This window comes from Tenacibaculum sp. UWU-22 (assembly GCF_041021355.1).
Classification (GTDB): domain Bacteria; phylum Bacteroidota; class Bacteroidia; order Flavobacteriales; family Flavobacteriaceae; genus Polaribacter.
The window spans coordinates 1,095,759-1,153,429 of the sequence record NZ_JBFNGP010000001.1 but is presented as its reverse complement, the minus strand read 5'-3'; the positions used below and the strand labels follow the sequence as shown (position 1 = coordinate 1,153,429).

48 protein-coding genes (2 of these 48 cut by a window edge) are annotated in these 57,671 nt (G+C 31.8%); 31 read left to right on the top strand and 17 right to left on the bottom strand.

Annotated features, from left to right (window positions below; all coding sequences use genetic code 11):
* The 3 genes from panD to radA all read left to right on the top strand — a co-directional run.
* Window positions 1-6: the end of an aspartate 1-decarboxylase gene (gene panD, locus AB2B44_RS05135; RefSeq protein ID WP_369048472.1), read on the top strand. 345 nt of this gene lie to the left of the window's left edge; the window shows 6 of its 351 coding nt (coding positions 346-351); its start codon lies beyond the left edge, outside the window; the stop codon is at window positions 4-6.
* 2 nt (window positions 7-8) lie between these two features.
* Window positions 9-956 (top strand): lysylphosphatidylglycerol synthase transmembrane domain-containing protein, encoded by a 948-nt coding sequence (locus AB2B44_RS05130; RefSeq protein WP_369048471.1) that lies wholly within the window; start codon window positions 9-11, stop codon window positions 954-956.
* A 78-nt stretch (window positions 957-1,034) separates the two neighbouring features.
* A complete protein-coding gene (gene radA, locus AB2B44_RS05125; RefSeq protein WP_369048470.1) occupies window positions 1,035-2,396 on the top strand; it encodes a DNA repair protein RadA in 1,362 nt (453 codons plus the stop codon).
* Window positions 2,397-2,409: 13 nt separating this feature from the next.
* Here radA and galB read toward each other — a convergent pair whose 3' ends face one another.
* Entirely contained in the window at window positions 2,410-4,878 is a 2,469-nt protein-coding gene (gene galB / locus AB2B44_RS05120) for a beta-galactosidase GalB (protein ID WP_369048469.1), read from the bottom strand.
* A gap of 182 nt (window positions 4,879-5,060) precedes the next feature.
* The gene (locus tag AB2B44_RS05115; RefSeq protein WP_369048468.1) at window positions 5,061-6,659 is read right to left on the bottom strand and encodes an arylsulfatase; all 1,599 of its coding nucleotides are present in this window, start codon (window positions 6,657-6,659) and stop codon (window positions 5,061-5,063) included.
* A 447-nt stretch (window positions 6,660-7,106) separates the two neighbouring features.
* Between AB2B44_RS05115 and galK the strand changes: the two genes are divergently transcribed.
* A complete protein-coding gene (gene galK, locus AB2B44_RS05110; protein ID WP_369048467.1) occupies window positions 7,107-8,252 on the top strand; it encodes a galactokinase in 1,146 nt (381 codons plus the stop codon).
* Window positions 8,253-8,275: 23 nt separating this feature from the next.
* On the opposite strand, the gene AB2B44_RS05105 is transcribed toward galK, so the two are convergent.
* Window positions 8,276-9,334 (bottom strand): endonuclease/exonuclease/phosphatase family protein, encoded by a 1,059-nt coding sequence (locus AB2B44_RS05105; protein ID WP_369048466.1) that lies wholly within the window; start codon window positions 9,332-9,334, stop codon window positions 8,276-8,278.
* A 170-nt stretch (window positions 9,335-9,504) separates the two neighbouring features.
* Between AB2B44_RS05105 and AB2B44_RS05100 the strand changes: the two genes are divergently transcribed.
* From AB2B44_RS05100 to AB2B44_RS05065, 8 genes are all read left to right on the top strand, one after another.
* Window positions 9,505-12,303, top strand: a complete 2,799-nt coding sequence (locus AB2B44_RS05100) for a carboxypeptidase-like regulatory domain-containing protein (RefSeq protein ID WP_369048465.1) — start codon at window positions 9,505-9,507, stop codon at window positions 12,301-12,303.
* A 23-nt stretch (window positions 12,304-12,326) separates the two neighbouring features.
* A complete protein-coding gene (locus tag AB2B44_RS05095; RefSeq protein WP_369048464.1) occupies window positions 12,327-13,772 on the top strand; it encodes a DUF5689 domain-containing protein in 1,446 nt (481 codons plus the stop codon).
* Window positions 13,773-13,910: 138 nt separating this feature from the next.
* A complete protein-coding gene (locus tag AB2B44_RS05090) occupies window positions 13,911-15,002 on the top strand; it encodes a diphosphomevalonate/mevalonate 3,5-bisphosphate decarboxylase family protein (RefSeq protein ID WP_369048463.1) in 1,092 nt (363 codons plus the stop codon).
* Between the two features lie 31 nt (window positions 15,003-15,033).
* Complete coding sequence (locus AB2B44_RS05085) at window positions 15,034-15,525, top strand: toxin-antitoxin system YwqK family antitoxin (RefSeq protein WP_369048462.1); 492 nt, start codon at window positions 15,034-15,036, stop codon at window positions 15,523-15,525.
* Between the two features lie 53 nt (window positions 15,526-15,578).
* Window positions 15,579-16,505, top strand: coding sequence for a mevalonate kinase (locus AB2B44_RS05080; protein WP_369048461.1), 927 nt, complete (start codon window positions 15,579-15,581; stop codon window positions 16,503-16,505).
* Between the two features lie 16 nt (window positions 16,506-16,521).
* The gene (locus AB2B44_RS05075) at window positions 16,522-17,427 is read left to right on the top strand and encodes a geranylgeranylglycerol-phosphate geranylgeranyltransferase (protein WP_369048460.1); all 906 of its coding nucleotides are present in this window, start codon (window positions 16,522-16,524) and stop codon (window positions 17,425-17,427) included.
* A gap of 83 nt (window positions 17,428-17,510) precedes the next feature.
* A complete protein-coding gene (locus AB2B44_RS05070; protein WP_369048459.1) occupies window positions 17,511-18,341 on the top strand; it encodes a pseudouridine synthase in 831 nt (276 codons plus the stop codon).
* A 123-nt stretch (window positions 18,342-18,464) separates the two neighbouring features.
* Complete coding sequence (locus AB2B44_RS05065) at window positions 18,465-19,358, top strand: metallophosphoesterase family protein (RefSeq protein ID WP_369048458.1); 894 nt, start codon at window positions 18,465-18,467, stop codon at window positions 19,356-19,358.
* 45 nt (window positions 19,359-19,403) lie between these two features.
* Here AB2B44_RS05065 and AB2B44_RS05060 read toward each other — a convergent pair whose 3' ends face one another.
* Together AB2B44_RS05060 and rsmI are read right to left on the bottom strand one after the other, a co-directional pair.
* Window positions 19,404-19,991: a uracil-DNA glycosylase family protein gene (locus AB2B44_RS05060; RefSeq protein ID WP_369048457.1), complete on the bottom strand. Its 588-nt coding sequence runs from the start codon at window positions 19,989-19,991 to the stop codon at window positions 19,404-19,406.
* A gap of 27 nt (window positions 19,992-20,018) precedes the next feature.
* Window positions 20,019-20,696, bottom strand: a complete 678-nt coding sequence (rsmI, locus tag AB2B44_RS05055) for a 16S rRNA (cytidine(1402)-2'-O)-methyltransferase (RefSeq protein WP_369048456.1) — start codon at window positions 20,694-20,696, stop codon at window positions 20,019-20,021.
* Between the two features lie 121 nt (window positions 20,697-20,817).
* Between rsmI and aspS the strand changes: the two genes are divergently transcribed.
* Window positions 20,818-22,572 (top strand): aspartate--tRNA ligase, encoded by a 1,755-nt coding sequence (gene aspS / locus AB2B44_RS05050; protein ID WP_369048455.1) that lies wholly within the window; start codon window positions 20,818-20,820, stop codon window positions 22,570-22,572.
* A gap of 2 nt (window positions 22,573-22,574) precedes the next feature.
* The gene (locus AB2B44_RS05045; protein ID WP_369048454.1) at window positions 22,575-24,362 is read left to right on the top strand and encodes a chloride channel protein; all 1,788 of its coding nucleotides are present in this window, start codon (window positions 22,575-22,577) and stop codon (window positions 24,360-24,362) included.
* Window positions 24,363-24,405: 43 nt separating this feature from the next.
* Here the strand turns inward: AB2B44_RS05045 and AB2B44_RS05040 are convergent, their stop codons facing one another.
* Window positions 24,406-25,443, bottom strand: coding sequence for a glycosyltransferase family 9 protein (locus AB2B44_RS05040; RefSeq protein WP_369048453.1), 1,038 nt, complete (start codon window positions 25,441-25,443; stop codon window positions 24,406-24,408).
* A gap of 92 nt (window positions 25,444-25,535) precedes the next feature.
* Between AB2B44_RS05040 and AB2B44_RS05035 the strand changes: the two genes are divergently transcribed.
* The 6 genes from AB2B44_RS05035 to AB2B44_RS05010 all read left to right on the top strand — a co-directional run bounded on the left by AB2B44_RS05035 (window position 25,536) and on the right by AB2B44_RS05010 (window position 31,068).
* On the top strand, window positions 25,536-26,423 hold the full coding sequence (locus AB2B44_RS05035; protein WP_369048452.1) for a DMT family transporter: 888 nt from the start codon (window positions 25,536-25,538) through the stop codon (window positions 26,421-26,423).
* A gap of 43 nt (window positions 26,424-26,466) precedes the next feature.
* Window positions 26,467-27,333, top strand: coding sequence for a YicC/YloC family endoribonuclease (locus AB2B44_RS05030; protein ID WP_369048451.1), 867 nt, complete (start codon window positions 26,467-26,469; stop codon window positions 27,331-27,333).
* A gap of 1 nt (window position 27,334) precedes the next feature.
* Window positions 27,335-27,946 carry a guanylate kinase gene (gene gmk / locus AB2B44_RS05025; protein ID WP_369048450.1) on the top strand — a complete coding sequence of 204 codons (612 nt, stop codon included), beginning with the start codon at window positions 27,335-27,337 and terminating at the stop codon, window positions 27,944-27,946.
* 33 nt (window positions 27,947-27,979) lie between these two features.
* Entirely contained in the window at window positions 27,980-28,564 is a 585-nt protein-coding gene (gene nadD / locus AB2B44_RS05020; protein ID WP_369048449.1) for a nicotinate (nicotinamide) nucleotide adenylyltransferase, read from the top strand.
* Between the two features lie 127 nt (window positions 28,565-28,691).
* On the top strand, window positions 28,692-29,567 hold the full coding sequence (locus AB2B44_RS05015) for a M23 family metallopeptidase (protein WP_369048448.1): 876 nt from the start codon (window positions 28,692-28,694) through the stop codon (window positions 29,565-29,567).
* Between the two features lie 4 nt (window positions 29,568-29,571).
* Window positions 29,572-31,068 (top strand): GH3 auxin-responsive promoter family protein, encoded by a 1,497-nt coding sequence (locus AB2B44_RS05010; RefSeq protein ID WP_369048447.1) that lies wholly within the window; start codon window positions 29,572-29,574, stop codon window positions 31,066-31,068.
* 39 nt (window positions 31,069-31,107) lie between these two features.
* Here the strand turns inward: AB2B44_RS05010 and AB2B44_RS05005 are convergent, their stop codons facing one another.
* The gene (locus AB2B44_RS05005; RefSeq protein WP_369048446.1) at window positions 31,108-31,902 is read right to left on the bottom strand and encodes a DUF2797 domain-containing protein; all 795 of its coding nucleotides are present in this window, start codon (window positions 31,900-31,902) and stop codon (window positions 31,108-31,110) included.
* Between the two features lie 47 nt (window positions 31,903-31,949).
* On the opposite strand from AB2B44_RS05005, the gene AB2B44_RS05000 reads away from it, so the two are divergent.
* On the top strand, window positions 31,950-33,458 hold the full coding sequence (locus AB2B44_RS05000) for a GH3 auxin-responsive promoter family protein (protein ID WP_369048445.1): 1,509 nt from the start codon (window positions 31,950-31,952) through the stop codon (window positions 33,456-33,458).
* Here the strand turns inward: AB2B44_RS05000 and AB2B44_RS04995 are convergent.
* The 3 genes from AB2B44_RS04995 to AB2B44_RS04985 all read right to left on the bottom strand — a co-directional run bounded on the left by AB2B44_RS04995 (window position 33,455) and on the right by AB2B44_RS04985 (window position 36,559).
* Window positions 33,455-34,432 carry a polyprenyl synthetase family protein gene (locus AB2B44_RS04995; protein WP_369048444.1) on the bottom strand — a complete coding sequence of 326 codons (978 nt, stop codon included), beginning with the start codon at window positions 34,430-34,432 and terminating at the stop codon, window positions 33,455-33,457. The two genes, AB2B44_RS05000 and AB2B44_RS04995, sit on opposite strands and share 4 nt — an antisense overlap.
* 92 nt (window positions 34,433-34,524) lie before the next feature.
* Window positions 34,525-35,565 (bottom strand): 23S rRNA (adenine(2503)-C(2))-methyltransferase RlmN, encoded by a 1,041-nt coding sequence (gene rlmN, locus AB2B44_RS04990; protein WP_369048443.1) that lies wholly within the window; start codon window positions 35,563-35,565, stop codon window positions 34,525-34,527.
* A gap of 58 nt (window positions 35,566-35,623) precedes the next feature.
* A complete protein-coding gene (locus AB2B44_RS04985) occupies window positions 35,624-36,559 on the bottom strand; it encodes a bifunctional riboflavin kinase/FAD synthetase (RefSeq protein WP_369048442.1) in 936 nt (311 codons plus the stop codon).
* 387 nt (window positions 36,560-36,946) lie between these two features.
* Between AB2B44_RS04985 and AB2B44_RS04980 the strand changes: the two genes are divergently transcribed.
* The 9 genes from AB2B44_RS04980 to folK all read left to right on the top strand — a co-directional run bounded on the left by AB2B44_RS04980 (window position 36,947) and on the right by folK (window position 47,517).
* Window positions 36,947-37,153 (top strand): hypothetical protein, encoded by a 207-nt coding sequence (locus AB2B44_RS04980; protein ID WP_369048441.1) that lies wholly within the window; start codon window positions 36,947-36,949, stop codon window positions 37,151-37,153.
* Window positions 37,154-37,305: 152 nt separating this feature from the next.
* Window positions 37,306-39,174, top strand: coding sequence for a SulP family inorganic anion transporter (locus AB2B44_RS04975; protein ID WP_369048440.1), 1,869 nt, complete (start codon window positions 37,306-37,308; stop codon window positions 39,172-39,174).
* A gap of 3 nt (window positions 39,175-39,177) precedes the next feature.
* Window positions 39,178-39,816, top strand: coding sequence for a carbonic anhydrase family protein (locus tag AB2B44_RS04970; RefSeq protein WP_369048439.1), 639 nt, complete (start codon window positions 39,178-39,180; stop codon window positions 39,814-39,816).
* 94 nt (window positions 39,817-39,910) lie between these two features.
* Window positions 39,911-41,086 carry an OmpA family protein gene (locus AB2B44_RS04965; protein WP_369048438.1) on the top strand — a complete coding sequence of 392 codons (1,176 nt, stop codon included), beginning with the start codon at window positions 39,911-39,913 and terminating at the stop codon, window positions 41,084-41,086.
* A 154-nt stretch (window positions 41,087-41,240) separates the two neighbouring features.
* Complete coding sequence (locus AB2B44_RS04960; RefSeq protein ID WP_369048437.1) at window positions 41,241-41,837, top strand: hypothetical protein; 597 nt, start codon at window positions 41,241-41,243, stop codon at window positions 41,835-41,837.
* Window positions 41,838-42,016: 179 nt separating this feature from the next.
* A complete protein-coding gene (tig, locus tag AB2B44_RS04955) occupies window positions 42,017-43,339 on the top strand; it encodes a trigger factor (protein ID WP_369048436.1) in 1,323 nt (440 codons plus the stop codon).
* A 232-nt stretch (window positions 43,340-43,571) separates the two neighbouring features.
* Window positions 43,572-43,841 (top strand): 30S ribosomal protein S15, encoded by a 270-nt coding sequence (rpsO, locus tag AB2B44_RS04950; protein WP_369048435.1) that lies wholly within the window; start codon window positions 43,572-43,574, stop codon window positions 43,839-43,841.
* 207 nt (window positions 43,842-44,048) lie between these two features.
* A complete protein-coding gene (locus tag AB2B44_RS04945; protein ID WP_369048434.1) occupies window positions 44,049-46,262 on the top strand; it encodes a polyribonucleotide nucleotidyltransferase in 2,214 nt (737 codons plus the stop codon).
* 130 nt (window positions 46,263-46,392) lie between these two features.
* Complete coding sequence (gene folK, locus AB2B44_RS04940) at window positions 46,393-47,517, top strand: 2-amino-4-hydroxy-6-hydroxymethyldihydropteridine diphosphokinase (RefSeq protein WP_369048433.1); 1,125 nt, start codon at window positions 46,393-46,395, stop codon at window positions 47,515-47,517.
* 60 nt (window positions 47,518-47,577) lie between these two features.
* Here the strand turns inward: folK and gldC are convergent, their stop codons facing one another.
* Window positions 47,578-47,916: a gliding motility protein GldC gene (gene gldC / locus AB2B44_RS04935; protein ID WP_369048432.1), complete on the bottom strand. Its 339-nt coding sequence runs from the start codon at window positions 47,914-47,916 to the stop codon at window positions 47,578-47,580.
* Window positions 47,917-48,876 (bottom strand): gliding motility lipoprotein GldB, encoded by a 960-nt coding sequence (gene gldB / locus AB2B44_RS04930; protein WP_369048431.1) that lies wholly within the window; start codon window positions 48,874-48,876, stop codon window positions 47,917-47,919.
* Window positions 48,877-48,934: 58 nt separating this feature from the next.
* Between gldB and nadE the strand changes: the two genes are divergently transcribed.
* On the top strand, window positions 48,935-49,723 hold the full coding sequence (gene nadE, locus AB2B44_RS04925; protein ID WP_369048430.1) for an NAD(+) synthase: 789 nt from the start codon (window positions 48,935-48,937) through the stop codon (window positions 49,721-49,723).
* An 18-nt stretch (window positions 49,724-49,741) separates the two neighbouring features.
* Here nadE and AB2B44_RS04920 read toward each other — a convergent pair whose 3' ends face one another.
* The 5 genes from AB2B44_RS04920 to AB2B44_RS04900 form a co-directional block, all read right to left on the bottom strand.
* Window positions 49,742-51,592: a M1 family metallopeptidase gene (locus AB2B44_RS04920; RefSeq protein WP_369048429.1), complete on the bottom strand. Its 1,851-nt coding sequence runs from the start codon at window positions 51,590-51,592 to the stop codon at window positions 49,742-49,744.
* Window positions 51,593-51,713: 121 nt separating this feature from the next.
* Window positions 51,714-53,432 carry a S8 family serine peptidase gene (locus AB2B44_RS04915; RefSeq protein ID WP_369048428.1) on the bottom strand — a complete coding sequence of 573 codons (1,719 nt, stop codon included), beginning with the start codon at window positions 53,430-53,432 and terminating at the stop codon, window positions 51,714-51,716.
* Between the two features lie 13 nt (window positions 53,433-53,445).
* A complete protein-coding gene (locus tag AB2B44_RS04910; protein ID WP_369048427.1) occupies window positions 53,446-54,285 on the bottom strand; it encodes an MBL fold metallo-hydrolase in 840 nt (279 codons plus the stop codon).
* A 133-nt stretch (window positions 54,286-54,418) separates the two neighbouring features.
* The gene (locus AB2B44_RS04905) at window positions 54,419-57,187 is read right to left on the bottom strand and encodes a carboxypeptidase-like regulatory domain-containing protein (RefSeq protein ID WP_369048426.1); all 2,769 of its coding nucleotides are present in this window, start codon (window positions 57,185-57,187) and stop codon (window positions 54,419-54,421) included.
* A gap of 84 nt (window positions 57,188-57,271) precedes the next feature.
* Window positions 57,272-57,671 carry the end of a GLPGLI family protein gene (locus AB2B44_RS04900; RefSeq protein WP_369048425.1) on the bottom strand. It continues 458 nt past the right edge of the window, so 400 of the gene's 858 nt are visible here — the last part of the coding sequence; its start codon lies beyond the right edge, outside the window — the gene reads right to left on this strand; it ends in the stop codon at window positions 57,272-57,274.

The window sequence follows — 57,671 nt, the reverse complement described above, 5'->3', positions numbered from 1 at the left end:
ACTTAATTTTGAGTATTAAAAAAATTTTAAAGGTTATATTACCTCTCGCTTTAGGTTTTTTTTTAGTTTGGTATTCACTTACTAAAGTATCAATAAATACCCTTTTACATTATTTTAAACATGCACATTACGGCTGGATTGCTCTAGGGCTTTTTTTTGGAATTCTTAGTCACTTATCAAGAGCGTATCGCTGGAAATTTTTATTAGAGCCCATGGGGTATAAGCCGCTGTTTGCCAATAGTGTTATGGCTGTTTTAGTAGCCTATTTAGTAAACTATGCTGTACCTAGAGCTGGAGAAGTATCGCGAGCAGCAGTAATGGCAAACTACGAAAATATTCCGTTCGAAAAAGGCTTTGGAACCATTGTTGCCGAAAGAATTGCTGATTTAGTAATGCTATTAATTATAATATTTATCACCTTATTTGTTCAATACGATTTTATTTATCAATTAATTTTTAAAAACTTTAACCCTATTAAAATAGGCGGTATTTTAATTGCTTTAGTAATTGCATTTATTATTTTTACACGTTTTGTGAAAAAAGCAACATCGGGTATTGGCTTAAAAATAAAAACCTTTATTTTGGGGTTAATCGAAGGCGTTACCAGTATTTTTAAAATGAAAAATAAATGGCCGTTTATTTTTCATACCGTTTTTATTTGGGTCATGTATGTTTTAATGTTTTGGGCTACAATTCCTGCAATTGACGGCCTACATGTTCCTATAGGAGGTGTTTTAATAGGGTTTATAGCTGGCGGATTTGCTATCGCAGCAACTAATGGTGGTATTGGTTTGTACCCTATAGCTGTAGCAAGTGCTTTATCGTTGTTTGGTATTGCAGAAGAGCCCGCAACTGCTTTTGGGTGGATTATGTGGACTGCACAAACAGCTATGATTATTATTTTTGGAGGACTCTCTTTTCTATTACTCCCTATCTATAATCGAAATAAAAACTAATAAAAAACATTCTCTTTTTTAACAACGCCCTTTTTCAAAGTAAAAACTTTGTAACTTTGAGGCTTTCAAATTATTTTAATGGCTAAGGTAAAAACTACTTTTTTTTGTCAAAATTGTGGAACACAATATCCTAAATGGGTCGGGCAATGTAAGGCTTGCAACGAATGGAATACCGTAATTGAAGAAATTGTTGAAAAACAAGAAAAAAGAAGCTGGAAACAAACCGCCAATACAAAACAAGCCACAAAGCCATTACGAGTTGATGAAATTTTACTAAACCCCGAAGAACGAATTATTACGAATAATAAAGAACTCGACACCGTTTTAGGAGGCGGCCTAGTTAAAGGTTCCGTTACTCTTTTAGGTGGAGAGCCAGGTATTGGAAAATCAACTTTATTATTACAAATAGCCTTACAAGTTAATCAAAAAGTATTGTATGTTTCTGGCGAAGAAAGTCAGTCGCAAATAAAAATGCGCGCTGAAAGATTAAACAAAAAACAAAATACAGATTGCTTAATTTTAACCGAAACTAACACTCAACAAATATTTAAAAACATTGAAAATATTACCCCCGAAGTATTAGTAATCGACTCTATACAAACCCTGTATACAAATTCTATTGAAGCTTCACCTGGTAGTATTTCACAAATACGAGAAACCTCGGCAGAATTAATAAAATTTGCCAAAGAAACCGCAACACCTGTAATATTAATTGGGCATATAAATAAAGAAGGGCATATTGCTGGCCCTAAAATATTAGAACATATGGTCGATGTTGTTTTGCAATTTGAGGGCGACAGAAACCATTCGTATCGTATTTTACGTTCACAAAAAAACCGTTTTGGTTCTACTGCAGAATTGGGTATTTATGAAATGCTTTCAAATGGTCTACGCGAAGTTTCTAATCCGTCAGAAATTTTAATTTCAAAAAAAGATGCTAATTTAAGCGGTATTGCAATTGCTTCAACTCTAGAAGGCACACGCCCTTTAATGATCGAAATACAGGCTTTGGTTAGCTCTGCTGTTTACGGAACGCCACAACGCTCTACAACAGGTTACAACCTAAAACGGTTACACATGATTTTAGCGGTTTTAGAAAAACGAGCAGGCTTTAAATTAGGTGCTAAAGACGTTTTTTTAAATATAACTGGAGGCATACATGTTGATGACCCAGCTATTGATTTAGCAGTAGTTTCTGCAATATTATCTTCTAACCAAGATTTAGCAATTAACCCCAACGTATGTTTTGCTGCCGAAATTGGTTTAGCAGGAGAAATTAGACCTGTTTCTAAAATTGACCAACGTATTAATGAAGCTGAAAAGCTAGGTTATAAAACATTTGTAGCCTCTAAATACAATAAAATTACCGCTAAAAATCATAATATAAAATTAGTATTGGTTGGTAAAATAGATGAGGCTTTTGCCACCTTATTTGCATAAACAACTCTTTGAGCTATTCTGTTTGTATTTGCAAAGTTGCTGTTTGTAAACCTTTAGACGAAGCTTCTATTTTTACAACACCTTTTTCTCCTTTTTTACTTTTAACTACTAATAAACATAAACCATTAAATGCTTTTCTATAAGCAGCTTGAAAAGGTTCAACAGATGCCGCATTACCGTTTCCAACGGCTGCAATAGTTGCAGGCCCTGTTACTTTAAATTCAACCTTATTGTCTGCAAGAGGGCATATATTTGCATCTTTATCTTCTATTTTTACAGTTATAAAAGATAAATCATAACCATCAGCAGCAATGGTATTTCTATCAGCAACAAGCGCTACTTTAGCAGGTTTATCAACTGTTTTAATAACTTCTCTAACAGCTTCTTTTCCATCTTTATAACCTATCACCAACAATTCTCCTGGCTCATAAGGCACATTCCAACTAAGTCTATATGGAGAACTAAACATTTTTGGGCGTTTACCCCAAGCAAAAAATTTAACAGGAATATCTGTTTTATCAACCCCCATCGTTTTTTTACCTAATGATTTTCCGTTTAAAAACAGTTCTGCTTCATCACAATTACTATAACAATATACTGGGATGGTTTTATAAGGGGTGTTTTCCCAATTCCAATGAGGTAAAATATGAATCATCGGTTTGTTTGTCCATTTACTTTGATAGAGATAAAATCTATCTTTTGGAAAACCACATAAGTCAACAGCTCCAAAATAAGAGCTTTTCGATGGCCAATCTGAAGTCCATTTTCCGTGAGTAAAATTATCTTGACCACTATAGGGTGTTGGCTCACCTAAATAATCAAATCCTGTCCACACAAATTCGCCTAATACATTGGGTATTGAATCTTGAAAGTAAAATTCAACATCGGGAGGATAAGCCCAAGAGGGGCTTTCAACATCGTAACTACTTACTTGAAATGTTTCGCGCTTACCATACTTTTTTATAGGTAAATAATAAACTCCTCTTGAAGACACGCACGATGAGGTTTCAGAGCCATAAATAATCCAATTAGGATGTTGTTCTATGGTTTTTTTATAAAGCGTTGGTTTATAATTAGCACCCACTATGTCTACCTCATCTGCTAACCCGTTTTTAATGGCTGCTGTAAAATTATTAAATCCTGCGGTAACAGGTCTTAGTGAATCTTCTTCATGACAAATAGCAACCAATTTACGAGCCAATATATACCCCTCTTTTTTACCCTGTTCTCTAATTTCGTTACCAATACTCCACATAATAACTGAGGGATGGTTTTTATCGCGTTTAATCATATCTCGCAAATCTTGACTATACCACTCGTCCCAATATTTACTATAATCATTTTTTACTTTTGACATTTTCCAACAGTCAAAAGCTTCTTCCATAACTAAAAGCCCCATTTTATCGCAAAGTTCTATTTGCTCGGGAGATGCTGGGTTATGAGAAGTTCTAATTGCATTAACTCCCATATCTTTCATAATTTGCAACTGTCGTTCCGTAGCTCTGTAGTTTACTGCGGCTCCTAATGGACCTAAATCGTGGTGTAAACAAACCCCCTTTAACTTTATACGTTTTCCGTTTAAAAAGAACCCTTTATTGGTAAATTTTATAGTTCTAATTCCGAATGTAGATGTATAAACATCTATAAGTTTATTTTCTTTATATACCTTAATATTAGCGGTATATAAATAAGGCGAGTCTAAACTCCATAATTTGGGGTTTTTAATACTTAACTCTTGTTGTAGCGTTTTTTCGGTTTTAGCATTAAATTTAAAATGAGTGGTATGGGTCGCTACTTTTTGATTTTTTTCATCTATTACCGTTGTTTCTATTTTATAAGCTCCTCTAATTTTATTATTGTTAGTAACAGTGGTTTTTATATTTATAGTAGCCGAGTCTTCTTTATTTTGGGTAACTATGTGTGTTGCCCAATGTTTTATGTGTACTTTATTTTTAGATTCAATCCACACATTTCTATAAATTCCAGCTCCAGGATACCATCTAGACGATAATTCTTCTGGATGAACTTTTACTGCAATTACATTTTTTTTGTCAAAATAAATATAAGGCGTTATATCTATTTCAAATCCAACATAGCCATTAGGTCGGGCATAAACTTTTTGACCGTTAATGTAAATGGTTGAATTACTCATAACTCCATCAAATTCAAGAGTTATAACCTGCTCTTTAAGCGCCTTATTTAACGTAAAATATTTTCTATACCATGCTTCACCAAATACAGGTAAGCCACCTGTTCTTAAATTATTTTCACGGCTAAAAGGGCCTTCAATTGCCCAATCGTGAGGTAAATTGAGTTTTCTCCAATTAGAGTCATCAAATTTTGTTGTAGCAGCTAACGAATCGGTAGTTTTCATAAACAACCAATCATCATTAAATGATTTTCGATCGCTATGTAACGTTTGTGATTTTAAACAAGATGTTAAGAGAATTAACGCAAAAAAAGAGTATAAATAGTTTATCATTAGTTAATTTTATTTTGGGGCATACACTTATTAATATGTTATTATATTAAATAAAAAAACGAAAAGTGAACATCTTATCCGACACCCACTTTTCGTTAAAAAAATCTGTAAAATAAAAACCTATATTTTACATTCTAAAAACATTGGTTTATACAAAAACCTTTGTTTTTAATGCTTGCTGCTTATGAATGTGAGTTTTTTGTAGGTTTTTTTTGTGAATTTTTTTTATGAGGTTTTTGCTCGTCACCTCGAATGGCTTTATAAGCAGCAAGCATTTCTTTTAATTTTTCAGGATGTGATTTTGCAAGATTATTTCGTTCACCAATATCTTCTTTTAAGTTGTATAGTTGATATTCTTTAGAGTTACCTGTTTCAATATTTACTCCTCCAATAACTTTTGCCCCATTATGCGGCGGAATTAATACCCAACTACCTTGTTTATATGCGGTTCTTCTTGTTGCTTCTACAACTAATTCTTTTCTACCTTGATTACTGTTACCTAGCAATACATTTAATAAATTTTCACTATCAGGCCCAGTAATAGGGCTATTTACAAGCGATGATAACGATGAAAATATATCTGTTTGGCATATTAATGCATCAGATGTTGCTGGTTTTATTTTTCCTTTCCAATAGGTAAAAAATGGCACATGTGTACCCGCTTCAAACAAACTATATTTACCACCTCTAAAAGGCCCCCATGGTTTGTGTTTTCCTAATTTTTCAACAGCGTCATCATAATAACCATCATTTAAAACTGGGCCATTATCACTTGAAAAAATAATTAAGGTATTGTCTAAAAGATTTTGTTCTTTAAGAGTTTGTATAAATTGTCCAACACACCAATCAGCTTCTAAAATAACATCTCCTCTAGGACCCATACCTGATTTACCTACAAATTCTGGACTTGGAGTACGTGGTACGTGAGGCTGTTGTAGCGCATAGTATAAAAAGAATGGTTTATCTTTTTCGTTCTTAACAAAGTTTTGTGCTTGTGCCAAAAATGTTTTAGCCATAGTTTCATCTTTCCATTTAGCAGCTTTACCGCCTTTCATAAAACCAATTCTAGGAATACCATTAACAATGCTATTGTTGTGACCGTGATGCCACTTCATTTTTACCATTTCTGGATTGGTAAGTGCTGTTGGTTCGCCTTCGAAGTTTTTTCTATAACTTACTTCGATAGGATCATTAGGGTCAAGGTTTTCTACTGTTCCGTTTTTAATATATACGGTAGGCACTCTATCTTGAGTTGCTGCCATAATAAAACTGTAATCAAAACCAACCTCGTTGGGGCTAGGAGTAATATGTTTATTCCAATCTATATTTCCATCACCAAGTCCTAAATGCCATTTTCCAACCACTCCAGTATAATATCCTTTTGATTGTAACATTTTAGGCATAGTTGATTGCGTAGTACTTATTAGCAAGGGTGCTGTTCCAGGAAGTATATGAGCATTTTTATTTCGCCACGGATAACTACCCGTTAATAAAGCATATCTACTAGGCGTACAGGTTGAAGATGAAGCATAACCATTGGTAAACCGAACCCCATTATTTGCTAAATTATCAATGTTTGGTGTTGATATTTCTGTTGCCCCGTAACTACTTAAATCTCCATAACCTAAATCATCTGCGTAAATAATAACAATATTAGGGAGTTTAGTTACTGCTTGCTTAGCGCTACTTCTTTGAGCAAGTTCTTTGTTACTACTTTTACAAGCATTAAAAAAGCTAGAAATAAAGATTGCGACAAGAACTACAATTAATTTTTTTTTCATTTGTTAAGTTATAAAATTTTGAATAGGTAAGTTTATTATCTTAAAAAGTGCCTCGGCAGATACTAAAATAAAGTGCCCCTCGACACTACATAATATTTTCGAAAACTTTTAAAGGTTTCAAATTTAGATAAAAAAAAATCTAAAAAGGGTAACAAAAAAGTCAATTTAGGGTAATAATTAAAGCAAATTTTAAAAATACTCATGTAATTTTACCCCATATTACTCCTATTCGTTTCAATTTATTTACAATTAAAGTGTCTCATAGCTTTACTAGATAGCTTTACCGCATCGATAAAAATAGAGAAGTCAAAATAATTAGTTTAGCCAATGATAATTCAGGTTTATTTTTACCTTTGTGACTTGTAAATAAATCCTTTTTAGGAAATTTTTTAAATAACACAGATAGATGTTGAGTCTGTTAAATGAAACTAAAAATCAAACGGATAAATGAATACTGAAGCTATTAACAAAGTAAAAAGCATTTTTATTGATACATTTAAAAGTAACCCTTTAATGATTTTTTCTCCTGGTAGAATAAATATTATAGGAGAACATACCGATTATAACGATGGATTTGTTTTTCCTGCAGCCATTGACAAGGGAATTTATGCCGCTATTGGCAAAAGTAATTCAAATGAAAGCACCATTTATGCATTAGATTTAAACGACTCTTTTACGTTTTCTGTAGATGATTCAGAATGTGAAAATTGCAAAGGATGGAAAAATTACATTTTTGGGGTGGTTGCCGAAATACAAAAAAAAGATAAAACCTTCACTAATTTTAATTTAGTTTTTTCAGGAGACATTCCTGAAGGAGCTGGCTTATCATCATCTGCTGCTTTAGAAAACAGCGTTGTTTTTGGGTTAAATGAATTGTTTAATCTTGACCTTACCAAAGAAGAAATGATTTATATCTCACAAAAGGCCGAACATAACTATGTCGGTGTAAAGTGTGGTATTATGGATCAGTACGCTAGTATGTTTGGACAAAAAGACAAAGCGTTATTGTTAGATTGCCGAAGCTTAAAAGCCCAACCCTATTCGGTTAATTTAGGTGATTACCAACTACTACTTATCAACACCAATGTAAAACATAACTTATCTGATAGCGCATATAATAATCGTAGAGAAGTATGTGAAAAAGTAGCTAAAATGCTTTCTAAAAAAGCTTTGCGAGATGCAACAGAAGATGATTTAAACAAAATTAAATCTAACCTTGACTTAGAAGATTATTATAAAGCGTTATACGTTATCAAAGAAAACGAAAGAGTAAAAAAAGCTGCCAAAGCAATAGAAAACAAAGATATTAAAAAACTAGGCAACCTACTTTTTGAAACCCATGATGGATTAAAAAACAACTATAAAGTAAGTTGCAGCGAATTAGATTTTTTAGTTGACAAGGCAAAAGAAACCGATAGTGTTATCGGAGCTAGAATGATGGGTGGTGGTTTTGGAGGATGCACCATTAATATTATTGACAAAAAAACAAAAGAAACCTTTATTAAAGATGTAGCAGAAGCCTACAAAAACAAGTTTAATACCGAGTGTTCATTTTATAACGTTATGTTAGAAGAAGGCACACATGTAATATAAATTTGAATTTTTAAAACTTCTTTTTAGTTTTTATTTTCTTTAATTAAATAAATATATACGGGGTAATGGTCACTGTATCCGCCTGTATACACACTATTGGAAAAACTACGTTTAGGATAGCCTTTATAACGCCCTTCTTTTTCTGTTAAAAAACGTTTGTTAAAAATAGCAGCCCTAAACACTTTATAAGTTGAAAAATTATTATCCCCCTTATTTAATAACGGGGCACTAAACATAATTTGATCAAATAAATTAATTTTATCTTGATAACCTAAAGTATTAAATCCTCTTCGAAACATATCTTCATACGGATTGTAAATATCGTTTTCTGCAACATTTTTCTTTTTAGATTTTGTTTTTAATATATTTTTAAAACTAGAATCTATTGGGTCATCATTAAAATCACCCATAATTAATATTTTAGCATGCTTATCATTTTCTCTAATTTTTTCAATAATTTGAGTTACTTTATAGGCTGCTTTTTCTCTTAACGGGCGACTTTTAAACTCACCTCCCCTACGCGAGGGCCAATGGTTTACGATTATATGAATCAACTCATCATCTAAATACCCTGTTACCAATAATATATCACGGGTTTTTATTTTTATATTATCTACATATATATTAGGGTTAAAAACTTCATAGTTTATAGGCTTAAAGTATCTTTTTTGATACAATAAAGCCACATCAATACCCCTATTATCTGGCGAATCAAAATGTATAATATCATACTGTTTGTTTTTCAACTTTTCGGCATGTACTAAATCTGCTAACACATTAAAATTTTCAGCTTCAGCAACCCCAATAATTGCCGGACTTGTTTTAGCTTTTTCTTCGCCTAATTGAGAAATAACATTCGATAGTTTAGATATTCGATCCCAATAAACTTTTGACCGATCCATCTTGAGCTCCATAATTGGACTCGCTTCATCATTCTTATTCAAATCATTTATCGTATCAAAAAGGTTTTCTAAATTATAAAAAGCAACCGTTCTTATATTATACTTTTTACCTGAACTATTTTGAGCATAATTTGTAAAAAAAACAAAAACAACAAGTAATACAAAGAATAAACGTTTCATTTTTTAAGCAATTCTATTACAAAAATAAAACAAATTTTAGACCATTTTTTTTTCAATTCTCAAAATCTATAACCAAAACATTATGTAACCTTAACATATTTATGTCTTAAAATTTAATATATTTGAGAGAGCTTCATATTTATACAGAATATGTAGCCTAATTAAATTCTATGAAAATTTTTTTAACCATACTATTTTTAGGGATAACTCTAAACCTAAACGCACAAAGTATTGTTAAAGGGTTTGTTGTTGACAACAATTCTAATACTCCTTTACAAGGCGTTCAGATTAGTATAGAGAGCATTACCAATCAAAAAACAACAAAAAACGGTTCATTTTTATTACAAAACATCCCCAAAGGAAACCATTTAGTTAAAATAGATTTAATAGGTTATGAAAGTCAAGTGTTTCCTATAACTACAAATGAAAAGCCTATAGATTTAGGCACTATACCACTGTTTAGTAATCATTTTACCGAAGAGCAAGAGTTAAGTAGTATTACAATTACTGATGACGAGTTAAATGATAACACAAACGAAGCAGACAATATCTCTGGTCTGTTACAGGCTTCTAAAGATGTGTATTTACGCACAGCCGCTTTTGAATGGAACGCTTCATTTTACCGAATACGCGGATTAGGCTCTGAAAACGGAAAACTACTTATTAATGGGGTAGAAATGAATAAAATTTATAATGGAAAACCACAATGGAGTAACTGGGGCGGGTTAAACGATGTGCTACGCAATCAAGAATTTAGCACAGGATTAGCTCCTTCTGCATACACTTTTGGCGGTGTTTTAGGCACTACTAATATTAATGCAAGAGCATCTGAAGCTCGTACAGGCGGCAAAATAACCTACTCAGCATCAAACCGAAATTATCAACACCGAATAATGGCTTCTTACGCCTCTGGACTAACAAAAAACGGATGGGCATATACCTTTGCTATTGGTAGAAGAGCTGGTAATAAAGGCTTTTTTGAAGGCACTTCATATAATGCCAATTCAGTTTTTGCTTCAGTAGAAAAAAAGATAAACAATAAACACAGCATTAACTTTACATCTATCTATGCACAAAATAAAAGAGGAAAATCTGCCCCACACACACAAGAAGTATATGATTTAAAAGGAATCAAATACAATGCTTATTGGGGCTACCAAAACGGAGAAGTACGAAATTCTCGTATTAAGCGTATCGAAGAGCCTATACTAATGTTAAATTATTATTGGAATATTTCTCAAAAAACCACATTAAACACCAATGTAGCATATCAGTTTGGTCAAATTGGAAATAGTCGTTTAGATTATAACGGAAGCTATTTTAATGCTAATTCTGTAGATGGTGATGGCAATCCATACATTATAGATTTGGGCGGAGCTAACCCAGACCCAACCTATTATCAAAAACTACCAAGTTATGGGCTACGTGAAAAACTACCAAACGTATACGAAATAGAACAAGAGTTTATTAAAAACGGACAAATAAATTGGGCGCAATTATACCGAGCAAATACAAATGCAACGGGTTATGCTTCGTATGTATTGTATGAAGACCGAAACGATGATCAGCAATTTACAGCGAACACCATTTTAAATAGTTACATAAATGATAACATCACCTTTAACGCAGCATTAAAATACCAGAACTTAAAATCGGAAAATTTTGCAAGTATTCTTGATTTATTAGGTGGCAATCAGTATTTAGATGTAGACACTTTTGCCGATAGCTTCAACCAAAAACAAAACAACTTATTAAACCCTTTACACAAAGCAAAGGTAGGCGATAAGTTTAAATATAACTTCAACTTGTTTTCTACCATAATTGATGGTTTTATACAAGCACAGTTTACCTATAAAAAAATAGATTTCTATGGAGCTGCAACGTTGTCAAATACTTCATATGAAAGAGAAGGGTTATATAAAAACGGAGGTTTTGAAAGCAACTCATTAGGAAAATCACCCAAACAAACTTTTACCAATTTTGGTGCAAAAGCAGGAACAACTTATAAAATTACAGGTCGTCATTTATTGGACTTTAATATAGCCTACCTAACAAAAGCCCCCTCTTTACAAAATACTTTTTCTAATTCGAGAGAAAATAATGATGTTGTAACTAATTTATCTAACGAAAAATTAATGACCTTTGATGGTAGTTATATTTTACGTTCGCCTATACTACAAGCTAAACTTACTGGGTATTTCACTAAAATACAAGACGCTACAGAAATATCTTTTTATTTTGCTGACGGTGTAGGCGGTGATAATACGGCATTTGTACAAGAAATATTATCAAATATTGATAAAAAACATTTCGGTGTAGAGTTAGGAATCGAGGCTAAAGTTACTCCAACAATTACACTAAAAGGGGCTGCCAATGTTGGTCAATACACCTACAACAACAATCCTACTATTTATTTAACTACTGAAAATAATAAGGCATCCGAGTCAGCAGGTTTTGTACAAGGATTAAAAATTTTAGGAAAATCAAATTTAAAAAACTACAAAATAGCAGGTGGACCACAACATGCCTTTTCTATTGGTTTTGACTATAAAGACCCCGATTACTGGTATTTTGGAACAACCGTTAACTACCTAAGCAACACCTATGTAGACGTTGCCCCATTAACAAGAACTAGCAACTTTGCCAATGATGGCGGAACTCCTTTTAACGATTACAATCCAGAAATAGCTAAACAACTATTACAACAAGAAAAATTTGACCCATACACTGTAGTAAATGCCATCGGCGGAAAGTCTTGGAAAATAGCAGATAATAAATACATCGGTTTTTTTGCAAGCATTGGTAACATATTCAATACAAAATATAAAACTGGTGGTTTTGAACAAGCAAGAAACGCTAATTATAGACAATTAAGAGACGATAAAGCGCTCGAAAAACCTCTGTTTGGCAACAAATATTGGTATGGTAGAGGCACCACTTATTTCTTAAATATAAATTATAGATTTTAACCAATAGCTTTAAATCAAAAAAAATGAAACCAAATAAATTCTATAAAACCATATTATTTTTAATCCTTACTCTCGTTTTTACTGCTTGTGTAAAAGACAATGATTTTACAGTTCCTGATATAACGATAACAGAACCAAATATTAGTACCGATGTTTCTATTTCTAAAATTCAAACCGATTTAATTCAAGAGTACAATTTAAATGGTAATTTAACCTATACCTATCGTGAAAATGACACCCCTACCTACGTCGAAGGCTATGTGGTTTCTAGTGATGCGGCAGGAAATTTTTATAAAACCTTAATTGTTCAAGACGCCATAGAAAACCCCACTGCAGGTATTCAAATTATGATTAATAGCAGTACTTTAAGCCAAACCTATGAAGTAGGAAGAAAAGTATATATTAAATTAGATGGATTAACGGTTACTTATGATGACGGACAAAGTGCTTCTAAAATTAACCCCACAGATAACGTTTCTGGAGTATACAAATTAGGATTATTAGATTATAACGGACAAGTAGAAAGCATTCCTTCAACTACATATAGAGACTATATTGTACGATCTTCAAAAGTAGCAGAAATTGTACCAACACCTATTAAAATTGACAATATTGAAGAAAAAAACATAAATACTTTAGTACAATTAAACAATGCCCAATTTAAAAAAAGTGAATTAGGTAAAACTTTTTCTGATGAAAAAAATGATGCTTTTGATGGGTTTAGAACTATTTTTGAATGCGAAACCGAAGCAACTGCCTTTCTACAAACGAGCACCTTTGCAAGCTTTAGTTCAAACAAAATTCCCACAGGAAAAGGAACTGCTGAGGTTGTTTTATCAAAAGATTATTATGCCGAAAATTTTGTTTTAATTGCCTCAACCCCATCTGATATAAATTTTTCCGATACAGAGCGTTGCGACCCCCCAATATTAGATTGTGGCGAAAGTAGTGAAACAGGTAGTAAAACAATTTTTGAAGAAAATTTTGATAACGTATCCTCTAACACAGCATTAATTAATGCAGGTTGGACTAATGTAAACGTAAATAATGGCAGTAAATTATATGCATTAAAAAGTTATAGTGGTAACAAATACATGGAAATATCAGCGTATAAATCAGGTGAAAATCCTTTAGAGGTTTGGTTAGTTAGCCCTGCTATTAATTTAGATTCATCTACCGATGAAAATTTATCTTTCGACACTAAAACGGGATACAATAATGGAGCTGCGTTATCGGTATGGATTTCTACCGATTTTACAGGAGGCGTAACCAATGCTACTTGGCTAAGAGTAGATGGTACTATTGCCGACGGGCCTTTATCAGGATACCAATCTAACTATACAAATTCTGGATTAATAAACCTTTCTTGCTTATCAGGTGATGTATATGTTGCATTTAAATATTTAGGAGGTGATAGCAGTATTACCACTACCTTTCAAATAGATTCTATAAAAGTAACTGGAAATTAATTTTTAAATACAAAATCAATTAACAAGAAACAGTTTTAAAAATATCACTTTAATAATGAATTCTATTTTTGTAATCCATTTATAAAAATTAGCACAAGTGTAGGCTATATTTTATCTTTACTGCCAAATATTTATACTTTGAACACTTCGGCATTTATTAACACCATTACACACACACTACCTCAAAAAGCAACTTATACATGGCAAACACCGAGTAATATTGCTTTGGTAAAATACTGGGGAAAAAGCAATCCACAAATTCCAAAAAACACATCGATTAGCTTTACCCTAAATAATTGCCACACAATAACTACCATTGAGTTCATCAAAAAAGCACCTGAAGAAATAAAAGACCAAAACATTGATTTTGAATTATATTTTGAAGGAAAAAAGAAAGATGAGTTTAAACCTAAAATCACGGAATTTTTTAAACGAATTTTAACCTATTGCCCTTATATTTTAGAGTATAATATGACTATTCGGTCTAAAAACTCTTTTCCTCATAGTAGTGGCATTGCTTCATCGGCTAGTGGCATGAGTGCCATTGCAGTGTGTTTAATGAGTTTAGAAAAAGAAATAAACCCTAATTTATCAACAGATTTTTTTAACAAAAAGGCATCCTTTTTAGCACGCTTAGGCTCAGGAAGTGCTTGCAGAAGCATAGAAGGCCCAATCGTAATTTGGGGCAAACACCCTAAAATTAAAGAAAGTTCTGATTTATACGGAGTTAAATTTCCTTATAAAATACACCCCATCTTCGAAGAATATCAAGATACTATTTTACTCGTTGACAAAGGAGAAAAGCAAGTAAGTTCAACTGTAGGACACAATTTAATGCATGAACATCCGTATGCAGAAAACAGGTTTATTCAAGCCAACCAAAATATAGAAAACATAATCACCATACTCGAAAAAGGAGATATAAAAGCCTTTATTAATTTAGTTGAAAGTGAAGCCTTAACATTACACGCTATGATGTTAACAAGTAATCCGTATTTCATTTTAATAAAGCCCAATACGTTAAAAATTATAAATACTATTTGGGCTTATCGTCAAGAAAAAAACAGCAATATTTGTTTTACCTTAGATGCTGGAGCAAACGTACATGTGCTATATCCAAAAAATGAAAAGGAAGAAGTAGAAAAACTCATAACAGATAAATTATCAAAATACTGCGAAAAAAATCATTATATTTGTGATAATGTGGGTTTTGGAGCAAAACAACTGTAAAACCGAGTACAAACTTAAAACATAATCTATTATGAAAACCTCAACACTACTTTTAGTTTTACTTGTTGGGTTTTTAAGCTCTTCGTTAACAGCTCAAAAAACCATTTGGTTCGATGCAAATTGGGAAACAACCACCAAAGAAAAAGCCCACTATTATCGCCCAGTTCCCGAGAAAAAAGATAATAAATACTGGGTTGTAGATTATTATTTAGATGGCACAAAGCAAATGGAAGGATATAGCTCAGCAAATTCTCCAGAAGAAGATCATCTTGAAGGCTTAGTTTTATACTATTATCCTAGCGGAAAAATTTCACATAAAATTTACTATAAAGACGGAGCTGCCGATGGCAAACGTGAAGAATACTACGAAAGCGGCGAATTAAAAGAAGTAGGTAACTACGAAAATGGCAAACGCAGCGGAATATGGAAAACTTACTATAAAAATGGAAAAATACAAGTAAAAGGAAAGTATGAACAAGGTGAAAAAGTAGGTATTTGGAAAAGCTATTATAAAAACGAATAAGCATAAATAATAAATTTGTACTTTTGCACCCTAGTTATATATCATAAAAATAGATGAGAGGACCCTTATTTTACGCTAAAATTTTGTTATTTGGTGAGTATGGCATTATTAAAGACTCTAAAGGTTTAGCCATTCCCTTTAACGCATATAAAGGAGCTTTAAAATCAACAAAAGAATTGACTGGTGAAGCAAAAAAATCTAACGAAAGTTTACTTGCTTTTTACCAATATTTAACCACATTATCTACCGATATTGTTAGTTTTAATTTAGAAGAATTAAAGTTAGATATCGATAACGGTATGTATTTCGACTCTTCTATTCCACAAGGTTATGGAGTAGGTAGTTCAGGTGCTTTAGTAGCTTCTATTTACGATAAATACGCCGCCGATAAAATTACGGTATTAGAAAATTTAACACGAGATAAACTACTAAAATTAAAAGCTATATTTTCTTTAATGGAGTCTTTTTTTCATGGAAAAAGCTCTGGTTTAGACCCTTTAAATTCATATTTAAGCTTGCCTATATTAATAAACTCTAAAGAACATATAGAACCTGCAGGAATACCTTCGCAAAAAGAAGGTAAAGGAGCCGTTTTTTTACTAGACTCTCAACAAATAGGAGAAACTGAACCGATGATAAAGATTTTTATGAATAAAATGAAAAATGAAGGGTTTAGAAAAATGTTGAGCGAAGAATTTTCGTCTTATACCGATGCCTGTATCGACGACTTTTTAAAAGGAAATATAAAATCGCTATTTGGCAATGTAAAAAAGCTTTCTAAAACGGTTTTAGCCAACTTTAAACCTATGATTCCTTCAGCGTTTCACAACGTTTGGGAAAAAGGAATTCAAACCAACGAATACTACTTAAAATTATGTGGTTCTGGTGGTGGTGGCTACATATTAGGATTTACTGAAGATTTTAAAAAAGCACAAAAAAGCTTAAAAGACTATAAATTAGAGTTAGTGTATCGATTTTAATTCTTAAGATTTTATTATGAGTAAACTTAGCGTATTCTCAAAAAAAATCTTTAGTTTATTATCTGTCATTCGCGGACACAATATTCTGGTATTAATAGCCGCACAATATTTAGCTGCTGTTTTTATATTTTCAGATAAAAAATCGGTAAACCTTGTACTATTTGATTGGCACCTGTTTTTTTTAGTTATAGCAACTATCTGTGTAGTATCTGCAGGTTACATTATCAATAATTTTTACGACAGAAAAGCCGATTATATTAATCGACCACTAAAATCAGGTATTGATAATTACATAAAAGAAGAAACAAAACTATCGCTATATTTTTTTTTAAACTTTACTGGTGTTGCTTTTGGATTATTAGTTTCTTGGCGAGCTGCCTTATTTTTTTCATTTTATATTTTTAGCATCTGGTTTTACTCGCATAAGCTCAGAAAATATCCGTTTATATCGTTAATTACAGCAACAATATTAACCTTACTGCCTTTTTTTGTGATTTTTGTACACTATAAAAATTTTTCAAAAGTAATTTTTGTACATGCTCTTTTTTTATTTTTAGTAATCATGGTTCGAGAGCTTCTTAAAGATTTAGAAAACATAAAAGGTGCAATGGTTAATAACTACAAAACAATTCCGATAGTTTACGGCGAAAAAAAAACAAAACAACTTATTTTAGTCTTACTCTTTTTAACACTTATACCAATAGCTACTTTGTACAACTATCCTGCAATACAGTATATGAAATACTATTTCTATTTTGCTGTGGTTATATTTATTTTTATTGGCGTATATTTAAAAAAAGCCCATACAAAAAATCAATATAGGCTTTTACACAATGTCTTAAAAATTTTGTTGTTAATAGGGGTTTTTAGTTTATTATTTATAGATAAATCACTAATTTTAGACAGGGTAGTTACCTTTTAATGAACTTAAAAACAACTATTTAAAAAATAATAGCGATAAATTAAATAAATACTGTAATTTTGCGGGCTATTTTAAATATACCCATGAATAAAAAAAACTCGTCGAGAGGACGACAAACTAAGCGTGACAACAATCCTCAAGGTAAAAGCCAATCTCAAAAAAATTTTAGAAAACCAAAAGCAACACCCAAAAAATCGAATGAAAACGACGGTATTCGATTAAATAAATTTATTTCTAATTCGGGTATTTGTTCGCGTCGTGAAGCAGACACTTATATAGAACACGGAAGCGTAACGGTGAACAAAAAATTAGTTACCGAAATGGGCTACAGAGTACAACCAGGAGATGAAGTTCATTTTGATGGCACGCTAATTTCTATGGAGCAAAAAAAATATATATTATTAAATAAGCCCAAAAATTACATTACCACCATGGAAGATGATAGAGGACGAAAAACCGTAATGGAATTGGTTGGTAATGCTACAAAAGAACGAATATACCCTGTCGGGCGTTTAGACCGAAATACAACGGGGCTACTGCTTTTTACTAACGATGGCGAAATGGCTAAAAAGCTTACTCACCCAAAACATAATGTGCGAAAATTATACCATGCTTCTTTAGACAAAAAACTAACCTTAGCCGATTTAAACAAATTACGGGGCGAAGTTATTATTGAAGGTAAAAAAGTTTTTATCGATGCTGTTTCGTATGTAGAAGGCGAGAAAAAAACAGAGGTAGGTATCGAAATTCATTCAGGTAGAAACCGTATTGTTCGTAAAATTTTTGACTCTATAGGATATCATGTTGTAAAACTAGATCGTGTAATTTTTGCAGGATTAACAAAAAAGAATTTACCTCGTGGAAGATGGCGAGAACTAACACAACAAGAAATAAACACCCTACAAATGATATAAAAAATTAAAACTTAAACCATTTACTGTATTAAGTTTTAAAGTAATTAAGGTATTTATTAAAGTAAAAAACAAATTTTAAAACTCATTTTTTTTGTGCATCTTTATCACAAATAAAAAAAAGAGATGTCTGCTAATAGTAGAATTACAAACGCCTATAAAAACGCAAAAAAGCTACCGCTAAACAATAAAAGCAAATACATACTGTTTAGCGATTGCCATAGAGGCAATAATAGCTTTGCAGACGATTTTGCGCATAACAGAAATATTTACCTACATGCACTAACCCATTATTTTAATGAGGGGTTCACTTATATAGAATTGGGTGATGGTGATGAATTATGGGAAAATAGATATTTCAATTCTATTTTTAAAGCAAACAAACACATCTATTTATTATTAAAAGAGTTTCACGATACCAAGCGATTACATTTTATTTGGGGCAATCATGACATGGTATATAAAAACCCAAAAAAAGTTCAAAAAAACTTATTCTATTACCACGATACCGTAACTGGCACTGATAAAGAGTTGTTTACCAACATATCTTTTTCAGAAGCTATTTTATTAGTAGACGATCAAACCGAAAAATCTATTTTTTTATTACACGGTCATCAAGCCGATTGGTTTAATTATGTTTTTTGGCAATTAAGCCGTTTTTTAGTTCATTATTTATGGAAACCTCTGCAGGTACTAGGTATTTCAGATCCCACAAGCCCTGCTCAAAATTTTAAAGAATTAATAAAGGTTGAAAAGCGAATGGAACAATGGATAAAAGAAAACCATAATCAAATGGTTGTTATTGGGCATACACACCGCCCACGATTTCCAGAGCCTAATGAAATTCCTTTTTTCAACGATGGCAGTTGTGTTCATCCTAGGGCAATTACTGGGTTAGAAATAGAAAACAATCAAATTTCGTTAATTAAATGGCATATGATTTCTAATCACAACGGTACCTTACAAATTATTCGAACCGTTTTAGAAGGCCCTGGAAATTTAGAGCAATATATTGGTTAGCACTTTAATATGCTAGAGAATCTTATTAGCAAACTTTTTCCGTTATTAAACCTCCCCATTCTGGATTAATATTTTTAAAACCCTTTTTTGCAAATCAGGAATTATATCTTGTTCAAACCAACTATTTTTGGTCAGCCAAAACCTATTTCTAGGTGATGGATGTGGTAATACAAAATAACTAGGCAAATACACTGAGTAATTATGTACGGTTTCGGTTAGTGTTTTTTTTGCTTTTTCTTTTAAATAATACCGCTGTGCATACCCGCCAATTAAAATCACCAATTGCACATTCGACATTTTATTAAATAATTGTTGATGCCACAAAGGGGCACATTCTTTACGCGGAGGTAAATCACCATTTTTTGATTTCCCAGGATAACAAAACCCCATCGGAATAATCGCAAAATTATCCGTATTATAAAAATCGTCATCAGAAACATTAAGCCATTTACGCAATTGATTGCCACTAGCATCATTCCAAGCAATTCCAGAAGTATGCACTTTAATACCTGGAGCTTGTCCAATAATTACAATTTTAGCGTTTTTACTTGCCGAAACTATAGGGTTAGCCCCTAAGGCTAAATGAGGCTCACAAACCGTGCATTGCTTTATATTTTGCAAAAAATACCTCATTTTTAATACGTTAAAAATTAAAATAAATTACTTGCTTTTTTTACCCTCAACAACAATTACAATTTCTCCTTTTGGAGGTTTTTCGGTATAGTGAGCTAAAACTTTTTCTACCGTCCCTCTGATAGTTTCCTCAAATAATTTGGTTAACTCTCTTGACACAGAAATGTTTCTATCAACCCCAAAATACTCACCAAAGTGGGTTAATGTTTTTATCAATTTATGCGGCGATTCATAAAAAATTATAGTTCGAGATTCTTCGGCTAGTAATTTTAAACGAGTTTGTCTTCCTTTTTTTACAGGTAAAAATCCTTCAAAAACAAATTTATCATTAGGCAAGCCAGAGTTTACCAAAGCTGGAACAAAAGCTGTCGCACCTGGCAAGCACTCAACGGCAATATTATTTTGTATACAAGCTCGGGTTAATAAAAACCCAGGATCAGAAATAGCAGGTGTACCCGCATCCGAAATTAACGCTGCCGTTTCACCAGCTTGCAACCGTTTTATAATTTGATTAACCGATTTATGTTCGTTATGCATATGATGGCTATACATCGGCGTAATAATATCAAAATGCTTTGTCAATTTTCCGCTTGTACGTGTGTCTTCGGCTAAAATAAAATTAACTTCTTTTAAAACTTTAATCGCTCTAAAAGTAATATCTTCTAAATTACCAATAGGGGTAGGAACTAAATAGAGTTTGCTCATTATACATTATGATATTTACCTTTACAAACTTACAAAGATTTTAACGGAATTTTACTTCCCTTTAAAAGTAGTATTTCAACTTTTATTGCTTAATTTTGCGCAGCTAAATTTTTTTCGATAAATGTATAGAACGCATACTTGTGGTGAACTAAGGGCATCGCACATTAACACTGAAGTAACTCTTGTAGGGTGGGTGCAAAAATCGCGCGATAAGGGGTTTATGATTTGGATAGATTTACGTGATCGTTATGGTGTTACTCAACTAATTTTTGATGAAGAGCGTACTTCTAAAGATTTAATAGAAAAAGCAAAAACCTTAGGAAGAGAATTTGTTATACAAATTGTGGGTAAAGTAATTGAGCGTCAATCTAAAAACCCAAATATTTCAACGGGTGACATTGAAGTTTTAGTAACCGAGCTAACCATATTAAACGAAGCTAAATTACCCCCATTTACTATTGAAGATCAAACGGATGGTGGTGAAGATATTCGTATGAAATATCGTTATTTAGATATTCGTCGTAACCCTGTAAAAAACAGTTTAATTTTTCGTCATAAGGTATCTATGGAGGTTCGGAAATATCTTTCTGATAAAGGATTTATTGATGTAGAAACTCCATATTTAATTAAATCTACCCCTGAAGGAGCCCGTGATTTCTTAGTGCCTTCGCGCATGAATGCGGGTCAATTTTATGCCTTACCACAATCGCCTCAAACCTTTAAACAACTTTTAATGGTAGGCGGAATGGATAAATATTTTCAAATTGTAAAATGTTTTAGAGACGAAGACTTACGTGCTGACCGCCAACCTGAATTTACACAAATAGATTGTGAAATGGCATTTGTTGAGCAAGAAGATATTTTGGCTGTTTTTGAAGGAATGACACGCCACTTATTAAAAGAAATTAACGGAGTTAGTGTAGAAAAATTTCCAAGGCTTACATATGATGAAGCTATGCAAAAATATGGAAATGATAAACCAGATATTCGTTTTGGAATGGAATTTGGCGAATTAAACCAAGTAGCACAACATAAAGACTTTAAAGTCTTTAACGATGCCGAATTGGTTGTTGGAATTGCTGTTCCAGGAGGCGCTACTTATACCCGTAAAGAAATTGACAAATTAATTGATTGGGTAAAACGCCCACAAGTAGGCGCTTTGGGTATGGTATATGTAAAATGCAATGAAGACGGCAGCTACAAATCGTCTGTAGATAAATTTTACGATCAAAATGATTTAACAAAATGGGCAGAAGCTACTAAAGCAAAAGCGGGAGATTTAATTTGTGTACTTTCTGGAAACACAAATAAAGTACGTGCGCAATTAAGTGCGTTACGCATGGAAATGGCAACACGTTTAGGCTTACGAAAACCTGACGAATTTGCCCCATTATGGGTAATTGATTTCCCTTTATTAGAGCTAGACGAAGAAACAGGGCACTATCATGCAATGCACCATCCGTTTACCTCACCAAAACCTGGACAATTAGAACTTTTAGACACCAATCCAGGAGCTGTAAAAGCCAATGCCTACGATTTAGTATTAAACGGAAACGAAATTGGAGGAGGGTCTATTAGAATTCACGACAAAGAAACTCAAGCTATTATGTTTAAGCATTTAGGTTTTACCAAAGAAGAAGCTAAAGCTCAATTTGGTTTCTTAATGGATGCTTTTGAGTATGGTGCGCCTCCACATGGTGGGTTAGCCTTTGGTCTAGACCGCTTGGTAGCTATTTTAGGCGGTCAAGAAACTATTCGTGATTTTATTGCTTTTCCAAAAAATAATTCTGGACGCGATGTAATGATTGATGCACCAGCTACTATTGATAACGAACAACTACAAGAGTTAAATATCGAATTAACTATTCAAAAATAAAAATGTCTACGTTAAAAAAAGCATTAAAAAAAATACTGATTTGGAGATACAAAAACATTTCCGAAAAACAGTTTATAACTATTTTAAGTGTTATAATCGGATTACTAGCAGGGTTAGGAGCCGTAACTTTAAAAAACCTAACACACTATATTCAACACTTATTAGAAAGTGAAATTATAAAAGATATTCATAAAGCTTTCTACTTTATTTTTCCTATTATAGGATTATTCTTTGTGTTATTAATTATTAAATACATTGTTAAAAATAAAGTTGGGCACGGAATACCTTCTACTTTATACGCTATTTCTAAACAAAAAGGAATAATGCCCCAACACCAAATGTGGGCATCAATATTAACCGCTCCATTAACCGTAGGTTTTGGGGGGTCAGTAGGGCTAGAGGGTCCAACCGTAGCTACTGGGTCGGCTTTAGGCTCGAACCTTGCACAATTATTTCGGTTAAACCAAACAACTAAAACGTTATTAATTGGTGCTGCTGCTGCTGGAGCCATGTCTTCTATTTTTAAAGCGCCTATTGCCGCTATTGTTTTTGCAGTTGAAATTTTTAGCTTAGAGCTAACCTTAGCATCTATGATTCCGCTATTATTGGCATCAATCACTGCAATTTTAACATCCTATTTCTTTTTAGGAGACGATGTATTATTACACTTTAATTTACAAGACAAATTTGTATTAAAAGACGTTCCTTTTTACATTTTATTAGGTATTTTCTCTGCACTTATTTCGGTGTATTTTAGCAAAGTTTACTTTTTTATTGGAGATGCCTTTCGAAAAACAAAATCTGTATATAAGCGATTACTTATTGGAGGGGTTTTATTAGGGATAATCGTTTATATTATTCCACCTCTTTTTGGTGAAGGGTATGAAACCATTAATAATGTTTTAAAAGGGAATGTTGCAGAGGTAGTAAATAACAATATTTTTAATGCTATATCTGACAATATTGTAATGATTATTTTATTTCTAGTCGGATTAATTTTATTTAAAATTGTAGCCACTTCATTAACCTTTGGTGCAGGAGGTATTGGAGGTGTTTTTGCCCCTACACTTTTTACAGGAAGCATAACAGGTTATGTTTTTGCAATGTTTATAAATTACACCAATTTATTTGATCATAAATTATCATTAATTAACTACGCAATGGTAGGTATGGCTGGTTTAATGGCGGGAGTTTTATTAGCCCCTCTAACGGCTATCTTTTTAATTGCAGAAATTACTGGCGGTTACGAATTATTTGTTCCTTTAATGATTGTTGCGGCCATTTCATTTATCATTACCAAAAAATATATACCTCATAATATATATGCAGCACAATTAGCAAAAAGAGGCGAATTAATTACTCACGATAAAGATAAAAATGTGCTGATATATTTAGACATTGATAAAATTATTGAAAAAGATTTTATTAGTACAAACCCTAAGAAAACCTTAGGAGAATTATTAAAAGAAAATGTAGCAAAATCAAGCAGAAATATTTATCCTGTAATTGATGATGAAAACAACTTTTTAGGAATTGTTTTGCTCGACGATATTCGTTCAATAATGTTCAATCAAGAAATGTACAATACCATTTTAGTTGAAAACCTTATGAAAACAGCTCCAGAGGTTATTTTTCATACCGATTCTACTGAAAAAATAATGGAAAAGTTTAAAGAAAGTAATGCTTGGAACTTACCTTATATAGAAGACAATAAATATGTTGGATTTATATCAAAATCAAATTTACTATCGGCTTATCGTAATAAACTTATCGAAGTATCTTCTGTTTAACAAACACACTTTTTAAGTCTTAATAAATATTGCCTTAAAAGTATTATTGTTTAAGTATCTCGTTAATTTTATCGACTACCGTATTTGGATTAATCGTTCGCATTACATCTTCATAGCCTTGGCAAGTTTTGTTTCCATATATAGAACAGGGCAAATTCGGATATTGTTTTAAATCGGGTAATAAACAATAATCAATAGGTTGATTATAAGGCGCAAACCCTGCAAACGGATGGGTGCTACCCCAAAGCGTTACAGTTTTTATTCCTTGCATAGCCGCTAAATGTGCATTGCCACTATCCATAGAAAGCATTAGGCTCAAATTACCTATCAAATTTAGTTCGTTTGTTAAACCGCCTAATTTATTTGCTGTAGAAATAACCTGATTGTATTTTTTTTCTATTGATTCTAATGTATTAGCATCGCTTTTACCTCCAAACAAAAAAATGAGATATTTTTTTTCAACTAATTGTAAAATTACCTTTTCTAACAAATCTATCGGGTATTCTTTAGAAGCAAAAGCGGCAAAAGGCGCAATACCAATCCAAGGTTGTGTTTTGTTACCTGTTACTTGTATAACTTCAGGTGTTAATTTTGGCACTTGTATGGGTTCTGCATTTGTTATATCTACAAGAAAACCTAATTTTTCAAATACCTCAACATATCGCTGATGAGTGGTTTTTAGTTGTTTAAAAACTTTATTATTTATACGTGTTAATGCTTTTTTCTCAGCACGTCCTTTATCAATATAAGCAACAGGAAATCCGTCGATTTTAAAAAAATTACGAACAATTATTGAACGTGTTACATTGTGTAAATCAGCAATATGGGTCGGCTGTAAAGCTTTTAACTCTTTATATAGTTTTCGCAACCCTAAAAGTCCTTTATGTTTTTCTTTAACTGCTGCTTCGTAAAAAGTTACATTTTTAATTCCTTCAAAAATAGGCCGTAAAAAGCCTTTAGAAACAACCGTAATTTTTACCTCAGGGTATTGCAATGTAAAAGCCCTAAGTACAGGCACAGTCATGGCTACATCACCCATTGCAGATAGCCTAAAAACAATAATATGTTGATTCTTTAACACCAAAATTAATTTGTTGTAAAAGTACTATTTTAAACAAAAAATCAAGGTATTTTATTTTTTTATACTGACATTTGGAGCAATTTATTCTTTTTATGAACCAAAGAACACTTGCCCTAATTGCCGCCTTTTGTGCTACCCTTATATACGGAGTTACCTATACCGTTGCTAAAGACGTAATGCCTACGTATATAAAACCTTTCGGGTTTATTGTAATTCGCGTAATAGGAGCAACTATTCTTTTTTGGCTTTTAGGTCTTTTTATTAACGAAAAACCTATTGACAAATCAGATTATAAAAAAATATTTGTTGCCTCTTTTTTTGGCGTAGGATTAAACATGCTTTCTTTTTTTAAGGGGTTAAGTTATACCACCCCTATCAATGCATCGGTAATGATGGTTACTTCTCCAATTCTAGTATTAATTTTTGCGAGTATTTTACTAAAAGAAAAACTTTACTTTCGAAAAATTATGGGGGTAATTATTGGATTAATTGGGGCTATAGTTTTAATTGTATACAGTAATACAGCGCAAAAAAATGCTAATAATATAATGCTTGGTAATTTTTTAATTTTTGTTAATGCCTCATCATATGCCATTTATCTAGTGTTAGTAAAAAAACTTATTGTAAAATATCACCCTATTGTGTTTGTAAAATGGCTTTATTTATTTGGTTTATGCTTTGTAATTCCTTTTGGATATAGCGAATATTTAGATATACAATGGCAAACAATTCCTTTTTCTATATATTTAAAAATAGGTTTTGTAATTTTATTTAGTTCTTGCTTAACATATCTTTTTAATCTTTTTGCACTTTCTAAACTAAAACCTACAACTGTAAGCGTATTTATGTACATGCAACCCGTTATTGCATCATTGTACGCTTTATGGGTTGGTAGCGATAGTTTAAACCTTATAAAAATATTAGCTACCTTACTGATTTTTTCAGGAGTATATCTAGTTTCTAAACAAGCACCAAATTAGGCTAAATAACTATTATCTTTGTAACTTGAACAATTTTTAAAAAATGATACAATCAATGACGGGTTACGGAAAATCCGTATTACAATTACCCTCGAAAAAAGTAACCGTAGAAATTAAAACGCTAAACAGCAAAAATTTAGATTTAAACGTTCGTATACCTCAATATTATAAAGAAAAAGAATTAACTGTTCGTAAAAACATAGCGAACCGCTTAATTAGAGGAAAGATAGACTTTTCAATCTATGTAGAAACAACATCTGATGAAACCTCTACTACAATAAATAAAGCCGTCGTAAAAGAGTATATAGCGCAATTAAAAACAATTGTAGTCACCCCACCTAAACAACATGTTGAGTTACTAAAAATGGCGATTCGTATGCCTGAAAGTTTAAAACAAGAGCTTGATGAATTAGACGAGAAAGAATGGATAGAAATTGAGAATACTATTGGCTTGGCAATTAACCAAACCATACAATACCGAACCGATGAAGCCCTTGCCCTAGAAAACGATTTTAAAACGCGAATTGCCAATATTAAAAACGCTTTAGAAGAAATTAAAGCTTTAGATAATGATCGAATACTTCATGTAAAAGCACGTTTACAAAAGGCATTAACCGATTTAAAAGTAGAAATTGACCAAAATCGTTTTGAACAAGAATTAATATACTATTTAGAAAAACTAGACATTAATGAAGAACAAGTTCGACTGGCTAATCATTTAGATTACTTTTTGCAAACATTAAGCAGCGAAAATTCGAACGGTAAAAAATTAGGGTTCATTGTACAAGAAATAGGAAGAGAAGTTAACACAACTGGTTCAAAAGCAAACTATGCTCCTATACAAAAGCTAGTAATTCAAATGAAAGATGAACTAGAAAAAATTAAAGAGCAAATTTTAAATATTTTATAAAATGGAAAAAGAATTTAACGGAAAATTATTTGTGTTTTCAGCACCTTCTGGCAGTGGTAAAACTACCATTGTACGCCATTTATTAAAACAAAAAGAGTTTAATTTAGCCTTTTCTATTTCAGCCACTTCTAGAGCACCAAGAGATTACGAAAAAAATGGAACGGATTATTACTTTATTTCTGCTAAAGAATTTAAACAAAAAATTAAAAACGATGAATTTTTAGAATGGGAAGAAGTATATCGCGATAATTTTTATGGAACCTTAAAAACCGAAGTTGAACGCATTTGGGCTCAAAAAAAACATGTTATTTTTGATATTGATGTGGTTGGCGGACTTCGAATAAAAAATAAATTTCCTGATAAAACGCTAGCTGTTTTTGTAAAACCGCCAAGTGTAGACGAGTTGAAAATTCGACTAAAAAAACGTTCTACAGAAACCGAAGACAAAATAAACATGCGTATTGCTAAAGCATCTGTAGAACTAGCTACAGCACCTCAATTTGACAAAATCATTAAAAATTACGACCTAAACACCGCTCTAAAAGAAGCAGAAAATTTAGTAGCTGATTTTTTAGAATTAAATGATAAAAAAAGAAACGAAGAAAATAAATAACCTGTAATTTATTTTTTCTCACATTTTAAAAAAATGAAAAATATCGGATTATATTTTGGCACCTTTAATCCTATTCATGTAGGGCATTTAATTATTGCCAATCACTTAGCAGAATATTCTAACTTAGACGAAATATGGTTAGTTGTAACCCCACATAATCCATTTAAGAAAAAAAAATCGTTATTAGACAACTATCAACGCTACGAGATGGCACATAGAGCTACCGAAAATTATTCTAAAATAAAGCCTTCAAATATTGAATTTACACTTCCACAACCTAATTACACCATTCATACCCTAGCTTATATTTCTGAAAAATATCCAACCTATAATTTCAGTTTGATTATGGGAGAAGACAATTTAAAAAATTTACACAAATGGAAAAATTATGAGGTTATTTTAGAAAATCATAATGTGTATGTATATCCGCGAATTTCTAAAGATAAAGTGCCTGACGAATTTGAAAATCACCCTAAAATACATCGTATAAACGCCCCTATTATAGAAATTTCTTCTACCCAAATTCGAAACGGAATTAAAAACGGAAAAAATATACAGCCTTTACTATCTGATGCTGTTTGGAAATACTTAGACGAAATGAATTTTTATAAAAAATAAACCCTCGTTTTTATTTGATTATAAGCATCTAAAAAACAAAAAATCTTAATGTTTCGTTATAAATTTATCTAAGAAAGAAATAATTGTTATGATATTAGTACTTTTACGCATTGTTTAATTGAACTCTGTGGCAAAAGAATCTAAAAAAAAAGGTAAATTACGTCAAAAATTAGTTGACAAATACCGGTTGGTGGTATTAAACGAAAACACATTTGAAGAACGTTTTTCATTAAAATTATCTCGATTAAACGTGTTTGTTATCGGAAGCATTTTTTCAATTTTGCTTATTGCCTTTACTATTTTACTAATTGCTTTTTCACCTTTACGAGAGTATATCCCAGGATATTCATCTACACAACTAAAGATAAAAGCAACGAAACTCGTTTACCAAGCCGACTCTTTAAAAAACAAACTAGCCGTATTAGAAAATTATATAACGGCCTTAAAACCTGTATTTACAGGTAAAATAGAAAATACCGATTCTGTTATTCTAGACTCTTTAAGAGAAAAAGCTATAAAAGAAGTTATTGACCCTAATAAGTTAAATGCCACAAAAGAAGATTCTCTTTTTAGAGAAAAAATAGAAAGTAAAAATCGTTTTGCCTTATATGATGGAAATAAAAATAAAGCTAAAATTGTCTTTTTTGCGCCCGTTACAGGTAGCATTAGCCAACAATTTAATTCGAACAACAAACATTTTGCAATCGATATTGTAGCTAAAGTAGATTCGCCTGTTAAAGCAGTAGCTGACGGAACCGTAATTTTAGCCGAATGGACAGCCGAAACAGGTTATGTAATTGCTATTCAACATCCTAACCAATATATATCGGTTTACAAGCATAACGGAACCTTATTAAAACAACAGGGCGACTTTGTAAAGTCAGGTGAGGTAATCGCAAGTGTAGGTGACACAGGAGAGCTAACTACTGGCCCACATTTACATTTCGAATTATGGAATAATGGCTATCCAGTAAATCCCATTAATTATATAGATTTTGAGTAATAAAATGAGTATTAAATCAACACTAGCCATTCCATTTGCTAAAATTATTCAAAAGCAAGTATACAAATGGGCAAATGCCCCTCACAAAACGCAACAACGTGTTTTTAAAAAATTAATTGCTACCGCAAAAAATACCGCTTTTGGTAACGATCACCGTTTTAAAAAAATAAAAACATACCAAGATTTTAAACAACGTGTTCCTATTCGTGATTACGAACAAATAAAACCTTATATAAACCGTGTTGTCGCTGGAGAAAAAAATGTTTTATGGAGGGGTAAACCTATTTATTTTGCCAAAACTTCAGGCACAACCTCTGGAGCAAAATATATTCCTATTACTAAAGAATCTATGCCTTATCATATTTCGGCCGCCCGAAATGCATTGTTACTTTATATTGCTGAAACAAATAAAGCCGATTTTATAAACGGTAAAATGATTTTTTTACAAGGAAGCCCCATTTTAAAAGAACAAAACGGAATAAAAATAGGTAGACTTAGCGGAATTGCAGCGCATTATGTACCAAATTACTTATTAAAAAATCGCTTACCCAGTTGGGAAACAAACTGTATAGAAGACTGGGACACTAAAGTAGATAAAATTGTAGAAGAAACCGTTAACGAAGATTTAACGGTTATTAGCGGCATACCCTCTTGGGTACAAATGTATTTTGAAAAATTAATTGCAAAAACAAATAAAACCGTATCCGAAATTTTCCCAAACTTTAATCTTTTTGTTTATGGCGGTGTAAATTTTAAACCGTACAAAAATAAATTTGATGCTTTAATCGGAAAAAAAATAGATTATTTAGAATTATATCCCGCTTCGGAAGGATTTATTGCATATCAAGACTCGCAAAAAGAAAAAGGAATGCTTTTGCTACTTAATTCAGGCATATTTTACGAGTTTATTCCTGCAAATGAATTTTTTAATGAAAATCCAACTCGAATTTGTTTAGAAGAAGTACAATTAGGCATTAATTATGTTATTATTTTAAACACCAATGCAGGTCTTTGGGGTTATAATATTGGCGACACCGTAGAGTTTACCTCACTAAAACCTTACCGAATAAAAGTTACAGGACGCATAAAACACTTTATTTCTGCATTTGGCGAGCATGTTATTGGTAAAGAAGTAGAAAAAGCATTAAACGATGCTATTATGGGCACCAATATTCGTGTTAGCGAATTTACGGTTGCACCGCAAGTAAACCCAACTCAAGGTTTACCCTATCATGAATGGTTTATCGAATTTGAAAACCAACCTGATAACATAGAAGAACTAGCCGCTAAAATAGATGCTTCTATGCAACAACAAAATGTATATTATTTTGATTTAATTGAAGGAAAAATTCTTCAACCAATAATTATTAGAAAAATTAAAAAAGGAGGGTTTCATGCCTACATGAAGTCGATTGGTAAATTTGGCGGACAAAACAAAATTCCGCAATTAGCCGACAATCGTAAAATTGCCGACGAATTACAAAGCTTTATAATAGAATAAAATTTTAGCTAATAAAAACACCTTCATTTTACTATTTTACTAAACAATAGTAATGCAAACTACCAACCCTTCATTGGCTCTAACATTAAAAACGGTTTCGTCTTCAAAAATCAAATATTGCCCCTTTATACCCACCAATTTTCCTTTATAGGTAGGCGTTTTAACTAGATTTAAACTCTTGGGTTTACTCGGATATTTTTCTACAGGAAAGTTTAATTGAGTTTCTTTATTATTTTCAATAAAATATTCTTCAACTTCCTTCGGAATGAAAGAGTGTAACCGTTGTTTCCATTCTATTAAATCCTCGTCTTTGTTATCGTTTTGCAACATTTTACGCCAATTTGTTTTGTCAGAGACATGCTCTTTCAAAGCAACTTCGGTAATTCCTGCCAAATACCGATTGGGTACTTCTACCATTTCAATAGCTTCGTGCGCACCTTGATCTATCCAACGAGTAGGAATTTGACTTTTTCTAGTAACCCCTACTTTTACACTACCCGAATTTGCAAGATATATAATATGTGGTTGTAACTGCACCTGTTTTTCATAAGCTAAATCGCGATCTTCTATATTTAAATGCGCTTTACTTAACTCTGGGCGCATAACCCAATCACCTGCCGAGGGCGTTTCAAAAAAACACGATTTACAAAAGCCTTGGCGGTATATTTTTTTTTCTAAATGACAATTTAAACACTCGTAGGTAACAAATGAAAAAGTTAAGGTTTTATTTAAAAGCTGATTTAAGTTTAAAAAATCAATATTCATGTCTAAATAATACTGAATCGTATCTAAATTTTCTGTCGACATTTTTTTTAAAACTCCTTTATAGTTCATCTAAAAGATTTTATTATTTTTAGCTCTTAACAAACTTAGTAAATTCTATGGCTTTTCCGTTTATAAATTCGATTATTTCTTGGTTTTTAAAGAAACGAAAGCATCAAATAGAATTATTTTTAAAATATCCTATTGATGTTCAGCAAGAAGTATTGTCAAAATTAATATTTACCGCTAAAAACACAGAGTTTGGTCAAACCCATGGGTTTACCTCTATTACTAATTATTCAGAATTTGCAAAGAACGTTCCTATTCAAAAATATGAAAGTATAGAACCTTTAATAGAACGGTGCAGAAAAGGAGAACAAAATTTATTTTGGCCCACTAAAATTAAATGGTTTGCAAAATCTAGCGGCACTACTAATGCAAAAAGTAAGTTTATACCCGTAAGTGATGAAGCTATTGAAAACTGTCACTTTAAGGCAGGGAAAGACATGTTGTGCTTGTATATAAATAATAACGAAAATGCGAAGCTGTTTACTGGTAAAGGCTTACGATTAGGAGGAAGCTCAGACATGTATCAAGATAACAACACGTATTTTGGCGATTTATCTGCAATTATTATAGAAAACATGCCTTTTTGGGCCGATTATAGTTCGGCTCCTAAACAACAAACCGCTTTAATGAGCGAATGGCAAACTAAACTAGAGGCAATTGTAGATGAAACCATTAACGAAAACATTACCAGCTTAGTAGGGGTGCCTAGTTGGATGTTGGTACTACTACATCGTGTTTTAGAAAAAACAGGGAAAAATAATATTTTAGAGGTTTGGCCTAATCTTGAGGTTTATTTTCATGGGGGCGTAAATTTTAATCCATATAGAGAAGAATACAAGCGATTAATCCCTAAAAAAGAATTTAAATATTACGAAACTTATAATGCGTCAGAAGGTTTTTTTGCGATTCAAGACTCTAATAATTCTGATGAATTACTGCTAATGTTAGACTATGGAATTTTTTACGAATTTATCCCTATGAAACATTACGATGAAGAAAACTCAATTGCTATTCCGCTTTCTGAAGTAAAACTTGATGTAAATTATGCTATTGTTATTACAACTAACGGTGGTTTATGGCGTTATTTAATAGGCGATACGGTTAAATTTACCTCTCTTGAGCCATATAGAATAAAAATTACTGGTAGAACTAAACATTTTATTAATGTTTTTGGCGAAGAATTAATTATCGAAAATGCAGAAGAAGCCTTAAAAAAAGCATGCAAAAAAACCAATGCTACTATTACCGATTATACGGTAGGCCCTATTTTTATGAATGAAACTAAAAAAGGGGGACATGAATGGATTATTGAGTTTAAAAAAGCCCCAGAAAACATGACGCTTTTTACAGAAATGTTAGATGACGTCTTAAAATCTATAAACTCTGATTACGAAGCAAAAAGGTATGAAAACATGACACTCTTAATGCCTAAAATACATAAAGCTCGAAAAGGATTGTTTTACGATTGGTTAGACAAAAATGGAAAGTTAGGCGGGCAACACAAAGTGCCAAGACTATCAAATAAAAGAGATTTTATAGAAGAGTTATTAGAACTTTAAATTTTTCTTTCTACAACATAATCAATCATTTGTAATAAAGAATCTTTATAAACAGAATCAGTATAATTTTCAAGAATTGCTAGAGCTTTGTTTTTATAATCATGCATTTTTTCTGTAGCATAAACTAAGCCTCCTTGTTTTTGTACAAAAGCAATAATCTCTTTAATTCGTTTTTTATCTTTATTGTATTTTTTTACCGAATTAATTAACCATGCTTTTTCTTTATTACTACAGGTTTGTAAAGTGTATATTAAAGGAAGAGTCATTTTTTGTTCTTTAATATCAATACCTGTTGGTTTTCCAATCTTGTCTTCGGTATAATCAAATAAATCATCTTTAATTTGAAAAGCAATACCAATGTATTCTCCAAATTTTCGCATCTGTTGAATTGTTTCTTGACTGGCTCCTACAGAAGCCGCTCCAATACCACAACAAGCAGCAATTAACGTAGCTGTTTTTTGGCGAATAATATCAAAATAAACATCTTCGGTTATATCTAACTTCCGTGCTTTTTCTATCTGTAATAATTCACCTTCACTCATTTCTCGTACAGCTATCGAAATAAGCTTTAACAAATCAAAATCTTCATTATCTATCGATAATAATAAGCCTTTAGAAAGTAAAAAATCACCTACTAAAACAGCTATTTTGTTTTTCCAAAGTGCATTGATTGAAAAAAAGCCTCGTCTGCGATTACTGTCGTCAACCACATCATCATGTACCAAGGTTGCTGTATGGATTAACTCTACTATTGAAGCTCCTCGGTAAGTACGCTCATCAAACCCGCCATTAGACACCATTTTTGCCACCAAAAAAACAAACATTGGGCGCATTTGCTTGCCTTTTCTACGAACAATATAATAGGTAATTCTATTCAACAACGGAACTTTTGATAACATCGCATCTTTGAACTTCGTTTCAAAGAGTTCCATTTCTTTAGTAATTGGCTTCTTTATTTGTTCTACGGGTTTCATTTGAATATCAAAAGTAGAAAATATATTTGGATTGATATCTATTTAAAAAAAATCGAGTTTTATAAAAAATATACGTTATTAATAACGCTACACTAACTTTTATTAGCTAACTGTCCGCAAGCGGCATCAATATCTTTTCCGCGAGAACGACGTACCTTTACCGTAATACCATTGGCTTCTAAACTAGAAATATATTTGTTTATTGCTGATGTGTTGGCTTGTTTAAAATTACCATCATCAATCGAATTATATTCAATTAAATTTACCTTACAAGGTACATGCTTACAAAATTTTACTAGCGCATCAATATCTTTTTTCTGATCATTAACCCCCTCCCATACCACATATTCGTACGTAATTTTACTTTTAGTTTTAGCATACCAATAGGCTAAAGCTTCACGTAAATTATCTAAGGTAAAAGTAGCATTAAAAGGCATTATAGAGGTGCGAACTTCGTCTATAGCACTATGAAGCGAAACTGCCAAATTAAATGCTACTTGATCGTCTGCCATTTTTTTTATCATTTTAGGAACCCCCGAAGTAGATAACGTTATTCTTTTTGAAGACATTCCTAAACCTTCTGGCGAAGTAATTTTTTCTATCGCTTTAAGCACATTGTTATAATTCATTAGGGGTTCTCCCATCCCCATAAAAACAATATTGGTTAGTTTTCGATTGTGGTATAATTGACTTTGTTTATTAATAGCTACAACTTGGTCGTAAATTTCGTCTGGATTTAAATTACGCATGCGTTTTAAACGAGCTGTAGCACAAAATTTACAGTCTAAACTACATCCTACCTGACTAGAAACACATGCTGTAGTTCGTTTTTCAGTGGGAATTAGTACTGATTCTACAATTAAACCATCGTGTAATTTAATAGCGTTTTTTATAGTGCCATCATTACTTTTTTGCATACTATCTACCTCTACATGGTTAATAACAAAATTATTAGCCAACATTTCTCGGGTTTCTTTAGATAGATTGGTCATCTCATCAAAAGTATGTACCGACTTATTCCAAAGCCATTCGTAAACTTGAGTTCCTCTAAAGGCTTTATCTCCACTAGAAACAAAAAAATGCTGTAATTGTTCTTTTGTTAAAGCGCGTATGTCTTTTTTATCTAGTTTCATCTTGTTTACAACAATTAACAATATACTTTTATGCGTAATTTAGTATTAGAATAGAACCTTACTTAATTGAAGAATTAATATAGGCTTTCGCGGTTTTTTCGTCTTTTTTTAATTGAATAATTAAATCATCAATCGAATCGAATTTTTGTTCTTCTCTAATAAAATATAATAATTCAATAGTAAGTGTTTTTTTATACAAATTTTGATTAAAATCAAAAAAATGAACTTCAATGGTTTTATTTTTACCATCTACTGTAGGGCGGTTTCCAATATTCATCATTCCATAAACATCAACATCATTAATTTTAGATTTTACAACATAAACGCCAGATTTCGGAATTAATTTATAATCTTCTAAAATATTAATATTGGCGGTCGGAAAACCTATTTTACCCCCAAGCTGCTTACCATTAACTACTTTACCCGTTAAAGAAAAGTGATGTCCTAAATAACTGTTCGCCGTTTTCAATGCTCCGTTGGCTAATGCTTTTCTAATTTTAGTAGAACTTACCGAAACCTCATCAATATCTTGCGCAGGAATTTCTTGTACCGTAAAGTCGTATAACTGACTATATTCTGTTAATTGCTCAATATTACCTTCTCGATTTTTACCAAAATGATGATCATAACCAATAATTAATTTCGAAATATTGAGTTGGTTTACCAAAATATCTCTAACAAATTCTAAAGCAGACAATCTGGAAAACTCTTTACTAAAAGGGTAAATAATTAAATAATCTAACCCCATCTGTTCTAACAATTTAGATCGCTCATCAATCGTGTTTAATAACGCTATTGAAGTGTCTTTTTGCAATACCATTCTTGGGTGCGGAAAAAAAGTAAATAATACCGATTTTGCTTTTGTTCTTTTAGCTTCATCAACTAAATTCTGCAATATTTTCTGATGCCCAATATGTACACCATCAAAAGTGCCGATGGTTACAATCGTTTTTTCTTTGTTTTTGTAATTAGTAAGAGACCGAATAATTTTCAACGAAAAAAATTTTAGCAAAGGTACAACGATTTGCTTTTTTTAATCAAAAAAATACTTACTAAAATAACAAAACATACAAAAACTATCAAAAACAACACATTTTAACATAAAAACCTCATCAATTTAACTTTAAAATACTATCTGTTTTTATTTTAATCAAGCCCCCCTTCTTACTTTGTTTTAATTTTCAATAACACATTATTTTAATCGATATTTAGCATATGGTTAACAACTAATTTAAATATGTTTGTTATATTTGCTTTTCACCTAAAACTCAAGTTTAATATTTTGAAAATTAAGATTGCCCTTTTTTTTTCTTTTTTATTTCTAAGTTTGTTAGTAGCTCCAACTATAGTAAGTCTACTACAAAACAAACAAGACGTGACTATGCTTATTAATATAAACGAGGAAGAAAACAATAAAGATAAAGGAAAAAAAGTAAGCCCTGATTTAAAAATACACCCACTACAAAATATTTGTGTTTTATTATTTAAAACTCCTCAAAAAGATAAGACCCCTAGTTTTTATTTAAAAAAATACATCTTTCTTTTTTTTAAAATATCTACCCCACCTCCAGAATTTACACTATTGTAAAATCACAATTATTTATTTTTTATTTTTTAAATTTATAGCATCTTAAAAATATATTTCGTTAAAATTGAGATATGTAAATAAGTTTGTTAAAAATGAAAAAATAACCCCCTCAAAACAACTATTTTTTAACTTTAAAATTTATACAACTATATATGAAAAAACTTTTTTCAAATATAAAAGGAGATGCCTTTGGAGGCATTACCGCAGGAATTGTTGCGCTACCATTAGCCTTAGCCTTTGGGGTTTCTTCTGGATTAGGGCCTAGTGCAGGATTATACGGAGCCATTTTTATTAGCTTTTTTGCTGCTTTATTTGGTGGAACCAATACTCAAATATCAGGACCAACAGCCCCTATGACAGCCGTAAGCATGGTGGTAATTGCAGGAATTATTGCTTCTAATGACGGAGATGTAAACAAAGCCTTACCTGCTATTTTATCTGTTTTTTTACTAGCTGGCATATTACAAATTGGGTTAGGCGCTATTGGTTTAGGTAAATATATACGATACATTCCTTACCCTGTAGTTTCTGGGTTTATGACCGCTATTGGTGTTATTATTTTAATAACACAAATACTGCCTTCTATTGGTTACTATGCCAAAGAAGACACTCAATTTGTAGAGCAGTTTAAACCGCAAGCTGAAGAAATTATTCTTCAAAATATTTTAAAAGAAGAGGCCAACGAAGGAATTTTAGTTCTTGAAGATTTTAAAGAAACGATTAAAAGAGCCGAAAAAACAAGTGATGCCGAAATTTTAAAAGAAAGTAAAACACTAGCGGGCAAAAACGCCTCGGGGGTTCTGGGCACTTTAAAGGTATTGCCTAGAGCTGTTCAAAACATTAATTGGTTAGAACTACTTTTAGCTTTAGGAACAATTATTATTATTTATGGCTTTAAGCGCATTACTACCGCTATACCAAGCACATTGGTAGCGCTAATAGTTGTCTCAGGCATTGCGGTTGGTTTTGACTTAAACTATCGTCCAATTGAAAAAATTCCTGGCGGATTTCCTATTCCTAATTTAGATATTTTTACCCATTTTACTTTTTCAAGTATAACCCCTTACGTTTTTACAGCTCTAACACTAGCATTACTAGGCGCAATAGACTCATTATTAACAAGTGTTGTGGCCGATAATATGACCAAAACCAAACATAAACCAAATAAAGAATTAATAGGTCAGGGTATCGGAAACAGTATTGCGGCTATTTTTGGAGGAATTCCTGGTGCAGGAGCTACCATACGTACCGTAGTAAATATTAATGCTGGAGGAAAAACTAAACTTTCTGGAATGATTGCAGGGATAATGCTATTAATCATCTTACTTGGACTAGGGCCTATTGCCTCAAAAATCCCCGCTTCAGTTTTAGCAGGCATCCTAATTACAGTAGGTATTGGGGTAATGGATTATAAAGGTTTGCGAGCCATACCTAATTTACCTAAAGACACCAAAATAGGACCTTTAAAAATAAGTTCCGAAGTAATTATTATGTTGGTCGTTCTAGTGTTATCAACCTTTTGGAATTTGGTGTATGCCGTAGGTATTGGTTTAGTAATCGCTTCTTTAATGTTTATGAAAAAAATTGGCGATTTAACAGCAGAGCGTTCTGATATTAAACCTTTAAAGGAGGAGGCTTGGAAAGATGAAAAAAACTTTCCTGAAAACTTAAAAGAAGAGGTGTTTATTAAACACATTAAAGGCCCTCTTTTTTTCGGTTCTACTAGCGATTTTCAACAATTAACAAAACAAATTCCCAGTACGGCTTCGCATGTAATAATTAGAATGGATAGAATGCAATATATTGACCAATCAGGGCTATACGCTTTAGAAGACATGTTGGTTTCTTTAGAAAAAGATGGCATTTCTGTTTTATTAGTTGATGTATTGAAACAACCCCAATATATGATGGAACGTATTGATATTATCCCTGACTTAATACCAAGAGAACATATTTTTAAAACGTTTAACAATTGTTTAGATTGGATACTAAAAAATGTACAAGAACAAAAAAATAAATAAAAAATGAGAAATTCAGCTATTACAAAAAATATACAAGAAAATTTAACTCCTAAAAGTGTTCTAAAAGATTTACTTGACGGAAATAATAGATATATTAATAATAACTTAACCCCTTCTAATGTAACAGCATTAGTTAATGAAACAACAAAAGGTCAATTTCCAAAAGCAGTAATATTATCGTGTATTGATTCACGAGTACCTGTAGAAATGGTTTTTGACCAAACTATTGGAGATATTTTTGTGGCTCGTGTAGCTGGCAATTTTGAAAACACGGATATTCTAGGCAGTATGGAATACTCATGTGCGGTTGCTGGTAGTAAACTAATATTTGTTTTAGGTCATGAAAATTGCGGAGCTGTTAAAGCTGCTTGTGATAAAGTAGAAATGGGAAACATTACAAAAATGTTAGAAAATATTTATCCTGCAACTAAAGTAGCTAGCGAAAAAGTTGAAGGAGAATTAAATTCAAAAAACACAGAATTTGTAAATAAAACTGTAGAAGAAAATGTACGTTTAACCATTAACCGTATCCGTAAAAAAAGCCCTATACTAGAAAAAATGGAAGCTAGCGACAAAATTGCTATCGTTGGCGGCATTTATTCTTTACACACGGGTAAGGTTAGACTTTTAGAACATCAATAATATAACCAAAAAACAAAATATTAAAAACATAAATTTATTATAAATCAATAAATAGTAGTATATTTGTTCTTATTTAATCATTTAAATTAAAGCTATGAAAAAACTAACAACAGCGTTTGCTGTTGTGTTATTTACATTAACACAAGTAAACGCACAAGATTTCAACAAATGGTCTATCGATTTAGGGTTTGGCGCACACAAGCCTGTATTCCCTATGTCTTCTGGCTATAGAACTAACACTCCTGCTTTATGGCAAGCAAACATTAGCGGTCGCTATATGCTTAATGAAAAATTTGGTTTACGAGCAGACTTTGGTTACAACAAATTCTCAGAAGGCAAGCGTAGCAAACCTTTTAATTCAGATTATTATAGAGGTACTTTAGAAGGGGTAGTTAATTTGGGTAGTCTATTTAATTTTAGTGACTGGACTAAAAGCATAAACCTATTGATGCATGCAGGCGCAGGATTATCTTTACTTAAACCTACCTCAGCTAATAACTCTAATGACAAAATGATAAACATGGTGGTTGGTATAACACCTCAAATTAAACTTGCCGATCGAGTTGCTTTATTTTTAGACGCTAGCACAATTGCTCATTTTTATCAAAGTCGTTCGTTTGATGGTTATGGAACAACCAGTACAATGCGTATAAGTGGAGAAATTTTTACCGCTTCTATTGGTTTAAATGTATACTTAGGTAAAAACAAAACACATGCTGATTGGTATGTAAATACTAAAAACGAAACTAAAACTGACGATGACTTAGCAAACTTAAAAAATAGATTAGAAGCAGCTGAACGAAAATTAGCTAGTCTAAATAACAAACCAGACTTTAACAAATCTGGTTTAATATCTGAACTAGACAATAGATATTCTAAAAAAGGAGAAAACAAAGTTACTCCTGTAGCTTCAAAAGTTGATTTTATTAGAGAATTACTGAATAAAGGATATCAAAATGTTTATTTCGATTTTGGCAAAAGTAGCATACAAAAACATTCATTAGAAGCTGTAAATTACTTAATTAAGTACATGACAGAAAACCCTTCTACATCTGCCCAAATTGATGGCTATGCAGACGAATTAGGAAGCACAACTAATAATCAAAGCCTATCAACTAGAAGAGCTAAGAGAGTGTATGACGTGCTAGTTGCTGCAGGTATCTCTCCAAGTAGATTAACATATAAAGGAAACGGAGAAGATGCTTCTGTTGACAAAAATTCAGAAGAGGCTAGACAATTAGTAAGAAGAGTTACTTTTACTGTAAGATAATTTTCTTATTAATTAAGAAATAACATAAAAAAAGGCTGCTTAAAAGCAGCCTTTTTTTATGTTATTAAACTTATATATCTCTTTTTAAAAATTATCGTTCAACCCTTTTATCTATAACATTTTTTTTATATTGCAGACTAAATAAAATTCATTCATGAAATCTAAATTACTTATATTTTACATCTTTTTTTGGGGGTGTATAAATATTACAAATGCGCAAGAACAACAAGTAACGCCTGAATTTCCTAATACTATAGAAGGGCAGTTTCAAAAACTATATAAAAAATCAGGTTCTTACCAAATTTATAAAGTAATAAAAAAAGATCTTTTTTTAACACTACAAAAAAATGTATTAGATAGTATTTCTGCAATTGAAAGTGATGCCGTTCTTAAACAAAAAACAATAAATAAACAACAAGAAACCATTACTTCACTTAAAAGTGAAATTAGCAAATTAAATGAAAGCCTAACAACTTCTATGACTAAAGAAAATAGTATTTCACTACTAGGCTTACAACTAAGTAAAGCGGCATACAATACTATTTTATGGGGAATTATAAGCTTATTACTTTTTGGTTTAATACTGTTTATTTATCGATTTAATAATAGTAATTATTTAACCAAGCAAGCCAAAAAATCGCTAACTGAAGTAGAACTTGAATTAGAACAACATCGAAAAAAATCATTAGAAAAAGAACAAAAACTTCGCAGAAAACTACAAGACGAAATCAACAAACAAAGAGGTGTTTAAAAAATAATTTTCAGAAAAAGCATATACTTTAAATCTAAGTTTCACACCTTATTTTAGCTCATCTATTTACTTTAATTTACCTGATATAAGATTTTATATTTTCATTGTGTCTAAAAGTCTTGGTTATCAATAAATAAAGTAGTAATTTTGCAGCCAATTTGTAAAAAACAGATTTTAAAATGAATATTACAAAAGAAAATGTAGATGCTTTAAACGCAGTTGTAAAAGTTGATATTGTTGCTGATGATTATCAAGACAAAGTAACCGAAGTGTTAAACAACTATCGTAAAACCGCCAATATTCCAGGTTTTAGAAAAGGTCATGTCCCGATGGGAATGGTAAAAAAACAATATGGAAAATCGGTAATGATAGATGAAGTAAATAAACTTTTACAAGAATCGTTAAACAATTTTTTAGTAGAAGAGAAATTAGATATTTTAGGAAACCCATTACCTAAAATTCAAGATAATTTTTCTTGGGATAACGATAAATTCTCTTTCGAATTTGAATTAGGCTTAGCTCCTAAGTTTGACGTTAATTTAAAATCTAATAAAAAAGTAACTCAATATAACATTAAAGCTACTGAAGAATTAATCGATAAAGAAGTAGAAAACATACAATCGCGTTACGGAAAAATATCTACTCAAAACGAGGTTATAGAAGCTACAAATGTAACAGGTACTTTTGTAAACGAAGAAAAAGAGATAAACAAAAAAACTACCTTTTCTGTAAATGATATTAAAGGGAAAACAAACCTTAAAAAATTTATTGGAGCTAAAGTAGGTGATGTATTAGAACTAAAAACTAAAAACTTATTTAACGACGTCCATAAGCTTCAAGGAGCCTTAGGTATTTCGCATGATGAAGCGCATACTATCGATTGTGATGTATTTTTTACTATTGAAGAAATTACTAAGATTGAATTAGCTGATTTAGATAAAGAATTATTTGACAAGCTGTTTCCTGACGGTAGCGTTACAACAGCAACCGAGTTGAAAGAAAAAATAAAAGAAGATGCTGAAAAACAATTTCAACAACAAGCTGATCAACAGTTACTAAATAGCATAACCGAACATTTGGTTGCCGAAACTCAGTTTGATTTGCCAGCAGAATTTTTACAAAAATGGTTGCAAACTGCTGGAGAAAAAGAATTAACAAGCGAAGAAGCCGCTGCTGAATACGAAAAATCAGAAAAAGGATTACGTTATCAATTAATAGAAGGAAAAATCATAAAAGATAACGATATTAAAATAGACTATAAAGAACTAGCTGATTATACCAAAGGATTTATCAAGGCCCAAATGGCGCAATACGGCAATGCAAACCCTGAAGAAAAAGAGTTAGACGATATTGCTAATAGAATTTTATCAAATCAAGAAGAAGCAAAACGATTACAAGAACAGTTAATCTCGCAAAAACTTTTAGATTTTTACAAAGAAAACATGAGTTTTGAAACCAAAGATGTTACTTACGAAGATTTTATTAAAGAAGTATATAAGTAAACAATCTTACACAAATAATTATCAACTAAAAAAACCAACGCTTCTGCGTTGGTTTTTTTAGTTTTATTATATTCTACCATATTTTTACAACTTACCAAATATAACCTACCTTTTCTTTTATTAATTAAGCCTAATCTATTTAAAATCAAAAAAATAGTTGTACATTTGCAACCTCAATACAGAAGATGTACTGAGTACATAAAAATCATTAAATTATTAAAATAATATTGGCATGTATTTAACTAAAGAAATTAAAGAAGAAATTTTTAAAAAACACGGTAACGGAACCACAGATACAGGTTCTGCCGAAGGTCAAGTTGCGTTATTTACGCACAGAATTAACCATTTAACAAACCACTTAAAACAAAATCGAAAAGATTTTAACACCGAGCGTTCGCTAGTAAAAATAGTAGGTAAACGTAGAAGTTTGTTAGATTATTTAAAAAAGAAAGATATTAATAGATACCGTGCAATAATTAAAGAATTAGGTATTCGAAAATAAATTCTTAAAAAGAGGCACACCACAAATGTGTCTCTTTTTTATTTTATCTCTTCCGTAATAATATAAACACAACATTCGTTATTTTAGCAACGAAAAAAATATAAAAATTCAAAATTGACTAATACCAATTTTGATTTTCCATTGGAACACAATACACAACACACAACAACCAAAAAATTAATTTAAAAAATTTAGAAGAATTTATTTATGATTCCAACAGTATTTAGCCAAGTAATTGAACTTGGAGATGGAAGAACCATCACATTAGAAACCGGAAAATTAGCAAAACAAGCAGACGGTTCAGTTGTTGTAAAAATGGGAGACACTATGCTATTAGCAACTATTGTCTCTGCAAGAAGCGCAAGCCCTGGTATTGATTTTTTACCTTTAACAGTAGATTATCGTGAAAAATTTGCTGCTGCGGGTCGATATCCAGGAGGTTTTATGAAACGAGAAGCCAGACCAAGTAATGACGAAATTTTAACCATGCGTTTAGTAGACCGTGTATTACGTCCATTATTTCCAAAAGATTATCATGCCGAAACACAGGTAATGATTCAATTAATGTCGCACGACGAAAATGTAATGCCCGATTCGTTAGCTGGGTTAGCAGCTTCAGCAGCAATTCAACTATCAGACATCCCTTTTGAAGCACCTATTTCAGAGGTTCGAGTAGCTCGAGTAAATGGCGAATTTATTATCAACCCAAGTTATACGCAATTAGAAGAAGCCGATATTGATTTAATGGTTGGTGCCTCTGCTGACTCAGTAGCAATGGTTGAAGGTGAAATGAAAGAAATTTCTGAAGAAGAAATGGCAGAAGCTATTAAATTTGCTCACGAAGCAATTAAAGTTCAATGTGAAGCCCAAGTAAAATTAGCCGAAGCTGTCGGAAAAAAAGACACTCGAGAGTACGAAGAAGAAAAACAAAACGAAGAAATGGCAGCTAAAATACACGAAGCTGCTTACCAAAAGTGTTACGATATTGCCAAAAAAGGAACTTCTAAACAAGAAAGAGGATTAGCTTTTTCTGAAGTAAAAGAAGAGATAACCGCTTTATTTACAGAAGAGGAAATTGAAGAAGATGGCGATTTAATAGAAAAATATTTCGGTAAAACACAAAAAGAAGCTGTTAGAAATTTAACCTTAAACGAAAACTTAAGATTAGATGGGCGTACTACAACAGATATTCGCCCTATTTGGTGTGAAATAGATTACTTACCACGAACACACGGTTCTGCAATTTTTACAAGAGGAGAAACACAAGCACTAGCAACTGTTACCTTAGGAACCTCTCGCGATGCAAATATGATAGACTCTCCAACAATACAAGGAGAAGAAAAATTTTATCTACATTATAATTTCCCTCCATTTTCAACAGGTGAAGCTCGTCCGTTAAGAGGTACTTCTCGTCGTGAAATCGGACACGGAAACTTAGCTCAAAGAGCTTTAAAAGGAATGATTCCTGATGATTTTCCATATACTGTAAGAGTTGTTTCAGAAATATTAGAATCTAATGGGTCTTCTTCTATGGCAACGGTTTGTTCTGGTACAATGGCACTTATGGATGCTGGAGTGCAAATGAAAAAACCTGTTTCAGGTATTGCAATGGGATTAATTTCTGACGGTAATCGCTATGCCGTATTATCAGATATTTTAGGTGATGAAGATCATTTAGGTGATATGGACTTTAAAGTAACTGGTACAGCAGACGGAATTACAGCTTGTCAAATGGATATAAAAATCAAAGGATTAAGCTATGAAATCTTAGTAAATGCCTTAAAACAAGCTCGCGAAGGTCGTTTACATATTTTAGGAAAAATTACGGATACTATTGCAACACCAAATGCAGGTGTAAAAGCACATGCTCCAAAAATGATAAACCGAATTATCCCTAACGATTTAATCGGTCCTTTTATTGGCCCTAGCGGAAAACACATACAAGAACTTCAAAAAGAAACAGGCACAACTATTGTTATTAACGAAGACCCTGTAACAGAAGAAGGAATTGTTGAAATTTTAGGAGTTAATCAAGAAGGAATTGACAAGGTTATTGCACGAATTGATGCAATGATGTTTAAACCTGAAAAAGGGTCGGTTTACGAAGTAAAAGTAATAAAAATATTAGATTTTGGTGCTGTAGTAGAATATACAGAAGCTCCAGGAAACGAAGTTTTATTACACATTAGCGAGTTGGCTTGGGAGCGTACAAACAACGTTACGGATGTGGTAAATATTGGAGATGTTTTTGACGTAAAATATTTTGGTGTAGACCCTAAAACTCGTAAAGAAAAAGTTTCAAGAAAAGCTTTATTACCAAAACCAGAAAACTATACCGCTAATAAACCCGCTAGAGATAATCGTAAACACGATAATAACACTAGCGATAAAAAGCCAAAGTTTCATAAAAAAGAAGCATAACAATTGCTTTTATATAACAATAATAAAAAAATCGGTATATTAATTACCGATTTTTTTTATTCCTTTTTGTTTCTTTGTATAAATTGAAAAAATGTCGCTAGGGTTAAAAATCTACGTCACCTATTAATCAATGAAAATACAACATATCGCATATTTATCATTAGGCAGTAATCAAGGAAATAGACTAGAAAACCTACAAAAAGCCGTTGATTTAATAGCTAACAAAATTGGAACGATACAAAACATAGCTTCGGTATATAAAACACCCGCATTAGGGTTTAATGGTAGTGAATTTTTAAATACCGTTATAAAAATATCAACCTATTTATCATCTGAAAAACTAATAAAATGTGTTTTATTAATTGAAAAAGAAATAGGAAGAATACGTTCTACTGACAATAATTATATCGACAGAATTATTGACATTGATATTTTGCTATTTAACAATGAAACTATTTTTTCTGAAAACATAACCGTTCCGCATCCGCGAATGCTTTCTCGTAAATTCGTATTAGTTCCTCTAGCAGAAATTGCCCCAAAAATTATTCATCCAATTACTAAAAAAAGCATTTTAACCTGTTTGCAAGCATGTACCGACGCTTCAAAAATATCAGTTATAAAAGAACAATTAAAAAAACCTACTTCTATTTTAGAAAAGTATAATTACATCGCTATTGAAGGAAATATTGGCGCAGGCAAAACCTCTTTAGCAAAAAAAATATCCAATCAATTTAATGCAAAATTAATACTTGAGCAGTTTGCCGAAAACCCTTTTTTACCTAAATTTTATACTGATAATAAGCGTTATGCTTTTCCACTCGAAATGAGTTTTTTAGCTGATCGGCACCAGCAACTTTCAGCCGATTTAACCCAACTTAACTTATTTAAAAAATTAATTGTTTCTGATTATTATATTCTTAAATCATTAATTTTTGCACAAATAACCTTACATAACGACGAATATAAAGTTTATCGAAAAATGTTTGATTTGCTGTATAAAGACATTCACAAACCCGATTTATACATATACCTACATCAAAACACAAATCGGTTATTACAAAATATTAAAAATCGCGGACGCGATTATGAACAACACATCAAACCCAGTTATCTAGAAAAAATTCAAGAGGGGTATGCTAATTTTTTAAAAACAGAACAAAATCTAACTATTTTAGTCATTGATATTTCTAATTTAGACTTTGTAAATAATTTTGAAGATTATCAAATTATTATTGATAAGATAAAAAATTATTAATCGGCAAAATTTTATTTTCAGCAACTCTGAGTTGTTATGCCAAAAATAAAGTATGTCGCATTATTTCTTTATAAGTTCCAATTTTTCAGCAAAATAAGCACAAAAGTCACGCATGGTAGCACTCATTTTTTGATCATCTGTGGCTCTTTCAAAAGTATTTGCCATTGACACTAATGTTTGATGAAAAAATTGTTTCATTTCATCAACAGGCATATCCTTTGTCCACAAATCCATACGTAAAGTATCTTTCTGTTTCGCATCCCAAACCGACAACATAATCGCCTTAGTTTGTTCGTTTTTTATACCACCATCTTCGGCATTCCAAGAAATTTTTTCAGGAATCCGATTTTCATCTAATTCTACTTTAAATTGTATTTCAGAAGTATGTGTTTTAGCCATTTATCGTCTGGGTTTATATCTAGATTTTTTAAAAATTTCTTCTTCAGATGTCTGTAGCATTTGCGGCAAAGATACAGTATTATTTTGCATATACGAGCGTACAATTTGCCACCCTATATATACCCCTATTTGACCCGGAGATAAATTATCTTGTTCTAAATAAAATTTAGAAAAAGGGGCAACATCTATAAACCGTTGGTTTAACTTAGAATTGGTGCTATACAGTAATTGGTTTTCTATAAAATATTTCCAAATTTCTTCTTCTGAATTTTGTGCCCAATTTAATTTTTCAAGTGTACAACCCATTTTTTCTTTGTCAGATACAGTAGGCAAATATGCGTCTAATAGATACATTTTTTTTCCTTCATAAATCATTTTATTAAGAAACGTTCGCGCTCTATTTGGGGGTAATTGCTTATCAATAATTTTTTTAGCAACATCAACAATTAAATGTTGTTTTGTGTTGTTTTGTTTTATGTATTGAGGAAAATCACTATAAAATTTATGATGTTCGCCTAAATATGCATCTAAAGAAATTAGCAGTAAACTATCTGCATATACTACTCTATTATCGTAATCGATATCGGTAATTAAAGTAATTACCTTAGGCGATTTAAAGTTAGAATTATAATACTTTATATGCTTAAACAACAATGTAAGTTGTTCTTTAACATCAGAAATATTTTTAAACGCTTTTTGCGTTTCATTAAATAATTCTTGCTCGTCTTTATTATTAATTTTATTTACCCAAACACTATCCGCTACTTTGTTTGGAAATAACAAAGGGTATTTTTTCTTTAATTTCGGCAAGTCTTTTTTAGAGGCTGTGTAAAAATCTGTTTCAAACCTTTGCATAGTTATCTGTACAGGTATTGCAGAAACATCAATATCTTTTTTTAACGATTTTTTACATGACATTAATTGGGCAACTATAAAAATAAGGAATAAATATTTTTGCATTTTTGTTAGTATCTTAGCTGTTTAAAACAAAACGTCAAAATTACTAAAATAGTTTAAAATGAACGCTCGAAAAGTATCAGAACATATTATAAAATGGTTAAAAGAATATGCTTTAAATGCTAAAGTAAATGGCTTTGTAGTGGGTATTTCTGGCGGAATTGACAGTGCGGTAACCTCTACTTTATGCGCTAAAACAGGATTAACAACTTTATGTGTTGAATTACCCATTCATCAAGCAAAAACCCAAGTAAATAGAGCTAATGAGCATATTGCACAGCTACGCAAACAATTTAAAAATGTAAGTGAAGTTGACGTAAATTTAACCACTACTTTCGAAAATTTTAAAACCGTTGTTCCTAAAGAATTGCCCTCTGAAAAACTAGATTTAGCCTTAGCAAACACGCGTGCTCGTTTACGAATGACCACTCTGTACTATTTTGCTGGGCTACACGGTTTATTAGTTGCTGGAACGGGAAATAAAATAGAAGATTTTGGCGTAGGTTTTTTTACAAAATATGGCGACGGCGGTGTAGATATAAGTCCTATTGCCGATTTGGTAAAATCAGAGGTGTATGCCTTAGGCGAATATTTAGAGGTGCCAAAATCGATACAAAAAGCACAACCTACTGATGGTTTATTTGGCGATAGCAGAACCGACGAAGATCAAATTGGTGCATCTTATGATGAATTAGAATGGGCTATGGAAATGCAACAAAAAGGTAAGACCCTTAACGATTTTAAGGGTCGTGAACAAGAGGTTTATAAAATATATATACGATTAAATACAATTAATCAACATAAAATGATTCCTATACCTATATGTGAGATACCTGAAACTTTAAAATAAAAAAAGCTTTCGAACCTGTTATTTTACGGTATAAGAATTATTTTCTGCATTAATGTCTGCCATTAATTTTGATGGGTCAATTTCTACAGATTTCACGGGTTTAGAAACCTCAAAGGTATAGGTTGGATTTGCCCAACCCCAATCTTTTAAAGTTGTAGCCGATGTTGCTTTTTCTCCACGCATTAGCTGTAATGGAATTGTGAAATTTCCACTTGTTCCGTCTGTATAATTAACCGTAACATCTATGGGCATTGGCATTTTTCCAATTCGCTCTAAGGTAATTGTTTTATTAACTACCGATTTTATTCCGTAATCTATAGTATGGGTAGTTTCTGTCCATTCGTTTAAATACCAATCTAAATGAATACCCGAAACTTTTTCCATACTTCTTTTAATATCATTGGGCGTTGGGTGTTTAAAAGCAAAATCATTAAAATACTTTTGTAAACCCTTAGCAACATTTTCTTTTCCAATAATATATTCTAATTGGCTTAAAAAAATACTTCCTTTAAAGTAACTACCAACACCATAAGCCCAATTGGTATCATACCTATCTGCTTGAGTAGAAAGAGGCTCTTCATATCCGTTATTTACCAATAATTCATATGCTTTATAAGTATCTGCATAGGGGTTTGGCAATCCTTTTTTTAAGATTTCATTTTCTGCTTTAGTTGAAATATACGTCGTAAAACCTTCGTCCATCCAAGGATGCATAATTTCATTAGAGGCTAATAAAAATTGAAACCAAGAATGCGCCAACTCATGTGCTGTAACTCCAAAAAGGCTTTCCCATATTCTTTGTCCTGTAATTAAGGTACACATGGCATACTCCATTCCGCCATCCCCTCCTTGAATTACCGAGTATTGCTTATACGGATATTGACCTACATGAGTACTATAATAATTTACTAACTCTGCTGTTTTAGGCTGTAGCTTTTTCCAACTTTCAATTTGCGAAGCATCTAATGTTTTTTTGTATAAAAAATGTAAATCAATTCCATTTTTCATTTTAAATATATCATGAATGTATTCTGGGTCTGCAGCCCATGTAAAATCGTGAATATTTGAAGCTTTAAAATGCCAAGTTAATTTTTTTCCAGAAGGAAGATTTAAAGGCTTGCTGGCATCTTGATATCCATGCCCTACGGCTTGCGGATTTTGTAAATATCCAGTACCTCCAACCGTATATTTTTTATCAATATGAAGTGTCACATCAAAATCACCCCAAACGCCATAAAATTCGCGACCAATATAAGGTGGTGTATGCCATCCTTGAACATCATATTCTGCCATTTTAGGATACCACTGTGTCATAGATAAGGCAACGCCTTCTTTATTGTTTCTTCCTGAACGACGAATTTGAACAGGTACTTGTGCATCAAAATTCATTTTAAATGTTACTGACTCACCCGATTTAATGGGTTTGTTTAATGTAACTTCTAAAATAGTTCCTACCATTTTGTATGAAACAGAAGTACCGTCTTGGGTTAATGAATTTACTTTTATATATCCTATTTCTGACGGAGATAATTTGCTAATTCTATCGCCAACTCTTTGATCTGGATCTTTAATAGTTCTCGAACGAACATCCATTTGTGACCCTGGTTGAAAAGCATTAAAGTATAAATGATAAAAAACTTTTTTTAATTCATCAGGCGAATTGTTGGTGTACACAAGGGTTTGTTTTCCTTTATATTGATAATTATTTACATCCATATCAATATCCATCGTATAATTAACATGTTGCTGCCAATAGTAATTTGAAGTGTTTTTGGTTATTACACTACTGCTATTTGTTATTTTTGAAGATGTAGAAGCACACGAAACAATTGCTAACATTAGGGTTGTTAAAAAGATGTTGTATTTCATAAATTACCGTATTTTTAATTAAAAAAGCTATCTGAAAAGTATTTTAAACTACTGTGCTAATTTAACAGTTTTCTAAATAATACCTTTTAGACAGCTTTTATTAAAGAATGCTTTTTTTTAATTATTTTCCATTTACCATTTGGTCTGCCATTTTTAAAGCGTTATATGCATTTACTATACGACCAGAAACAGACAATTGAGAAAAATTGATTTTTTCGCCACTTGGATTTTCTGCTGTTTTCGAACCTGGTTTAATTACCTCAAGGTTAATTTTTGTGCCCGAGTTCATTAAAATATGTTTTACCTGACTAGCAGACAATTGTGGATAATATGAACGAACTAATGCTGCTACACCAGCTGCCGAAGGGGCTGCCATAGAAGTACCACTTAAAAAGCGATATTTGTTTTTAGGCACTGTAGAATACACTTGTACGCCCGGTGCAAATACATCAACATTTATTTTACCATAATTAGAAAAAGTTGCTGGTAAATTTTCGTTATAATTAGCACTCATAGCCCCTACAGTAAGTACATTATCTGAAATTTCGTGAATTAAATCTTTTGAATCGTTTGGATAGGTTTTTTCTACATCGATATTTTTACCATCATTGCCTGCCGCATTTACAATTAACACATCTTTAGAAGCTGCATACTTAATAGCATCAAAAACCCATTGTTTATTTGGCGAATATCCTTTGCCAAAACTAGTGTTAATTACCTTTGCACCATTATCTACAGCATAACGTAACCCTAAAGCTACATCTTTATCGTGTTCATCACCATCGGGTACAATACGAACCGACATTAATTTTACATTGGCAACAACACCATCAACTCCTTTACCATTACCTCGAATAGCTCCTACAATTCCTGCTACGTGGGTTGCATGAATTTCATCATCTTTAGAACCAATTACATTATTATTGCCATAATATTTATCATTAATATCCGACAAATCGTCTCCTAAAGATTGACGAGCATTAAAGTTTAAATCATAATGCTTGCCTTCTTCTAAGCCTTTCTTATACTCTAGTAAACCTTCTTGGTAATCGATAAACTTATCTTCATCTAATCCTCTGCTATAAAGACCAATTAAATCCGCCACCTGATCGGCTAATTTTACATCGCTAGTTTTAATAGCTTTTAAATCGTCTATCGTAAATGTATTTTTACCCAAGTGTTTTTTTACTGCTACAAACTCTTCTCCAATGGCTTTTAAGCGTTCTTCTTCTTGGTTTAAATTTTCTATTCGCTTTTTGTCTGATTCTACTCTTTTTTGAACTTCTTCTTTTAACTTTAAATATTGTTCGTATTCAGCTTTATCTGCATTTGCTATTTCAGAAGCTTTTTTATCACCAAATTTATCCATTCCCTTTTTAACAATTCGGGTAATTTCTAGTTGATCTGCAACTACAATTTTCCCTGCTTTGTTACCAAGGAAATTCCATCCATGAATATCATCTACATATCCATTTTTATCATCATCTTTACCATTACCTGCAATTTCATTTGGATTGGTCCATATATTATCTTTTAAATCTTCATGATCGATATCTAGACCACTATCGGCTATAGCAACAATAACAGGTTCACTATGTTTTGTTTTAACAAAATTGTAAGCCTTTTCAACGCTCATACCCGGTATTGTATCGGTGGCTAAATCTAAATGGCTCCAATTTTCTCGTTGTTCTTTAGTTAATGGTGCTTTTTTTGCAGGAAGGTTTATTGTATTATCAGATCCTGATGGCACAGCAATTTTGGCTAGTCTGCTTGTAGATTTACAACTCACAAAAACCGTTGCAGCAATTGCCGTATAAAAAATAGGTTTTAAAATTCTCATAATTTTATTTATCTTAATTAAATATATCTGTAAACTTATAACTTTCTTTTAGTCGAACTCCTTTTTCAGTATGTTTTACGGTGCACACTTCATTATGAGCATCGTGTTCTAAAAACAGGTAGTATTCGCTGTCAGCAGCTACTTTTAAAAAAGCTTCTTTTTCTTTAAGGGTTTGTAAAGGTCGAGTATCGTACCCCATAACATAAGGTAATGGAATATGGCCAACTGTTGGTAATAAATCTGCCATAAACACAATGGTTTTACCTTGATAGCGTATCTTTGGAAGCATTTGTTTTTCGGTATGCCCATCCATAAACAATACATCAAAACCTACTTGATCTTTGGTATTTCGATGTACAAAATTTAATTGACCACTTTCTTCAATAGGCAGTATGTTTTCTTTTAAAAAAGAAGCCTTTTCTCTTGCATTTGGGTTTACTGCCCAGTTCCAATGACGTTCATTGCTCCAAAAACGAGCATTTTTAAAAGCTGGTTGATAGCCTGTTTTATCAATTTCAATAGCTCCTCCACAATGGTCAAAATGCAAATGAGTTAAAAAAACATCGGTTATATCATCTCGATGAAAACCATATTTAGCTAATGATTTATCTAAAGTAAAATCGCCAAAAAGATAGTAGTAGCCAAAAAATTTATCTGACTGTTTATTTCCCATTCCAGTATCAACTAAAGTCAATCGGTTGCCATCTTCTATAAGCATACAGCGCATACTCATCGGAATCATATTGTTATTATCGGCAGGATTTGTTTTTTGCCAAATGGATTTGGGAACTACTCCAAACATAGCCCCTCCGTCTAACCTAAAGTTTCCTGTTTCTATAGAATAGATTTTCATAACTACAAAGGTGCAGTTTTTTAACGAATATTTTGTTAAGGAAATAAAAAAACCATACCAGTCGATTTATATCGCCTAAAGAAAAAGCGTTTGCTATGTTTTTAACTGAACAAGATAGCGTTTGTTTGTTGGTTTATAAATCATATTTAACACTAAATACAGCAATTCTAGGTTGTATTACATAGTCTGTATTACTTACAAAAATATCATTGCTGCTATTTTGGTTTAAACTTCTGGCATTTAACAGGTTTGTAACGCCAACTTTATATTCCCACTTACTATCTTTTTTCTGATATGTTAAATCTGCTCTTAAAAATCCGTATTTATCAATTTCATTACCATTTCGTAATACTTTATTATAGGTATATCTAGAGGTAAAAATAAAATCTCGTAAAAAAGCAGCATCCATATTTAAAAATGGGCTATGAGTTACAAAAGTGTTTTCGGCGCCACCAATATTAGATTTATTAATAGCTATGTTGTAACCAATGTCAAAATTAGGCGCATCTTTAAAGCTGGTACTAAACCTTGTTTTATAAGCTTGCGAAAATGTTTTTGATAAACGGTTATATGTTGTTTTACTAATTCTATCGGTTATTAAGCTGTTCGATTTTGAATACGAAGCATTACCCCCTATGGTTAATTTAAATTTTCTAAACGCTCTTTGCAAATTTGCATTGGCAGAAATAGACTCGTCTGGAAAAAGTGAGTTTACTGATGTGCGTACTTGGTTTACCCCTAAAAACTCGGTATTACTTTTAACCGAATTAATACGTTTATTATAATTTATAGCGGCAAAAATATTTGTATAATTAAACATATTAAAACTAGAATAATTTAGCCCAACATTATGTGAAAGCGCATTTTCTAATTCTCTATTGCCGCTATACAAACTATTATAATTGTTAAATACAAACCCTTCTGCTAATTGATTTACATCGGTAAAGCTGGTTTTCATAGCATAGTTTAATCGTAATGTTTCCGATTTTTTTAAACTAACTTTAATCGATGCATCTGGTAATAATTTGGTAAATTCATTCTTATACACACTACCTAATTGGGTATTTTTAGAAAGATACGAATGCAGAGTAACCCCTTGATTAAAAGTAAACATTCCTGCTATAAATTTATAATGCAACCCTGCATATATATCGTTAAATGAAAAACGCACATCATTTGTCGAAGATGTATTTGTAATTTGATTTTTATTGCCGTCTAAAATTTCAAAAATATTAGAATTAAATTGTTGATTGCTTACAATGCTTCCGAAGGTTACATTAATGTTGTTTTTTGGATTGATTACATAATAATAATCTAGTATAGCGTCTATTTTACTCGTTTTAATTTTTTTATCTTGACTAATATTAAAAGGATTAGCAGATACATCAAGCCCAATTAAATTAGCAAATGACAATTGGTCTAAAATAGCATTATAAAACGGATCTTCGTTTTGCCATATGTGTTGTGCTTGAAACGCAAATATGTTTTTATCGTTAAGAGTATAATAGTAATTTAAATTTTGATTTAACGAAAATGGGCTTTGATTAGATAATTGTTCAATAGGCACCTCTTGTTTATCTGCATTTAAATAGGTTCTTGTTGAAAGCGTAAATTGATTTTGTTGCTGCTTAGAAACTTTGGCAAAAATATCATAATCAAGTTGGTTGTTTACATTTGGTTTATAACTCGAACTCAATTTTATCAATCCTAAATCACTTTTTTGGTGGGTTTTATTTTGCGTTGATTCTGTATCAATTATTTTTTCAGAATCTGAACTGGCAGAACCATTAGCAGACAATGAACTTTTATCAATATTAGAGTTGTAGTATTTTTTAATAGTGTTTTCTTCTAAGTCTACATCATTACCCGAATAAATGGCAAAACCACTTACATCCCATGTTTTTTTAATTGAATAACTAAAGTTTAACGCACCAAATCGGTTTTCAATTTCTTTAGCCCTATTATTACGTAAAGTTAAAAAAGAAATATCGCTTGATGCTACGTTAAAATTAGTACCATTGTTATTGCTCAACGATCGAAACCCTCCTGTAAATTTATAATAATCTCGTCTAGTAAATGGCACTTCACCAATATTATTAAAATCTGTTATTACATTTAGGCTATACTTTGGGCTGTAATAAAACAACTTTGGGTGCCCAATATACCTATCTTCTTGCATTGCTAAACCATAGCCTGCTGTAACCTCACCAAACCAAAAGTTCTTTTTTCCTTCTTTTAGCTTTAAATTAATAACAACATTATCTTCATTATCCGTTACCCTACTCATTTGTGATACTTCGCTATAATTTTTTAACACTTGCACTTTATCAATTGCATTGGCAGGAATATTTTTTGTAGCTAATTTACTATCTCCATCAAAAAAATCTTTTCCTTCTACCATTACCTTTTTTACGGTTTTACCCTCTACTTCTATTTCTCCATCATCATTTACCTCAACTCCAGGCAGTTTATTTAGTACATCTTCTAACTTTTTTTCGGTACCACTAGTAAAAGAATCTGCATTATATACTATGGTATCTCCTTTTATGGTAACTGGCATTTTATATACAACTTCAACCTCATCAAGATTATTGTCGCTTAGTAAAGTAATGTCTTTTTTAATATCTTTTTCTTCTGTATTAACTGAAATTTCGATAGTTTTTAAACCTACATAACTAACTTTAATTAAGTAGATGCTATTTTTTTGTAAGTTTAGCTTATAATTTCCTTTACTATCGGTAAAACCATACGAATCTAATTTTTTAGTTTGTGTATTCATAGCAACAAGATTCGCCATTTCTAAAGGAGTACCGATAGAATCTTTTACTATGCCCGAAAATTTAACCTGAGACACAGCAACATGGGCAACCATTAAAATGGTTATAAGCAGTAGTTTTTTCATTCAAAAAGAATATTTGTTTTTATAATAATTGATTCGTTTGGTGTTTTTATAAACGTTTATTTACAAAAATGGTATTACAATTAATTAATGAAAGCCTCTACCGCTTCTACCTCTACCATTTCTAAACATTTCTCGCATTTCTTCAATCTTTTTCTTTGCAATTTCGTTAAACTCTTGTCTAGTAACTTTTTTACCTTTAGTAGGCTCATTAATTTCGATTTTTTCAGACGGATTTAACACCACTTCTGTGCACAAAATAGTAGTTCTATCAGCATTTACCTCTAAAATTAACCCTGGCAACCCCCAATATTCTCCTGGACCATTATTTACTGGTATTTGAGGAGTAAACCATGCGGTTACCTGTATTTCTTTTGGTTCTTCTACTTGTTCTGATGCATTTTTTGCTTGTGCATCTTCTTTACTTTTATCATCTTTTTTTCTAGGACGAGGCATACGCATCATGTTTATCTCATCTGCCTTTTTA

Coding starts and splice junctions, on each gene's coding strand:
- radA (WP_369048470.1), top strand. CDS start 1,035: ATGGCTAAGGTAAAAACTACTTTTTTTTGTCAAAATTGTGGAACACAA.
- galB (WP_369048469.1), bottom strand. CDS start 4,878: ATGATAAACTATTTATACTCTTTTTTTGCGTTAATTCTCTTAACATCT.
- AB2B44_RS05115 (WP_369048468.1), bottom strand. CDS start 6,659: ATGAAAAAAAAATTAATTGTAGTTCTTGTCGCAATCTTTATTTCTAGC.
- galK (WP_369048467.1), top strand. CDS start 7,107: ATGAATACTGAAGCTATTAACAAAGTAAAAAGCATTTTTATTGATACA.
- AB2B44_RS05105 (WP_369048466.1), bottom strand. CDS start 9,334: ATGAAACGTTTATTCTTTGTATTACTTGTTGTTTTTGTTTTTTTTACA.
- AB2B44_RS05100 (WP_369048465.1), top strand. CDS start 9,505: ATGAAAATTTTTTTAACCATACTATTTTTAGGGATAACTCTAAACCTA.
- AB2B44_RS05095 (WP_369048464.1), top strand. CDS start 12,327: ATGAAACCAAATAAATTCTATAAAACCATATTATTTTTAATCCTTACT.
- AB2B44_RS05085 (WP_369048462.1), top strand. CDS start 15,034: ATGAAAACCTCAACACTACTTTTAGTTTTACTTGTTGGGTTTTTAAGC.
- AB2B44_RS05080 (WP_369048461.1), top strand. CDS start 15,579: ATGAGAGGACCCTTATTTTACGCTAAAATTTTGTTATTTGGTGAGTAT.
- AB2B44_RS05075 (WP_369048460.1), top strand. CDS start 16,522: ATGAGTAAACTTAGCGTATTCTCAAAAAAAATCTTTAGTTTATTATCT.
- AB2B44_RS05070 (WP_369048459.1), top strand. CDS start 17,511: ATGAATAAAAAAAACTCGTCGAGAGGACGACAAACTAAGCGTGACAAC.
- AB2B44_RS05065 (WP_369048458.1), top strand. CDS start 18,465: ATGTCTGCTAATAGTAGAATTACAAACGCCTATAAAAACGCAAAAAAG.
- AB2B44_RS05060 (WP_369048457.1), bottom strand. CDS start 19,991: ATGAGGTATTTTTTGCAAAATATAAAGCAATGCACGGTTTGTGAGCCT.
- rsmI (WP_369048456.1), bottom strand. CDS start 20,696: ATGAGCAAACTCTATTTAGTTCCTACCCCTATTGGTAATTTAGAAGAT.
- aspS (WP_369048455.1), top strand. CDS start 20,818: ATGTATAGAACGCATACTTGTGGTGAACTAAGGGCATCGCACATTAAC.
- AB2B44_RS05045 (WP_369048454.1), top strand. CDS start 22,575: ATGTCTACGTTAAAAAAAGCATTAAAAAAAATACTGATTTGGAGATAC.
- AB2B44_RS05035 (WP_369048452.1), top strand. CDS start 25,536: ATGAACCAAAGAACACTTGCCCTAATTGCCGCCTTTTGTGCTACCCTT.
- AB2B44_RS05030 (WP_369048451.1), top strand. CDS start 26,467: ATGATACAATCAATGACGGGTTACGGAAAATCCGTATTACAATTACCC.
- gmk (WP_369048450.1), top strand. CDS start 27,335: ATGGAAAAAGAATTTAACGGAAAATTATTTGTGTTTTCAGCACCTTCT.
- nadD (WP_369048449.1), top strand. CDS start 27,980: ATGAAAAATATCGGATTATATTTTGGCACCTTTAATCCTATTCATGTA.
- AB2B44_RS05010 (WP_369048447.1), top strand. CDS start 29,572: ATGAGTATTAAATCAACACTAGCCATTCCATTTGCTAAAATTATTCAA.
- AB2B44_RS05005 (WP_369048446.1), bottom strand. CDS start 31,902: ATGAACTATAAAGGAGTTTTAAAAAAAATGTCGACAGAAAATTTAGAT.
- AB2B44_RS05000 (WP_369048445.1), top strand. CDS start 31,950: ATGGCTTTTCCGTTTATAAATTCGATTATTTCTTGGTTTTTAAAGAAA.
- AB2B44_RS04995 (WP_369048444.1), bottom strand. CDS start 34,432: ATGAAACCCGTAGAACAAATAAAGAAGCCAATTACTAAAGAAATGGAA.
- rlmN (WP_369048443.1), bottom strand. CDS start 35,565: ATGAAACTAGATAAAAAAGACATACGCGCTTTAACAAAAGAACAATTA.
- AB2B44_RS04980 (WP_369048441.1), top strand. CDS start 36,947: ATGCTTATTAATATAAACGAGGAAGAAAACAATAAAGATAAAGGAAAA.
- AB2B44_RS04975 (WP_369048440.1), top strand. CDS start 37,306: ATGAAAAAACTTTTTTCAAATATAAAAGGAGATGCCTTTGGAGGCATT.
- AB2B44_RS04970 (WP_369048439.1), top strand. CDS start 39,178: ATGAGAAATTCAGCTATTACAAAAAATATACAAGAAAATTTAACTCCT.
- AB2B44_RS04965 (WP_369048438.1), top strand. CDS start 39,911: ATGAAAAAACTAACAACAGCGTTTGCTGTTGTGTTATTTACATTAACA.
- AB2B44_RS04960 (WP_369048437.1), top strand. CDS start 41,241: ATGAAATCTAAATTACTTATATTTTACATCTTTTTTTGGGGGTGTATA.
- tig (WP_369048436.1), top strand. CDS start 42,017: ATGAATATTACAAAAGAAAATGTAGATGCTTTAAACGCAGTTGTAAAA.
- rpsO (WP_369048435.1), top strand. CDS start 43,572: ATGTATTTAACTAAAGAAATTAAAGAAGAAATTTTTAAAAAACACGGT.
- AB2B44_RS04945 (WP_369048434.1), top strand. CDS start 44,049: ATGATTCCAACAGTATTTAGCCAAGTAATTGAACTTGGAGATGGAAGA.
- folK (WP_369048433.1), top strand. CDS start 46,393: ATGAAAATACAACATATCGCATATTTATCATTAGGCAGTAATCAAGGA.
- gldC (WP_369048432.1), bottom strand. CDS start 47,916: ATGGCTAAAACACATACTTCTGAAATACAATTTAAAGTAGAATTAGAT.
- gldB (WP_369048431.1), bottom strand. CDS start 48,876: ATGCAAAAATATTTATTCCTTATTTTTATAGTTGCCCAATTAATGTCA.
- nadE (WP_369048430.1), top strand. CDS start 48,935: ATGAACGCTCGAAAAGTATCAGAACATATTATAAAATGGTTAAAAGAA.
- AB2B44_RS04920 (WP_369048429.1), bottom strand. CDS start 51,592: ATGAAATACAACATCTTTTTAACAACCCTAATGTTAGCAATTGTTTCG.
- AB2B44_RS04915 (WP_369048428.1), bottom strand. CDS start 53,432: ATGAGAATTTTAAAACCTATTTTTTATACGGCAATTGCTGCAACGGTT.
- AB2B44_RS04910 (WP_369048427.1), bottom strand. CDS start 54,285: ATGAAAATCTATTCTATAGAAACAGGAAACTTTAGGTTAGACGGAGGG.
- AB2B44_RS04905 (WP_369048426.1), bottom strand. CDS start 57,187: ATGAAAAAACTACTGCTTATAACCATTTTAATGGTTGCCCATGTTGCT.